At 71.1% G+C, this 42,142-nt stretch carries 38 protein-coding genes and 2 pseudogenes; 35 read left to right on the forward strand and 5 right to left on the reverse strand.

The genetic code is table 11. The annotated features are described in order from the left end of the window. Positions 1 to 206: 206 nt before the first annotated feature. From AB0K60_RS17270 to AB0K60_RS17290, 5 genes are all read left to right on the forward strand, one after another. Positions 207 to 1,112, forward strand: coding sequence for a dihydrodipicolinate synthase family protein (locus AB0K60_RS17270; RefSeq protein WP_364055103.1), 906 nt, complete (start codon positions 207 to 209; stop codon positions 1,110 to 1,112). Between the two features lie 42 nt (positions 1,113 to 1,154). Further along, positions 1,155 to 2,156: a proline racemase family protein gene (locus AB0K60_RS17275; RefSeq protein ID WP_364055106.1), complete on the forward strand. Its 1,002-nt coding sequence runs from the start codon at positions 1,155 to 1,157 to the stop codon at positions 2,154 to 2,156. Then, the gene (locus tag AB0K60_RS17280; protein WP_364055109.1) at positions 2,153 to 3,187 is read left to right on the forward strand and encodes a proline racemase family protein; all 1,035 of its coding nucleotides are present in this window, start codon (positions 2,153 to 2,155) and stop codon (positions 3,185 to 3,187) included. Before AB0K60_RS17275 ends, AB0K60_RS17280 begins: the two co-directional genes overlap by 4 nt. Before the next feature lie 210 nt (positions 3,188 to 3,397). Next, positions 3,398 to 3,571, forward strand: coding sequence for a hypothetical protein (locus AB0K60_RS17285; RefSeq protein ID WP_364055112.1), 174 nt, complete (start codon positions 3,398 to 3,400; stop codon positions 3,569 to 3,571). After that, the gene (locus AB0K60_RS17290) at positions 3,568 to 4,299 is read left to right on the forward strand and encodes a GntR family transcriptional regulator (RefSeq protein ID WP_364055115.1); all 732 of its coding nucleotides are present in this window, start codon (positions 3,568 to 3,570) and stop codon (positions 4,297 to 4,299) included. The genes AB0K60_RS17285 and AB0K60_RS17290 overlap by 4 nt, the downstream gene beginning before the upstream one ends. 84 nt (positions 4,300 to 4,383) lie before the next feature. Here the strand turns inward: AB0K60_RS17290 and AB0K60_RS17295 are convergent, their stop codons facing one another. The 3 genes from AB0K60_RS17295 to AB0K60_RS17305 all read right to left on the reverse strand — a co-directional run bounded on the left by AB0K60_RS17295 (position 4,384) and on the right by AB0K60_RS17305 (position 7,140). Further along, positions 4,384 to 5,292, reverse strand: coding sequence for an EamA family transporter (locus AB0K60_RS17295; protein ID WP_364055118.1), 909 nt, complete (start codon positions 5,290 to 5,292; stop codon positions 4,384 to 4,386). A 116-nt stretch (positions 5,293 to 5,408) separates the two neighbouring features. After that, positions 5,409 to 6,125 carry an ABC transporter permease gene (locus AB0K60_RS17300; protein WP_364055842.1) on the reverse strand — a complete coding sequence of 239 codons (717 nt, stop codon included), beginning with the start codon at positions 6,123 to 6,125 and terminating at the stop codon, positions 5,409 to 5,411. A gap of 106 nt (positions 6,126 to 6,231) precedes the next feature. Next, a complete protein-coding gene (locus AB0K60_RS17305) occupies positions 6,232 to 7,140 on the reverse strand; it encodes an ABC transporter ATP-binding protein (RefSeq protein ID WP_364055121.1) in 909 nt (302 codons plus the stop codon). A 412-nt stretch (positions 7,141 to 7,552) separates the two neighbouring features. Between AB0K60_RS17305 and AB0K60_RS17310 the strand changes: the two genes are divergently transcribed. Beyond that, positions 7,553 to 8,341 carry a VOC family protein gene (locus AB0K60_RS17310; RefSeq protein ID WP_364055124.1) on the forward strand — a complete coding sequence of 263 codons (789 nt, stop codon included), beginning with the start codon at positions 7,553 to 7,555 and terminating at the stop codon, positions 8,339 to 8,341. 83 nt (positions 8,342 to 8,424) lie between these two features. Here AB0K60_RS17310 and AB0K60_RS17315 read toward each other — a convergent pair whose 3' ends face one another. Further along, a complete protein-coding gene (locus AB0K60_RS17315) occupies positions 8,425 to 9,870 on the reverse strand; it encodes a serine/threonine-protein kinase (RefSeq protein ID WP_364055127.1) in 1,446 nt (481 codons plus the stop codon). 202 nt (positions 9,871 to 10,072) lie between these two features. Between AB0K60_RS17315 and AB0K60_RS17320 the strand changes: the two genes are divergently transcribed. The 23 genes and pseudogenes from AB0K60_RS17320 to AB0K60_RS17430 all read left to right on the forward strand — a co-directional run bounded on the left by AB0K60_RS17320 (position 10,073) and on the right by AB0K60_RS17430 (position 33,996). After that, positions 10,073 to 10,846, forward strand: coding sequence for a metalloregulator ArsR/SmtB family transcription factor (locus AB0K60_RS17320; RefSeq protein WP_364055130.1), 774 nt, complete (start codon positions 10,073 to 10,075; stop codon positions 10,844 to 10,846). Between the two features lie 114 nt (positions 10,847 to 10,960). Beyond that, positions 10,961 to 12,373: a Fe-S cluster assembly protein SufB gene (sufB, locus tag AB0K60_RS17325; protein WP_364055133.1), complete on the forward strand. Its 1,413-nt coding sequence runs from the start codon at positions 10,961 to 10,963 to the stop codon at positions 12,371 to 12,373. 2 nt (positions 12,374 to 12,375) lie between these two features. Beyond that, entirely contained in the window at positions 12,376 to 13,527 is a 1,152-nt protein-coding gene (gene sufD / locus AB0K60_RS17330; protein WP_364055136.1) for a Fe-S cluster assembly protein SufD, read from the forward strand. After that, positions 13,524 to 13,847 carry a non-heme iron oxygenase ferredoxin subunit gene (locus tag AB0K60_RS17335; protein ID WP_364055139.1) on the forward strand — a complete coding sequence of 108 codons (324 nt, stop codon included), beginning with the start codon at positions 13,524 to 13,526 and terminating at the stop codon, positions 13,845 to 13,847. The genes sufD and AB0K60_RS17335 overlap by 4 nt, the downstream gene beginning before the upstream one ends. Continuing rightward, the gene (gene sufC / locus AB0K60_RS17340) at positions 13,848 to 14,639 is read left to right on the forward strand and encodes a Fe-S cluster assembly ATPase SufC (protein ID WP_364055142.1); all 792 of its coding nucleotides are present in this window, start codon (positions 13,848 to 13,850) and stop codon (positions 14,637 to 14,639) included. 91 nt (positions 14,640 to 14,730) lie between these two features. Continuing rightward, positions 14,731 to 15,990, forward strand: a complete 1,260-nt coding sequence (locus AB0K60_RS17345) for a cysteine desulfurase (protein ID WP_364055145.1) — start codon at positions 14,731 to 14,733, stop codon at positions 15,988 to 15,990. Further along, on the forward strand, positions 15,987 to 16,433 hold the full coding sequence (sufU, locus tag AB0K60_RS17350) for a Fe-S cluster assembly sulfur transfer protein SufU (RefSeq protein WP_364055148.1): 447 nt from the start codon (positions 15,987 to 15,989) through the stop codon (positions 16,431 to 16,433). The genes AB0K60_RS17345 and sufU overlap by 4 nt, the downstream gene beginning before the upstream one ends. 68 nt (positions 16,434 to 16,501) lie before the next feature. Then, a complete protein-coding gene (locus AB0K60_RS17355; RefSeq protein WP_364055845.1) occupies positions 16,502 to 16,819 on the forward strand; it encodes a metal-sulfur cluster assembly factor in 318 nt (105 codons plus the stop codon). A gap of 83 nt (positions 16,820 to 16,902) precedes the next feature. Next, positions 16,903 to 16,998: pseudogene (locus AB0K60_RS17360) on the forward strand (metal-sulfur cluster assembly factor); the annotation flags it as partial. 551 nt (positions 16,999 to 17,549) lie between these two features. Further along, positions 17,550 to 19,148 (forward strand): DEAD/DEAH box helicase, encoded by a 1,599-nt coding sequence (locus AB0K60_RS17365; protein WP_364055151.1) that lies wholly within the window; start codon positions 17,550 to 17,552, stop codon positions 19,146 to 19,148. A 605-nt stretch (positions 19,149 to 19,753) separates the two neighbouring features. Beyond that, a complete protein-coding gene (locus tag AB0K60_RS17370; RefSeq protein ID WP_364055154.1) occupies positions 19,754 to 21,526 on the forward strand; it encodes an ABC transporter substrate-binding protein in 1,773 nt (590 codons plus the stop codon). Positions 21,527 to 21,744: 218 nt separating this feature from the next. Next, entirely contained in the window at positions 21,745 to 22,740 is a 996-nt protein-coding gene (locus AB0K60_RS17375; protein ID WP_364055157.1) for an ABC transporter permease, read from the forward strand. Positions 22,741 to 22,841: 101 nt separating this feature from the next. Further along, positions 22,842 to 23,672: an ABC transporter permease gene (locus tag AB0K60_RS17380; protein WP_364055848.1), complete on the forward strand. Its 831-nt coding sequence runs from the start codon at positions 22,842 to 22,844 to the stop codon at positions 23,670 to 23,672. Then, on the forward strand, positions 23,672 to 24,619 hold the full coding sequence (locus tag AB0K60_RS17385) for an ABC transporter ATP-binding protein (RefSeq protein ID WP_364055160.1): 948 nt from the start codon (positions 23,672 to 23,674) through the stop codon (positions 24,617 to 24,619). Before AB0K60_RS17380 ends, AB0K60_RS17385 begins: the two co-directional genes overlap by 1 nt. A 2-nt stretch (positions 24,620 to 24,621) precedes the next feature. Next, positions 24,622 to 25,572 (forward strand): ATP-binding cassette domain-containing protein, encoded by a 951-nt coding sequence (locus AB0K60_RS17390; protein WP_364055851.1) that lies wholly within the window; start codon positions 24,622 to 24,624, stop codon positions 25,570 to 25,572. Between the two features lie 138 nt (positions 25,573 to 25,710). Next, positions 25,711 to 26,721, forward strand: a complete 1,011-nt coding sequence (locus AB0K60_RS17395) for a LacI family DNA-binding transcriptional regulator (RefSeq protein ID WP_364055163.1) — start codon at positions 25,711 to 25,713, stop codon at positions 26,719 to 26,721. Between the two features lie 262 nt (positions 26,722 to 26,983). Further along, positions 26,984 to 29,608, forward strand: a complete 2,625-nt coding sequence (locus AB0K60_RS17400) for a glycoside hydrolase family 2 protein (RefSeq protein WP_364055166.1) — start codon at positions 26,984 to 26,986, stop codon at positions 29,606 to 29,608. Positions 29,609 to 29,827: 219 nt separating this feature from the next. Continuing rightward, complete coding sequence (locus AB0K60_RS17405) at positions 29,828 to 30,106, forward strand: phosphoribosyl-ATP diphosphatase (RefSeq protein ID WP_364055169.1); 279 nt, start codon at positions 29,828 to 29,830, stop codon at positions 30,104 to 30,106. Between the two features lie 97 nt (positions 30,107 to 30,203). Next, positions 30,204 to 31,049, forward strand: coding sequence for an ATP phosphoribosyltransferase (gene hisG / locus AB0K60_RS17410; RefSeq protein WP_364055172.1), 846 nt, complete (start codon positions 30,204 to 30,206; stop codon positions 31,047 to 31,049). An 80-nt stretch (positions 31,050 to 31,129) separates the two neighbouring features. Next, entirely contained in the window at positions 31,130 to 31,387 is a 258-nt protein-coding gene (locus tag AB0K60_RS17415; RefSeq protein WP_364055892.1) for a hypothetical protein, read from the forward strand. Positions 31,388 to 31,622: 235 nt separating this feature from the next. Then, positions 31,623 to 32,360 carry a radical SAM protein gene (locus tag AB0K60_RS17420; protein WP_364055175.1) on the forward strand — a complete coding sequence of 246 codons (738 nt, stop codon included), beginning with the start codon at positions 31,623 to 31,625 and terminating at the stop codon, positions 32,358 to 32,360. 50 nt (positions 32,361 to 32,410) lie between these two features. Then, complete coding sequence (locus AB0K60_RS17425; RefSeq protein ID WP_364055178.1) at positions 32,411 to 33,265, forward strand: aminoglycoside phosphotransferase; 855 nt, start codon at positions 32,411 to 32,413, stop codon at positions 33,263 to 33,265. 2 nt (positions 33,266 to 33,267) lie between these two features. After that, on the forward strand, positions 33,268 to 33,996 hold the full coding sequence (locus AB0K60_RS17430; protein WP_364055181.1) for an AAA family ATPase: 729 nt from the start codon (positions 33,268 to 33,270) through the stop codon (positions 33,994 to 33,996). Positions 33,997 to 34,414: 418 nt separating this feature from the next. On the opposite strand, the gene AB0K60_RS17435 is transcribed toward AB0K60_RS17430, so the two are convergent. After that, positions 34,415 to 35,899, reverse strand: a complete 1,485-nt coding sequence (locus tag AB0K60_RS17435) for an EAL domain-containing protein (protein WP_364055184.1) — start codon at positions 35,897 to 35,899, stop codon at positions 34,415 to 34,417. A 431-nt stretch (positions 35,900 to 36,330) separates the two neighbouring features. Between AB0K60_RS17435 and AB0K60_RS17440 the strand changes: the two genes are divergently transcribed. The 6 genes and pseudogenes from AB0K60_RS17440 to AB0K60_RS17465 all read left to right on the forward strand — a co-directional run bounded on the left by AB0K60_RS17440 (position 36,331) and on the right by AB0K60_RS17465 (position 41,943). After that, positions 36,331 to 36,495: a hypothetical protein gene (locus AB0K60_RS17440; RefSeq protein WP_364055187.1), complete on the forward strand. Its 165-nt coding sequence runs from the start codon at positions 36,331 to 36,333 to the stop codon at positions 36,493 to 36,495. Between the two features lie 572 nt (positions 36,496 to 37,067). Beyond that, complete coding sequence (locus AB0K60_RS17445; protein ID WP_364055190.1) at positions 37,068 to 37,898, forward strand: ABC transporter permease; 831 nt, start codon at positions 37,068 to 37,070, stop codon at positions 37,896 to 37,898. A 134-nt stretch (positions 37,899 to 38,032) separates the two neighbouring features. Further along, positions 38,033 to 38,713, forward strand: a pseudogene (locus tag AB0K60_RS17450) (ABC transporter ATP-binding protein); the annotation flags it as partial. Between the two features lie 178 nt (positions 38,714 to 38,891). Next, entirely contained in the window at positions 38,892 to 40,547 is a 1,656-nt protein-coding gene (locus AB0K60_RS17455) for an FAD-binding protein (RefSeq protein ID WP_364055193.1), read from the forward strand. After that, positions 40,544 to 40,939 carry a ferredoxin family protein gene (locus AB0K60_RS17460; protein WP_364055195.1) on the forward strand — a complete coding sequence of 132 codons (396 nt, stop codon included), beginning with the start codon at positions 40,544 to 40,546 and terminating at the stop codon, positions 40,937 to 40,939. The genes AB0K60_RS17455 and AB0K60_RS17460 overlap by 4 nt, the downstream gene beginning before the upstream one ends. Then, entirely contained in the window at positions 40,936 to 41,943 is a 1,008-nt protein-coding gene (locus AB0K60_RS17465) for an ABC transporter substrate-binding protein (RefSeq protein ID WP_364055198.1), read from the forward strand. The genes AB0K60_RS17460 and AB0K60_RS17465 overlap by 4 nt, the downstream gene beginning before the upstream one ends. Positions 41,944 to 42,142 lie beyond the last annotated feature (199 nt).

Here is a 42,142-nt window from a genome sequence, read left to right on the forward strand (position 1 = left end):
AGGTTCCGGGTTCGGAGCCTGCTCAAGGGCGGCATGCGCCACCGCGTTTCGACGAGCGGTCGCATGTGGAGCCGCGGTCCCGGCCGGACGAGACACCCTCCTCCCCGGCACAACCCCCTGAACGGCTGCATCCGCCGTCCCCGGAACAGCGATCCCCGGAGCAGCAGTACCCGGACATCCCTCCGCCCCAGTGAGAAGGAGCCGTCGTGACCACCTCCACACCGAAACCCCGTGAGCCCTGGCACGGCGTGATGGTGGCGACCGCGCTGCCGCTGCGCGCCGACCTCACCCCCGACTACGACGCCTACGCCGCGCACTGCCGCCGACTGGTTGAGCACGGCTGCGACGGGGTGGTGCCCAACGGGTCGCTCGGCGAGTACCAGACCCTCACCCCCGAGGAGCGGGCGCGTGTCGTCGAGACCGCCGTCGAGGCGGTGGGCGGCGACCGGGTCATGCCCGGCGTGGCCGCCTACGGCTCGGCCGAGGCGCTGCGCTGGGCACGGCAGGCGGCCGACGTGGGCTGCCGTGCCGTGATGCTGCTGCCGCCGAACGCCTACCGCGCCGACCCGGAGGCGGTCATGGAGCATTACGCCGAGGTCGCCTCGGCGGGCCTGCCCGTCGTCGCGTACAACAACCCCATCGACACCAAGGTCGACCTGACACCGCCCCTGCTCGCCCGCCTGCACGCCGCGGGCCTGATCGTCGGCGTCAAGGAGTTCACCGGCGACGTACGGCGCGCCTACGAGATCGCCGAGCTCGCCCCCGGCCTCGACCTGCTCGTCGGCTCCGACGACGTGGTCCTGGAACTCGGCATCGCCGGGGCCGTCGGCTGGATCGCGGGCTTCGCCAACGCCCTCCCCGAGGCGTCCGTCGCCCTCTACCGCGCGAGCGTCGCCCGCGCCCTCGACACCGCGCTTCCGCTCTACCGCACCCTCCACCCCCTGCTGCGCTGGGACGCCAAACCCGAGTTCGTCCAGGCGATCAAACTCGCCATGGACCTCGTCGGCCGATACGGCGGCCCCTGCCGGCCGCCCCGCCGGGCGCTCAACCCGGAGCAGGACGCCGCCGTCCGCGCCGCCACGGAGAAGGCCCTCGCCGAGGGGCTGCGATGAGGCCCGGCGCGATGGCCGCGTGGACCACGCCGAGGAGGGCCCATGCGTAGCCGGAGGATCTTCCACGCGGTGGACTCGCACACCGAGGGCATGCCCACCCGGGTGATCGTCGGCGGCGTCGGCGTCATCCCGGGCGCGACGATGGCCGAGCGGCGTGAGCACTTCATGGCCGAGATGGACCACATCAGAAGGCTGCTCATGTACGAGCCGCGCGGCCACTCGGCGATGAGCGGCGCCATCCTCCAGCCGCCGACCCGGCCGGACGCCGACCACGGGGTGCTGTACATCGAGGTGTCGGGCTGCCTGCCGATGTGCGGCCACGGCACGATCGGCGTGGCGACGGTGCTGGTGGAGACCGGCATGGTCGAGGTGACCGAGCCGGTGACGACGATCCGGCTCGACACCCCGGCCGGGCTGGTCGTCGCGTCCGTCGCCGTCGAGGACGGCGCGGCCCGGTCGGTGACGATCCGGAACGTGCCGTCGTTCAGCGTCGCCCTCGACCGGACCGTCAAGGTGTCCGGCCTGGGGGAGATCGGCTACGACCTGGCGTACGGCGGCAACTTCTACGCGATCGTCCCCATCGAGGCGATCGGCGTGCCCTTCGAACGCTCGCAAGGCCGGCGCATCCTCGACGCCGGACTCGCGATCATGGCCGCGATCAACGAGCAGGCCGACCCCGTCCACCCCGTCGATCCGCGCATCCGCGGCTGCCACCACGTGCAGTTCGTCGCCCCCGGCTCCGACGCCCGATACTCCCGGCACGCGATGGCCATCCACCCCGGCTGGTTCGACCGCTCCCCGTGCGGCACCGGCACCAGCGCCCGCATGGCGCAGCTCCACGCCCGGGGCGAGCTCCCGCTCGGGGCCGACTTCGTCAACGAGTCGTTCATCGGCACCCGCTTCACCGGCCGCCTCGTCGAGGAGACCGAGGTCGCGGGGGTTCCGGCGGTCGTCCCCACGATCACCGGCCGCGCCTGGGTGACCGGCACCGCTCAGTACTTCCTCGACCCGACCGACCCCTTCCCCGAAGGATTCCTCCTGTGAGCGCCCGCGCCGCCGAGCCGCCGATCGACCCGGTGACCGAGCCGGTGACTGAGACGGTGATCGAGACGGTCGACTACCACACGGCGGGGGAGCCGTTCCGCGTCGTCGTCGGGGGAGCGCCGCCGATCCCCGGCGCGACCGTGCTGGACCGCCGGGAGACCGCGGCCGGTTCGGAGGAGATCGACCGGGTACGGCGGCTGCTGTGCCACGAGCCGCGCGGACACGCCGACATGTACGGCTGTTTCCTGGTCCCGCCGGACGACCCCGGCGCCCACCTGGGCGCGCTGTTCTGGCACAAGGACGGCTACTCCACCGCCTGCGGCCACGGCACCATCGCCCTGGGCGTCCACGCCGTGCGGACCGGCCTGGTGCGGCCGGACCCGGACGGCCCGACCGAGGTGATCATCGACGTCCCGTCCGGCCGGGTGAGCGCGATCGTCGTCTGCAGGCGCGGACGCGTCGAGTCGGTCGTCTTCCGCAACGTGCCCTCGTACGTCGTGGCCCGCTCGGTCCCCCTCGACGGCCCCGGCCTGACCGGCGTGACGGTGGACATCGCGTACGGCGGGGCCCTCTACGCCGTCGTCCCGGCGTCCGCATTCGGTCACACGGTGACGCCCGGGGATCTCGCCGCGCTGGTCGCCCGTGGCCGTATGATCAAACACGCTCTGGTGGATCATCCCGCCGCCACCCATCGCGGCGATCCCCGCCTGTCCGGCATCTATGGGGTGATCTTTCACGAGGAGGTCGCCCCCGGCCACCAGCGCAACGTGACCGTCTTCGCCGACGGCGAGGTCGATCGCTCGCCCTGCGGATCGGGCACGGCGGCCCGTCTCGCCCTGCTGCACGCCGACGGCTTCACCGGCGAGCTCCGCCACGAGAGCATCGTCGGGACGTTCTTCACCGCACGCGTGGCGCGGGTGGAAGGCGAGGCGATCATCCCCGAGATCGAGGGCATGGCCTACCGCACCGGCGAGCACCGCTTCACCCTCGATCCGGACGACCCTCTCGGCACCGGCTTCACGCTGAGATAGGCCGGAGATGGGTGTCGTGGGACCGCCTGGAAGAAGACCGGACTCGGGCGGGGCCCGAGCCGGACGAGCGTCGCCTGCGACGGCCCCGGCGCGACCCGGAACACGCGCCAGGACCCGGCACAGGTGAGGCGGCACGATGGGGGCCGCAGAGATGAGGCGGCACGAGTGAGTGAGGGGCGCAGACGATCATCGATCAGAGGAGGAGCCGGCGTGGACGCCGTGATGGATCCGCGCACGCCGCAGCGGCGCCGACCGGGGCCGGGGCCGCTCGTGTTCATCAGCGTCGCAATGGCCTGGGAGGATCTCGGGGTGGCGTCGGCCGCCTACGAGGCGTGGGCCGGTGCTCCGGCCCCGTTCGGAGCGGAAGGGGGACTCGGCGGATGACCACTGGAGCCGGCGACCGGCTCGACCTGCCGATGGTCGGGGGCCGTCAGAGCCTGCGCGAACAGGTGGCGCAGGCGCTGCGCAACGCCCTGATCGCCGGCGAGATGCGCTCGGGCATGGTCTACTCCGCGCCCGCGCTCGCCGCCCAGTTCGGCGTCTCGGCGACGCCGGTGCGCGAGGCGATGCTCGACCTGGCCAAGGAGGGGCTGGTCGAGGCCGTGCGCAACAAGGGCTTCCGGGTCACCGAGCTGTCCGACCGCGACCTCGACGAGCTCACCGAGCTGCGCCGCCTGATCGAGGTGCCCACGGTCGCCGCCCTGGCCGACGCCTCCAGGGCCGCCGAATTCGAGCGCCTCCGTCCCCTCGCCGCCGAGATCGCCGAGGCCGCCGACCGGGGCGACCTGCTCGTCTACGTCAACGCCGACCTGCGTTTCCACCTCGACCTGCTCGCCCTGTCCGGCAACTCCCACCTGGTCGCCGTCACCCGCGAGCTGCGCCACCGCGCCCGCCTCAGCGGCCTGCGCGCCCTGTCCGAGCGCGGCCTGCTCGCCGACTCGGCCCGCGAGCACCTGACCCTCCTGGACGCCCTCGTCCGCGGCGACGCCGAGGCCGCCCGCGCAACCATGAACCACCACCTCGACCACGTACGCGGCATCTGGGCCAACCGTCCCGAGCCGCCGGGGTCCGCGCGGCCCGATCCGGCGACGCGGGCGTCCGGCGAGGCGTGACCGCCCCGGCGGAGCGCTCGGGCGTCGGCGACATCCGGGTCGGCGTCCGAAGGGACCCCCGCCTGCGCCGCCGCGTGCGACCGTTCAGGCGCGGGCGGTGCGGGTCGAGCCGAGGGAGGCGGCCACCACGCAGGCGATGGCGGCCCATTCGCGGATGTCCAGCACCTCGCCGAGGATGACCAGGCCGACCAGGGCCGCGGCTGCGGGCTCCAGGCTCATCAGGATGCCGAACACGTTCTTCGGCATGCGGCGCAGGGCCTCCAGCTCGATCGAGTACGGGATGACCGACGACAGCAGGCCCACGCCCATGCCCAGCAGCAGGATCTCGGGGCTGAGCAGGGCCGCGCCGCCGGTGGCGACGCCGATCGGAGCGGCCAGGACCACGGAGACCATCATCGCGAAGGCGAGGCCGGTGGTGCCGGGGAAGCGGCTGCCCGTGGCCGCCGAGAGCAGGATGTAGGCGGCCCAGAACACCGCCGCGAGCAGCGCGAAGCCGATCCCGGCCCAGCTCACCCGCCCCTCGCCGCCGGGGGCGAGCAGCAGCACCCCGGTGCCCGCCAGCGCCACCCACAGCAGGTCGAGCCGCCGCCGGGACGCCGCCACGGCGACGCCGAGCGGGCCGAGGAACTCGATGGCCACGGCGATGCCGATCGGCAGGCGGGCCAGCGCCTCGTAGAAGGTGAGGTTCATCAGGCCGAGCGTCGCCCCGAACGCGATCCCGACGCCCAGGTCCCGGCGGCTCAGGCCGCGCAGTCGCGGCCGGGCCATCAGCCCGAGGATCAGCGCGCCCGCCGCGATCCGCAGGAACACCACCGAGCTCGGCGGAAGCTGCGCGAACAGGTTCTTGGCCAGGCCCGCGCCGAGCTGGACCGACATGATGGCCAGCAGCACCAGCCCCGGCGGCGGGATCGCGTCCGACGCCGCCCGCAGCAACGCACCCGGCCGGATCCGTCCCTCGCGGTACGGCTCGCCCGACCACGCCGACGCCGTCATGCCCACCCCCGCCAGATCGTCCCCCGCCGGATCAACGCCGAGACGTCAGCGTACCCGGCCACAAAACGGCGCATTTCGACGCCCCCCGCCCGCGGGCCGCCGGGCCCGGCGGCCGGTCACTCCCAGCGGAAGGTGCGGGCGGCCAGGGCCAACGTGACCGCGGCCCAGACGAGCAGGATCAGGGACTGCGCGGCGGGAAAGCCGCCGCCGTCGGCCAGGACCGAGCGCAGACCGGTGGACAGCGCGGTGATCGGCAACAGATCCAGGACGCCCTGCACCCCCTCGGGGAAGCGGTCGACGGGGAAGACGACGCCCCCGACGCCCAGCAGGACGAGGTAGACGAGGTTGGCGGCGGCGAGGGTGGCCTCGGCGCGCAGGGTTCCGGCCATGAGCAGGCCGAGGCCGCTGAAGGCGGCGGTGCCGAGCAGGATGAGCAGGGCGGCGGACGGCCAGCCGCCGGCGGCTGGCCGCCAGCCCAGGGCGAAGGCGACGGCGGAGATCACGACCACCTGGACGACCTCCACGGCGACGACCGCGAGCGTCTTTGCGAGCATGAGGCCGGGGCGGGACAGCGGGGTCGCGCCGAGGCGTTTGAGCACGCCGTACCGGCGCTCGAAACCGGTCGCGATCGCCTGGCCGGTGAACGCCGTGGACATGATCGCCAGGGCGAGCACGCCCGGGGCCACGTGGTCCACCCGGCTGCCCTCGACCTGCAGCAGCGGCGCGGCGGAGAAGCCGACCAGCACCAGGATCGGGATGATCATGGTGAGGAGGAGCTGCTCGCCGTTGCGGAGCACGCCCCGCACCTCCGCCCCCGTCTGCGCGGCCACCATGCGCGGCAGCGGCGCCGCGCCGGGCGCGGGGGTGAAGTCAAGCGTCGTCACGGGTCTCTCCTGATGTGCGGTTCGCGTCGGGGCGAGCAGGCGGCGGCCGATGGGGTCATCGCAGCTCGCGGCCGGTGAGTTCGAGGAAGACGTCCTCCAGGGTGCGGCGTTCGATGCTGAGGTCCTCGGTGGTGACGCCCTCGGTGGCGCACCAGGCGGTGACCGTGGCCAGCAGCTCGGGGCCGACCTGGCCCTCGATGATGTAGTGCCCTGCCGGGGACTCCTTGGCCGCGCTGCCGCCGGGCAGGGCGGCGAGCAGCTCGTCGAGGTTGAGGCCGGGGCGGGCGCGGAAGCGGAGCTGGCGTTCGGCGCCGGTGAGCTCGGCGGGGGTGCCCTCGGCGACCACCCGGCCGTGATCAATGATCAGGACGTGGTCGGAGAGCTTCTCGGCCTCGTCCATGAAGTGCGTGGTGAGCACGATCGAGACGCCCGCCTCGCGCAGCGCGGCGACCATGTCCCAGCAGGCGTGCCGGGCCTGCGGGTCCATGCCCGCGGTGGGCTCGTCGAGGAACACCAGCTCGGGGCGGCCGATCACGGCGGCGGCCAGCGACAGCCGCTGCTGCTGGCCGCCGGAGAGCCTGCGGTACGGCGTGCGCGCGCAGGCGGTGAGGCCGAGGCGGTCCAGCAGCGCGGCCGGGTCGAGCGGATGGGCGTGGAAGCGGGCGACCAGGCGCAGCCACTCGCCGCCGCGCATCGCCGGCGGCACGCCCCCGGTCTGGGGCATCACGCCGACGCGGGCGCGCAGTTCGGGACGGGACGGGGGCAGGCCGAGCACCCGGACCGTGCCGCCGTCCGCCCGCCGGAAGCCCTCGCAGATCTCGATCGTGGTGGTCTTGCCCGCGCCGTTGGGGCCGAGGATCGCGGTGACCGCGCCGGGTTCCGCGGCGAAGGTCAGGCCGTCGACGGCGGTGGCACGGCCGTACCGCTTGACCAGATCGACGACCTCGACGGCAGGGGAACTCATGCCACGAGTCTAGGGAGTGCCGATGGCGCTTCCGCCGTTGCGTGGCGGGTGTTGCGGGCACGTCGTGCCACCACCTGGCCATGACCGGGCCACGACCGCGCCACGACCGGGCCACAATCGGCCCACGATCGGGCGCGGTGGCGGGCGTCTGCTGGGCAAGCGCATATAAGGGCGATTAGCGGTAAATCTCTTCGAATATCCGCGTCAAGTCGATGATTTGGGCGCATTTACGTGCAACGTTGGGAGGCGTTGAGCCCGAGACTGCGGGTAGGCGTCCCGGCGCGAGCCGGAGCGACGGTGCCGGAGCGACGGTGCCGGAGCGTGGTGCCGGAGCGACGGTGCCGGAGCGTGGTGCCGGAGCGATGGGGCAGCGATGGGCCGGGAGCGATGGGGCCAGGAGGGGGTTGCGCCGATGTCAGATAGGGCCGGGTACCAGCCCGGCGTTCCCTGCTGGGCGGATCTGTCGACCACCGACGTCAAGGCCGCAGCCGCCTTCTACGGCGAGATGCTGGGCTGGGACGTGGAGTTCGACGACCGCGCCGACGCCGGCGGCTACGGGCAGTTCTTTCTGCGCGGCCGGCGCGTCGCGGGGATCGGCCCCACCTTCACCGAGTCGGCGTCCGCGTGGAACACCTACTTCGCGACCCGGGACGCGGCCGGGACCGCGGCCAAGGTCGGGGCGTGCGGCGGCACGGTGGTCATGGAGCCGATGCCCATCTTCGATCAGGGCGTGATGGCGGTCTTCCAGGATCCCTGCGGGGCGTTCTTCTCGGTCTGGCAGGCGGGTCGGCACGTCGGCGCCGAGTTGATCAACGAGCCGGGGACGGTGTGCTGGAACGAGCTCACGACCCGCGACGTCGCGGCGGCAAGGGACTTCTACACCAGGATCTTCGGCTGGCAGTCCCGCACCAGCGACATGGGCGGCGCGCCGTACACCGAGTTCCTCGCCGACGACCACTCCGTCGCGGGAGCGGTGCCGATGAGCGCCGTCCACCCGCCCGAAGCGCCTCCGCACTGGCTGGTCTATTTCTGCGTCACCGACACCGACGCCGTCACGGCCCGCGCCGAGCGGATCGGCGGCACGATCCTGGCGCCGCCGCGCAGCGTCCCGGTCGGCCGCTTCTCGGTCCTGGCCGACCCGCAGTCGGCGCCGTTCGCCGTGATCGCCCTGCCCGAGATCCCGCCTGAGACCCCTCTCTAGACCCTTTGCGACCTTTCGAGACCTTTCGAGACCTTTCGAGACCCTTTGCGACATCGCGGCCGCGGCGGGGCCGAGCGGCGGGGTCACCCCGTGATGGCGGCGATCAACTCGGACGCCTTCGGGCGGTTGCGGGGGTCCTTGTCCAGGCAGGCGGCGATCGGCCGCACCAGGGGTCCGGGCAGGCCGGACAGGTCGGGCTCCTTGGTCATGATCTGGTGGAGCACCTGGTACGGGTTCGACCCGTTGAACGCGATCCGGCCGGTGCCGCCGTAGATCATGGTCGAGCCCCAGCTGAATATGTCCGACGCCGGTCCGATCGACTCGCCGTTGATCTGCTCGGGGGACATGTAGAGCGGGGTGCCCTTGATGCCCGCCGTGGTGGTGCCCTGGTCCAGCGCCTTGGCGAGGCCGAAGTCGATGACCCGGGGCCCGTCCGGGGCGAGCAGCACGTTCGCCGGCTTGAAGTCGCGGTGCACGATTCCGGCCCGGTGGATCGCCGCCAGCGCCCCCGAGGTGGCGATGGCGAGGCGGATCAGGCTGTCCCCGCTCATCGGGCCCTCCTTCCGCACCTGCCGCTCCAGCGAGGAGCCCGCGACGTACTCGCTCACGATGTAGGCGGAGCCGTCCATCACCCCCGCGTCGATGATCCGGGCGGTCGAGTAGGACGGCACCCGCCGCGCCGCGGTGACCTCCCGGATGAATGTCTCGCGTTCTCGCTCGCTGACGCGGTGGTGCAGCACCTTCAGGGCCACGCGCGTGCCGTCCGGATGCTGGGCCAGGTAGACCGTGCCCTGACCGCCCTCGCCGATCTTGTCAAGAAGCAGGTACTGCCCCAGCCGCCTGGGCGGGCCCTGGGGCGGCGGCGTCGCGGGGCCCCATGCCGCCTGATTGGGCGAGGGGGTCCAGTCGCGCGGGCCGGGAGAGGGCGGGCCGGGGGGCGTGGGCCACGAGTGCCGCGCGGGGGAGTGGGACCCCGGTGCATGAGGCGCCGGAGTGTGGGGTGCCGGTGCGTGGGGTGCCGGTGCGTGCGGACCGGAATTCGTGGGGACGGTGAACGGCGTCGCCATTGGGAGAGGGGCCGCCGCCGGGTGGGCGGGGAACGGAGCCTGGGGGGCGGGGGCCACCGGCCGAGGCGGCCACGCGTGCGGCGCGGCGTGGCGGTGAGCGGCGCGGGCGGACCTGGGCATGAAGACCGACTGCCGGATGAGGAGGGTGTGCACCAGGCCGCCGATCATGTTGGTGAGCCACGCGATCGCGAAGAACGCTTCGGACAGGGCGTAATCGTGGTCCGAGGCGATGAGCCCCAGGATCATCAGGGTGAAGTAGAAGATCACCGCCATCGCCTGGAACAGGCTGCGTAACCGGATGGCGGCGCTGGCGACCACCGCGAAGGTCAGCAGGCCGAACGTGTAGAGGGGCGCCAACGCCCACACGACGCTGACGGCCTGACGCGCGCCCGACAGGCGGCCGGGCACGCCCCCGTACGGCGGGGAGGGGAGGTGCGGGCCGGGGCCCTGTGGATAGGACACAGCGCGAATGATACGGACTCACCGGCCTTACCGAGGGATAACCGGTGCTGTGGGGGCCGCCGATCCGGCTCCTCCAGGCCCGTCCGCCAGAGCTTAGGTAAGCCTTGCCTGCGTGATGTACGTCATTTCAAGGATCTCGCGCGAGGGTTTGTGTTGCGGGAAGGAATTACGCCACACTGATGTTGTGAAAAACATGGCGGGAATGAAGCAGGGCAGGCAGGAGACCGCGGACGCGCGGCCGTCCGGCGTGCTCGATGGCGTTCCCGCCGCCCTGGCACCGCAGGGGCCGACCGGGGGGAACGAGCGCGGGACCCGCGCGCGTGTCGCCCGGCTGATCCTGGAGCACGGGCCGATCACCGCCGCCGCGCTCGGCGAGCGGCTCGGCCTGACCCCCGCAGCCGTGCGCCGTCACCTCGACGCGCTGCTGGCCGAGGGCATGATCGAGCCGCGTACCGCCCGGCCGCGAGGCCAGCGGGGGCGCGGCAGGCCGGCGAAGCTGTTCGCGATCACCGACGCGGGCCGCAGCGCCTTCGAGCACGCCTACGACGACCTGGCCGGGAGCGCGCTGCGCTTCCTGGCCGAGCGTATCGGCAAGCACGCGGTGACGGAGTTCGCGCGCTCCCAGGTGGCCGGGCTCGTCGAGCGGCTCGCGCCCGCGATGCGCGAGGTGCCCGTCGAGCAGCGGGTGCGCATGCTCGCGCAGGCGCTGTCCGCCGACGGATACGCCGCGTCCTCCAGCCAGGCCCAGTCCGGCGGCGAGCAGCTGTGCCAGCACCACTGCCCGGTGGCGCACGTCGCGGCCGAGTTCCCGGAGCTGTGCGAGGCCGAGACCGAGGCGTTCGCGCGCCTGCTCGGCACCCCCGTGCAGCGGCTGGCGACCATCGCCCACGGCGACGGGGTGTGCACCACCCACGTCAGCCCGCACGCGCTGGCCGTACGGAACAAACAGGCGCGGCGACCGGACGCCGACATCTGACGACGACACCTGACGACACAGACGACAACCAGTGAGCAGACCCAGGGGCGCGTGCCCGGCACGCGCGATAGATCACGCAAGCACGCCTACGGACAAGAGCAAGGAGACCGGAGGGTGACTGTCACCGACCGCCCGGAGCTGGCAGGCCTCGGGAACTACAAGTTCGGCTGGGCCGACCCCGACGCCGCCGGCGCCGCTGCGCGCCGAGGCCTGTCCGAGGAGGTCGTTCGCAACATCTCCGAGCTGAAGAACGAGCCGGAGTGGATGCTCGACCTGCGGCTGAAGGGCCTTCGCCTGTTCGAGAAGAAGCCCCTGCCGACCTGGGGTTCCGACCTCTCCGGCATCGACTTCGACAACATCAAGTACTTCGTCCGCTCCACCGAGAAGCAGGCCGCGTCCTGGGACGAGCTGCCCCCGGACATCAAGAACACCTACGACAAGCTGGGCATCCCCGAGGCCGAGAAGCAGCGGCTCATCGCGGGCGTCGCCGCCCAGTACGAGTCCGAGGTCGTCTACCACAAGATCCGTGCGGACCTTGAGGAGAAGGGCGTCATCTTCCTCGACACCGACACCGGCCTCAAGGAGCACCCGGAGCTCTTCAAGGAGTACTTCGGCTCGGTGATCCCGGTCGGCGACAACAAGTTCGCCGCGCTCAACACGGCCGTGTGGTCCGGCGGGTCGTTCATCTACGTGCCGCCCGGCGTGCACGTGGAGATCCCGCTGCAGGCCTACTTCCGGATCAACACCGAGAACATGGGCCAGTTCGAGCGGACCCTGATCATCGTGGACGAGGGCTCCTACGTCCACTACGTCGAGGGCTGCACCGCGCCGATCTACTCCTCCGACTCGCTGCACAGCGCGGTCGTGGAGATCATCGTGAAGAAGAACGCGCGCTGCCGCTACACGACCATCCAGAACTGGTCGAACAACGTCTACAACCTGGTCACCAAGCGCGCCGTCGCCTACGAGGGCGCGACCATGGAGTGGATCGACGGCAACATCGGCTCGAAGGTCACGATGAAGTACCCGGCCGTCTACCTCATGGGCGAGCACGCCAAGGGCGAGACCCTGTCGGTCGCGTTCGCCGGCGAGGGCCAGCACCAGGACGCCGGGGCCAAGATGGTCCACCTGGCGCCGAAGACGTCCTCGACGATCGTGTCCAAGTCGGTGGCGCGCGGAGGCGGGCGCACCTCCTACCGCGGCCTCGTGCAGATCGAGGAGGGCGCGGCGGGCAGCGCCAGCACCGTCAAGTGCGACGCGCTGCTGGTCGACACGATCAGCCGCTCCGACACCTACCCGTACGTGGACGTCCGCGAGGACGACGTGTCCATGGGCCACGAGGCCACCGTCTCCAAGGTCTCCGAGGACCAGCTGTTCTACCTGATGAGCCGCGGCCTGAACGAGGACGAGGCGATGGCGATGATCGTGCGCGGCTTCGTCGAGCCGATCGCCCGCGAGCTCCCGATGGAGTACGCGCTGGAGCTGAACCGGCTCATCGAGCTGCAGATGGAAGGAGCGGTTGGCTGACCATGGGCCTGGAGACCGTCAAGCCGCTGTCCACCCGCCGCGACGCCGCGTCCTGGGACCTGGCGGTGCTGGCCGGTGACGACCTGGACCGCCACTTCCCGGTGCCGACCGGCCGCGAGGAGGACTGGCGCTTCACCCCCCTGTCCCGGCTCAAGGGGCTGCACAACGGCAAGGCCGTGTCGTCGGGGACGGTCGCCGTCGAGGTGAACGCCCCCGACCCGGTCATGATCGACTCGGCCGGGCGGGAGGACCCCCGGGTCGGCCGCGCGTTCACGCCCGCCGACCGCGTCGCCGCGCAGGCGTACGTGTCGTTCGAGAAGGCGGTGATCGTCACCGTCCCGGCGAACGAGGCGCTCACCGAGCCGATCACCGTCAAGCTGCGCGGCGAGGGCCAGGGCGCCGCCTACGGCCACATCGTCATCAACGTGGGCGAACTGGCCGAGGCGACGCTCATCCTCGACCACACCGGCACCGCCGTCTACGCCGACAACATCGAGTTCGTCGTCGGCGACGGCGCGACGCTCAAGGTGGTGAGCCTGCAGGACTGGGACGACGACGCCGTGCACGTCTCCCACCACCACGCCCGGCTCGGCCGCGACTCGGTGTTCCGCTCGTTCGTGGCGACCCTCGGCGGCGACCTGGTACGGCTCGCCCCCACGGTGACCTTCACCGCGCCCGGCGGCGACGCCGACCTCACCGGCCTGTACTTCGCCGACGCCGGCCAGCACCTGGAGCACCGCCTCCTGGTCGACCACGGCGTGCCGAACTGCCGCAGCCACGTCACCTACAAGGGCGCGCTGCAGGGCGACAACGCGCACACCGTGTGGATCGGCGACGTCATCATCCGCGCCGAGGCCACCGGCACCGACACCTACGAGTACAACCGCAACCTGGTGCTCACCGACGGCGCCCGCGCCGACTCGGTGCCCAACCTGGAGATCCTCACCGGCGAGGTCGCCGGGGCCGGCCACGCCTCGGCCTCCGGCCGCCTGGAGGACGAGCACCTGTTCTACCTGCAGTCCCGGGGCGTGCCGTACGACGAGGCCCGCCGGCTGGTCATCATGGGCTTCTTCGGCGAGCTGATCGAGCGCATCTCGGTGCCCGAGCTGCGCGAGCGGGTGCTGAGCGCGGTGGAAGCGGAGCTGGAGAAGTGACGTACGTCAAGGTCTGCGCCCTCGACGACATCCCCGACTCCGGGGTGCTCGGCGTCGAGGTCGGCGAGACGCCGGTGGCGCTGGTCCGCCAGGGGCACCAGGTGCACGCGCTGCACGACGTGTGCTCCCACGCCAACGTACGGCTCAGCGAGGGCGACGTGTACGACGGCACCCTGGAGTGCTGGCTGCACGGCTCGTGCTTCGACGTCCGCACCGGCAAGCCCACCGGCCCGCCGGCCACCCGGCCCGTGCCGGTCTATGGAGTGAAGATCGACGGCGATGACGTGCTCGTCTCGCTCGACAACGATGGAGATTCCTAAGTGTCCACCCTGGAGATTCGCGACCTGCATGTCGCCGTCGACGGCAAGCAGATCCTCAACGGCGTCGAGCTGACCGTCCGGTCGGGGAAGACGCACGCCATCATGGGCCCGAACGGCTCGGGCAAGTCGACGCTCGCGTACGCGATCGCCGGCCACCCCAAGTACACCGTCACGAGCGGCCGGGTGCTGCTCGACGGCGAGGATCTGCTGGAGATGAGCGTCGACGAGCGCGCCCGCGCCGGGCTGTTCCTCGCCATGCAGTACCCGGTCGAGGTTCCCGGCGTCAGCGTGTCCAACTTTCTGCGCTCGGCCGTCACCGCCGTGCGCGGCGAGGCGCCCAAGCTGCGCGAGTTCACCAAGGAGCTCAAGGCCGGCATGGACGCCCTCGCGATCGACCCGGCGTTCGCGCAGCGCAACCTGAACGAGGGCTTCTCCGGCGGGGAGAAGAAGCGCCACGAGATCCTCCAGCTCGAACTGCTCAAGCCGAAGATCGCCGTCCTGGACGAGACCGACTCCGGCCTCGACGTGGACGCGCTGCGGGTGGTCTCCGAGGGCATCAACCGGTTCCGCGGGGTCGGCGAGGGGGTCGGCGAGGACGGCGGGACCGGCGGCAAGGACACCGGCGTCCTGCTGATCACCCACTACACGCGCATCCTGCGCTACGTTAAGCCCGACTTCGTGCACGTGTTCGCCGGTGGGCGGATCGTCGAGGAGGGTGGCCCGGAGCTCGCCGACCGCCTGGAGGCCGAGGGCTACGAGCGCTACGCGCAGGCCGCCAAGGCGTCGGCGTGACGTCAGGCGTTGACACGCGTCCCCGCGCGGGCCGGTGTGCGGGCGGGGACGCGAGGACGAGAACGGGCGCGAGGGAGATGACGAGGCGGCCATGAGCACGACATTCGACGTCGAGAGGATCCGCAAGGACTTCCCGATCCTCTCGCGTGAGCTGCCCGGCGGACGGCCGCTGGTCTACCTCGACTCGGGCAATTCCTCACAGAAGCCCACGCAGGTCATCGAGGCCATGCGCGAGCATCTGTCCGCCCACTACGGCAACGTGGGCCGCGCCCTGCACGTGCTCGGCAGCGAGTCCACCGAGGCGTACGAGGGCGCCAGGGACAAGGTGGCCGCGTTCGTCGGCGCGCCGAGCCGCGACGAGATCGTCTTCACCAAGAACGCCTCCGAGGCGCTCAACCTCGTCGCCTACGCCTTCGGCAACCCCTCCTGCACCGACGAGCGGTTCGCGATGGGCCCCGGCGACGAGATCGTCATCACCGAGATGGAGCACCACTCCAACATCGTGCCGTGGCAGCTGCTCGCCCAGCGCACCGGCGCCACCCTGCGCTGGTTCCCGGTCACCGACGAGGGCCGCCTCGATGTGTCCGGCCTGGCCGAGCTCGTCACCGAGCGCACCAAGATCGTGTCGATCGTGCACCAGTCCAACGTGCTCGGCACCGTCAACCCGGTCGCGCCGGTGCTCGCCCGCGCCCGCGAGGTCGGCGCGCTGATGATGCTCGACGCCTCCCAGTCGGTGCCGCACCAGAACATCGACGTGGCCGCGCTCGGCGTGGACTTCGTCGCGTTCACCGGGCACAAGATGGTCGGCCCGTCCGGCATCGGCGTGCTGTGGGGCAGGCGCGAGCTGCTCGACGCGATGCCCCCGTTCCTCGGCGGCGGCGAGATGATCGAGGCGGTCTGGATGGACCGCTCGACGTACGCGCCGGTGCCGCACAAGTTCGAGGCCGGCACGCCGCCGATCGTCGAGGCCGTCGGGCTCGGCGCGGCGGTGGACTACCTCACCGGCGTCGGCATGGACGCGATCCGCGAGCACGAGCACGAGCTCACCGCCTACGCGCTCGGCGCGCTCAAGGAGATCGACGGGCTGCGGCTGATCGGCCCGTCCGACCTCGCCGACCGGGGCGGCACGATCTCCTTCACCCTGCCGGACATCCACCCGCACGACGTGGGGCAGATCCTCGACGACGCGTTCGGCATCGCGGTGCGCGTCGGGCACCACTGCGCGCGGCCCCTGCACCTGAGGTTCGGAATACCCGCGACGACACGGGTGTCGTTGTACCTGTACAACACCACGGCCGAGATCGACGCGCTGGTCCGCGGCCTTCATCACGTTAAGAAAGTCTTCGCATGATCGCCGAGTCGCTCTACCAGGAGCTGATCCTGGAGCATTACAAGCACCCGCAGGGACGCGGGCTGCGCGAGCCGTACGACGCCGAGGTCCACCACGTGAACCCGACCTGCGGCGACGAGATCACCCTGCGGGTGAAGCTGAAGGACGGCGCGGACGGCACGCGGCACGTCGAGGACGTCTCCTACGAGGGGCAGGGCTGCTCGATCAGCCAGGCGGCCGCCTCGGTGCTGCACGAGCTGACCACCGGCTCGACGGTCGGGGAGACGCTGTCGGTCGTGGACGAGTTCACCCGGCTCATGCAGGGCAGGGGCCAGGTCGAGCCCGACGAGGCCGTGCTCGGCGATGCCGTGGCGTTCGCCGGGGTGGCCAAGTACCCGGCGCGCGTCAAGTGCGCGCTGCTCGCCTGGATGGCATACAAGGACGCGGTGGTGAGGAGCCAGTGAGCAAGCCAGTGGAGACACCGGTGGGCGCGAACCCGGAGACCGCCGAGGCGGCCGGCGACGACACCAGGCTGGAGGAGGTGCTGGAGGCGCTGAAGGACGTCGTCGACCCCGAGCTGGGCGTGAACGTCGTCGATCTCGGCCTCGTCTACGGCATCAACCTCGACCCGGCCGAGCAGGACGGCGCGGCGCCCGTCGCGACCATCGACATGACGCTGACCAGCGCCGCCTGCCCGCTCACCGACGTCATCGAGGACCAGGCCAACTCCGCCCTGGAGGGACTGGTCTCCGACGTCCGCATCAACTGGGTATGGCTGCCGCCGTGGGGCCCCGACAAGATCACCGATGAGGGGCGCGACCAGCTCCGCATGCTCGGGTTCAACGTCTGACCCTCGGCGCGTCAGGCGGCATCCCTCCGCCGTGGCCGTGCCCGGTACGCGGGAGGGCGGCTCCGGTGACACCCGTGGCGCTCGTCCGCATCAACTGGGTGTGGCTGCCGCCGTGGGGCCCCGACAGGATCACTGACGAGGGGCGCGACCAGCTCCGCATGTTGGGGTTCAAAGTCTGATCGTCGGCGCGTCGGGCGGCGGCGTTCCTCCGCCGTGGCCGTGCCGCGTACGCGGGAGGGCGCTTCGGTGACATCCGTGGCGCTCACACACGCGTCGGTTCGCCACGGCGAGACCGCGGGTCCGGTGACATCCTGCGGCGCTCACACGGCGCGTCGGCGTGTTCGTCCACGATGTGCAGCAGTCCGGCTCGTCCCGGCCGGAACACGGGGGACACGAGGGCGTCCGGGTCGGGCGCCGCGGCCGGGCCGTACCCGGGCCTCAGTGCCGCCGCGAGGTCGGCGTCGCGGCGGAACCGCGGCCGCCTGGACGTTCGCCATGCCCGTCCGAGGCGCTTGCGAGGGGTGCTTCCGGCCCAGGTGATCGAGGCGCTTCCCTGAGCCGTTATAATCGTTCTTGACCCGTGACCTATGGTGCTCTGACACCCCTGGGTCGGCATCCTCCCGATGCCCGTTCCGTGGCGCGGCCACAGCCCCGCCACGTCGGCTCGTCCTTTCGCAGAAGTGACGTGCCGCGATCGTCCTTCTACCGAAAGGCACGCATCATCGTGACCATGCTTGACGCCGCCCTGTCCGACAGCGCCCCGCGGTCGGAGCCCGGAGACCCCGGAGAGGACGGCGCCGCGACCCACGCCCTGCCGGCCACCGCACCGGCCGGACCGCCGGAGTTCGCGCTGCTCGGCCTGCCCAGGCCGCTGGTGTCGGCGCTCGCCAGGCAGGGCATCACCAGCCCGTTCCCCATCCAGACCGCCACCATCCCCGACATCCTCGCCGGGCTCGACGTGCTCGGCCGGGGCCAGACCGGGTCGGGCAAGACGCTCGCCTTCGGCCTGCCCACGATGGCGAGGGTCGCGGGGGAGCGCGCCGCGCCCGGCCGTCCCCGCGCCGTCATCCTCGTGCCCACCCGTGAGCTGGCGCTGCAGGTGTCCGACGCGCTTGAGCCGCTCGGGCGCGGGCTGTCGCTGCGCTTCAAGGCCGTCGTCGGCGGCATGTCGATGAGCCGCCAGATCGAGGCGCTGCGGCGCGGCGTCGAGATCGTGGTGGCGACCCCCGGGCGGCTCACCGACCTGATCCAGCAGGGCGAGTGCTCGCTCGCCGACGTGCGGGTCACCGTGCTCGACGAGGCCGACCACATGTGTGACCTCGGCTTCTTCCCCGTCGTCAGCGCGCTGCTCGAACAGACGCCCGCCGACGGCCAGCGGCTGCTGTTCTCCGCCACGCTCGACGGCGACGTCGACAGGCTCGTGCGGCGCTTCCTCAACGAGCCCGTCACCCGCTCCATCGACCCGCCCACCTCGGCGGTGGAGACGATGGAGCACCACCTGGTGCAGGTCTCCCGGGACGACAAGTTCGCCGTCACCGCCGAGATCGCCAACCGCGAGGGCCGCACCATCCTGTTCGTACGCACCCAGCACGGCGTGGACCGGCTGGTCAAGCAGCTCGCTCGGGTCGGCGTACGGGCCGGCGGCCTGCATGGCGGCAAGCGGCAGAACCTGCGCTCGCGCATCCTGTCGGAGTTCCGCGAGGGCGGGGTCACCGTCCTGGTGGCCACCGACGTGGCCGCGCGCGGCATCCACGTCGACGACGTCAGCCTCGTGCTGCACGTCGATCCGCCGATGGACCACAAGAGCTACCTGCATCGCGGCGGCCGTACGGCTCGCGCCGGCGGCAGGGGCACGGTCATGACGCTGGTCACGCCCGCCGAGCGGCGCCTCACCGACGCCCTGGCCCGCCGCGCCGGCATCCGGCCCCACCGGCTGAAGGCCACCCCCGGCCACCCGCGTCTCGCCGAGGTCGCGGGGGCGCAGCCGCCGAGCGGCGAGGCCGTGCCGGTGTGGGAGCCGCCGCCCCCGGTCAAGCGGCGGCGCCGCGAGCCCATCGGCGAGCGCCGCCCGCGCCGCCACCGCCCCGCGCACGAGCGCTCCGCCGAGGGGCCCCACGATGGCCAGGATGGCCGTCATGAAGGCCGCCACGAGGGACGTCACGAGGGCCGCCACGACGGGCGTCGTGACGGCGGCCCCGAGCGGTCCCATGAACGCTCTCGCGAGCGGGCACACGACCGACGCAACGGACGCGTGCGCGGCGACCAGGCCCCCGGCGAGCGGGGGCGCGGCGACCGCCCGGTCACCGGCAGGACCCCCGTAAGCTCCTAAGATCCGTCGGCCGAGACCGGCCTCCTGCGCCGGAGGCTCCGGCGACCTCTTGACGCGGCGGGCGCGCCCTGCTCGCCATGAAACTTTCACGGCCGTGCGCGGCGGCGGGCCCCCGAGCAGCCGCCCGCCGTACGGACGCCGCATGAAACAGCATGAAAACGCCCCGTCGGGAGACCCCGGCGGGGCTGATCGTTTTCACGTTGGTAACACTTCGGCGCATTGCCGCAACAGGACAGTCCCCCAGCCTTGACAGTGCCGTCACGCCGATTTTACCGTCACGGTACTTATCCGGTTCAGTCCTGTTGGCTTTCGCGATGGACGACCGGGCCCGTGTGGCTGCGTCCGCTCCGCGCAGCCGGTCCCGGCCCGCCATATTTTCCGATGCGGTCGCAGTGCTTTTCGGGACCGCCGTGGCTTCATCGCTGAACCGGTTCAGTGACCAGTCCGCATGCGCCGCTTTTCGTCGAAAAGGAGATTGGGGGGAGGGCCCCGCGAGGGCCGTCCGTTCCCGGGGAGGCGGGGCCGCGCCCGCCGTACGGGCCGGAACCGGACAGCACGGCCGGCCGCTACCAGTGATCCTCCGCCAGGGAGGAAGGAGTTCCGTGATGCGACGTCATCGGTGGAGATTTCTCGCAGTTTCCCTTGCCGCCTGCCTGACCGCCGCGGCGTGCAGCGGGGGGTCGCAGACGCCGTCGGCGCCGACCGGGTCCGCGCCCGCCGCCTCCCAGCCCGCCGCGGGCGGCGGAGCGGCCGGGGGCGCGTTCCCGCGCAACGAGACGCTGTACACCAGCGGCACCCAGTGGGGGCCGCCGGCCAACTGGAACCCGATCCGCGAGTGGGACCACGCCACCGGCACCAAGGGCCTGGTCTACGAGACCCTGTTCCACTTCGACCCCAACACCGGCCGGCACGTGCCGTGGCTCGCCGAGAGCGGGAGCTGGACCAGCGACACCGTCTACGAGCTGAAGCTGCGCCAGGGCGTCACCTGGGCCGACGGCAAGCCGTTCACCGCCGACGACGTCGTGTTCACCTTCGAGCTCGGCAAGCTGAAGACGGTGCCGTACGCGAACCTGTGGACCTTCCTCGACAAGGCCGAGGCGGTCGATCCGCAGACGGTGAGGTTCACCTTCAAGAAGGCCAACTACCAGCAGTGGTCCATCCACCTCTACAGCCGCGCGATCCTGCCCAAGCACATCTGGGAGGGCCGCTCGGAGACCGACGTGATCGAGGGCGTCAACGAGAAGCCCATCGGCACCGGCCCGTACCAGTACCACAGTCACGACCAGGACCGCATGGTCTGGGTGAAGCGTGACGGCTGGTGGGCCACGAAGGCGCTGAACATGGACGTCAAGCCCAAGTACATCGTCGACATCGTCAACTCCAGCAACGAGGTGGCGATGGGCCTGCTGCTGCAGCAGGGCCTGGACCTGAGCAACAACTTCCTGCCCGGCATCGCCAACCTGGTGCAGAACAAGAACTTCGGCGTCTCCACCTTCTACCCCGAGCCGCCGTACATGCTGTCGGCCAACACCGCCTTCCTGGTGCTGAACACCACCAAGAAGCCGATGAACGACCCGGCCTTCCGCAAGGCGGTCGCGTACTCGGTCGACACCAAGAAGATCGTCGAGGGCGTGTACGGCAACCTGGTCAAGGCCGCCAGCCCGACCGGCCTGCTGCCGCAGTGGGAGCAGTACGTCGATCAGAACGTGGTGAACGAGCTCGGCTTCAAGTACGACCCCGCCGAGGCGAAGAAGCTGCTGTCCGACGCCGGCTACAAGGACACCAACAACGACGGCTTCGTCGAGGGCCCCGACGGCTCCAAGATCGAGCTGAAGATCATCGTCCCGGCCGGGTGGACCGACTGGATGGAGTCGATCCGCGTCATCGCCGAAGGCGCCAAGGCCGTCGGGATCAACCTGACCCCCGAGTTCCCCGACTTCAACGCGCTCGTCGACGCCCGCGCGGCGGGCAAGTTCGACATGCTCATCAACAACGAGCGGCAACTCGCCAGCACGCCGTGGCACTACTACGACTACATGTACCAGCTGCCGATCCAGAAGCAGCAGAACACCGTCAACTTCGGCCGCTACGAGGACAAGAAGACCTGGGAGCTGGTGCAGGAGCTGGACAACAAGAAGACCGACGACGTCGCGGGCATGAAGGAGGTCATCTCCAAGATCCAGCGGCGGCACCTGGAGGAGCTGCCGATCATCCCGCTCTGGTACAACGGCCTGTGGTCGCAGGTGACCAGCAACGTCTGGAAGAACTGGCCCACCTCCGCCCCGAACGCGCCCAAGTCGGCGCCCACCATGTGGCGCAACTGGATGGAGCTCGGCGGTCTGGAGACCCTCACCACGCTCCAGCCCGCGGGACAGTGACTGTCCTGACGGTCCCCGCCGCCGTCTGAACGCGACCGGCGCCGGTCCGGCCGGGTCAGCCGATCCGGCCGGACCGGCCAACCCGGGCGGGTCGGCCCGGCCGGATCGGGCCGGCACTTCGCGAAAAGCCGGCGCGGTCCACGCACGCCTCTCTCGCGCACCGCACGCGGGGGAGGAGCTCGTCCACCGTCCCGTACCCGCCGATCGGGGGAGGAACATTGCGGCGATATTTCCAACGGAAGCTGCTCGTCTACGGGCTCACGTTCTTCGTGGCCGTCACGATCAACTGGATGATCCCCCGGTTCATGCCGGGCGATCCCGTGTCGAGCATGCTCGCCCGGGCCAGCGTGGGGCAGCCCGCCGCCGTGGAGGCCATGCGGGCGCACTACAACGCCCTGTTCGGCTTCGACCGGCCGATCTGGGAGCAGTACCTCAACTTCTGGGGCTCGCTGCTGCGGGGCGACCTCGGGGTCAGCATCTGGCTGTTCCCGACGCCGGTGGCCGAGGTGATCGTGCGGGCCGTGCCGTACACGCTGGCCCTGCTGATCCCGGCGATCCTGCTGAGCTGGGTCGCGGGCAACCGCTTCGGCGCGTTCGCGGCGCGGCGCAAGTGGCTGGACAACACCGTGCTGCCGATCGGCTACATCCTGACGGCGACGCCGTACATGTGGCTGGCGATCCTGATGGCGTGGGGCCTCGGCGTGATCCTCGACGTGTTCCCCGTCTCCGGAGGCTACAGCTTCTCCCTCCAGCCGAGCTGGTCGTGGACGTTCTTCTGGGATCTGGCGCAGCACTGGTTCCTGCCGTTCGCCTCGCTGTTCCTGGTGGCGTTCGGCGGCTGGGCGATCGGCATGCGCAACATGATCATCTATGAGCTCGAGGCGGACTACGCGAACTATCTGAGCGCGCTCGGCGCGCCGGCGCGGCTGATCCGCCGCTACGCCTTCCGCAACGCGGTCCTGCCGCAGATCACCGGGCTCGCCCTGCAGCTCGGCGTGCTCGTGGCGGGCGCGCTCGTCACCGAGGTCGTCTTCTCCTATCCGGGGCTCGGCCACCTGATCCTCATGGCGATCCAGAACCAGGACTTCTTCCTGCTGCAGGGCGTGTTCCTGTTCATCGTGATCGGCGTCCTGATCGCCAACTTCCTCATCGACATCGTCTACATCGTGGTGGATCCGCGTACCCGGATCGGAATGGGAGGTGAGGCGGCGTGACCACCTCGGACGTCGCCAAGGACGGGCCGGCCGCCTCCGCGGGACTCGCCGGGCCCGGCGGGCCCGCCCCCGCGCCCGCCACCCGCGGCGTGCGGGCGGAGATGCTGTACTTCGCGATCCGCAACGGCAAGCTCGTGGCCGGTCTTTCGCTGCTGACGCTGCTGCTCGCGGTGGCGATCGTCGGCCCGCTGCTCATCCCCGGCGACCCCAACGCCTACGTCGGCCTCGCCGGGCAGGCGCCGTCGTCGGAGTACTGGTTCGGCACCACCCACTTCGGCCAGGACATCTTCATGCAGTTCGTGTACGGCCTGCAGTCCACGTTCCTGGTCGGGGCGCTCGGCGGCGGCCTGGCGGCGATCATCGGCATGGTGATCGGGTTCTCCGCCGGCTACTTCGGCGGCATCCTCGACGAGATCCTCAACGCGCTCACCAACGTGGTGCTGGTGCTGCCCACCCTCGCCGTGCTGCTCGTCGTCAACGCCTACCTCGGCGTGCGCAGCGTGGCGGTGCAGGCGCTGTTCATCGGGCTCACCTCCTGGCCGTGGGCGGCGCGGGCGATCCGCGCCCAGACGTTCTCGCTGCGCGCCCGCGACTTCACCGACCTGGCCCGGCTGAGCGGGGTGCGTACCTGGAAGATCATCACCAGGGAGATCGCGCCGAACATGAGCTCCTACCTGTTCATGACGTTCATCCTGCTGTTCGGCGGGGCGATCCTCATCGGCGCGTCGCTCGACTTCATCGGCCTCGGCCCCACCCAGGGCATCTCGCTCGGCCTGATGCTCAACAACGCCGCCCGCTGGAGCGCGCTGCACCTGGGCATGTGGTGGTGGTTCGTGCCGCCGGGCGCCGGCATCACCGCCATCGTCGGTTCCCTGTACGTGATGAACGTGGGCCTGGACGAGGTGTTCAACCCCAAGCTGAGGGAGACCTGATGACGCTGCGGGTGAACGACCTGCGGGTCTACTACAAGACGCTGCGCGGCGAGGTGAAGGCGCTCGACGGCGTCACCTTCGACATCGGCGACGCCGAGATCCTCGGCCTGGCCGGGGAGTCGGGCTGCGGCAAGTCCACCCTGGGCAAGGCGCTGATCCGGATGGACGGCCGGATGCGGTACCGCGGCGGCACCGTCGAGCTCGACGGCGAGCGGCTGCCGATCGACGACGACGCAAAGATGAACCGCTACCGGTTCCACGAGGTCTCGCTCATCCCGCAGTACTCGATGAGCGCGATGAACCCCACCCGCCGGATCGGCAGGATGATCCGCGAGCTGCTGGAGTCCCGCGGCGTCCGGTACGCCGACGTGGAGGAGGAGCTGCTGCGGCGGCTGGCCCTGGTGGAGCTCGACCCGCAGGTGCTGGGCAAGTACCCGATGGAGCTGTCCGGCGGCATGAAGCAGCGGACGGTCATGGTCATCTCCACGCTGCTCAACCCGTCGCTGCTGATCGCCGACGAGATCACCTCGGCGCTCGACGTGTCCACCCAGAAGGCGGTGGCCAGGACGCTGGCGGGCTTCCGGGAGCACGGCTTCGTCAAGAGCATGATCTTCATTACCCACGACATCTCGCTGACGTACCAGATCGCCGACACGATCATGGTCATGTACGCCGGGAAGCCGGCCGAGAAGGCCCCCGCCCCGGCGATCGTGAACAACCCGCGCCACCCCTACACCCAGTTGCTGATCTCCTCGCTGCCCGAGGTGGGGGTCCGGTACGCCGACAAGCGGCTGACCGGCATCCCCGGCAGCCCGCCGTCGCTGCTCGACCCGCCGCAGGGCTGCCGGTTCCGCGACCGCTGCCCGCTGGCGTTCGCCAAGTGCGCCGAGGAGCCGCCGGTCACCGAGGTCGAACCCGGCCACTTCGTGGCCTGCTGGAAGGGATGAGCATGCTCAGGCTCGACAAGGTCACCAAGCTGTACGGCGTGGGCGCCTTCGGGGGCGCGAGCCTCACCGCGGTGCGGGAGGTCAGCTTCGACGTGGCCCCCGGGGAGGTGGTCTCGCTCATCGGGGAGAGCGGCAGCGGCAAGTCCACCATCGGCAAGATGATCCTCAAGCTGACCCCGGTGAGCGGCGGCACGATCACCTTCGAGGGGGCGGACATCCGCACCTTCTCGCGCGGCCGGCGCAAGGAGTACTACCGCAACGTCCAGGGCGTCTTCCAGGACCCCTTCAGCTGCTACAACCCGGTGTTCAAGGCCGACCGGGTGCTTTCGATGATCAAGGAGGAGTACTTCCCGAGGGTGCCGAACAAGGAGTGGGACGAGCGCATCGAGTCCTCGCTGGAGGCCGTGCGGCTCGACCCCGGCGCGGTGCTCGGCCGCTACCCGCACCAGCTCAGCGGCGGTCAGTTGCAGCGGCTGCTGGTGGCGCGGGCGCTGCTGCTCGACATCAGGATCCTCATCGCCGACGAGATCACCAGCATGCTCGACGCCTCCACCCGGATCGACGTGCTCAACCTGCTCGCCGACCTCAAGGCGCGCGGCCTCGGCGTGCTGTTCATCACCCACGACCTGTCGCTCGGGAACTACATCAGCGAGAAGACCGTGGTGCTGCGGCGCGGCGAGGTCATCGAGATGGGGCTGACGGACAAGGTGTTCGGCAACCCGCTGCACCCGTACGCGCGCAGGCTGCTCGCCTCGGTTCCGCAGTTGCACGTCAAGTGGGACGGCGACGAGGACGCCGAGGACGTCGGGTGCGCCTTCCACGAGCACGCGCAGGCCGGGGACGGGGAGCCGCTGGTGGAGGCGGAGCCGGGCCACTTCGTCGGCTGCGCCGGGGCCGAGGGCGGATGCGCGGTCGCGCTCGGCGGCAGGACGCAGACGGCCGCGCGACGGTAGCCGGTCGCGCTCGGCGGGCCGGGCCCGTGGGCCGGGGCCCGGCGGATCGCGCCGACCGCGGCCGCCCCCGCGTGATGATTAAGCTGACCGATGCACCTTTGGGCAGGCCGGGAGGGGGCCGGACACGGTGAGGCTTCGATGAGGCGTCCGACGATCGGCGACATCGCGCGGCGGGCGGGAGTGTCCAAGGGCGCGGTCTCGTACGCGCTCAACGGGCGTCCCGGCGTCTCCGACGCGACCCGTCGCAGAATCATCGAGATCGCGGCGGAGATCGGCTGGCAGCCGAGCAGCGCCGCGCGGGCGCTGTCCGACGGCCGGGCCGACGTGCTGGGGCTGGTCGTGGACCGGCCGGCGCGCACGCTGGGCCTGGAGCCGTTCTTCATGCAGCTGATCTCCGGCATCGAGGGCGCGCTGGCGTCGCGGTCGATCGGCCTGCTGCTGCAGATGACCGAGGACCAGAACACCGAGATCGAGTTCTACCGGCGCTGGTGGGCGCAGCGCCGCGTGGACGGCGTGATCCTGGTGGACCTGCGGCTGGACGACCCGCGGGTCCGGGTGCTCGAGGAGCTGCGCATGCCCGCCGTCGTCATCGGCGGGCCGGAGGGCGTGGGCGGCCTGCCCGCGGTGTGGAGCGACGACGGCGAGGCGATCCGCTCGGTGCTGGAGTACCTCGCCGCGCTCGGGCACCGCTCGATCGCCCGGGTCGCGGGGGTGCGGGCGCTTCTGCACACCGAGCTGCGCACCAGGGCGATGGACGAGATCGCGGCCGAGCTGGGCGTGGAGACGATCACCGTCTACACCGACTACAGCGGCGAGGAGGGGGCGAGCGCGACGCGCTCCCTGCTGGCGCGGCGGCCGCGGCCCACGGCCATCGTGTACGACAACGATGTCATGGCGGTCGCCGGGGCGGCCGTGGCCCAGGAGATGGGCGTCCCGGTGCCCGGCGGCCTCTCGATCGTCGCCTGGGACGACTCGCCGCTGTGCCGACTGGTGCATCCGCGCATGTCCGCGGTGAGCCGCGACATCGCGGGCTACGGCGCCCACGCCGCCGAATGCCTGCTCGACGTGATCGCCGGACGCGAGATCACCGCCTTCCAGGACGCCACGCCCAAGTTCGTGCCCCGGGGCAGCACCGCTCCGCCGTCCTGACCGGCCCGCCGGGCGACGGCCGCGCCCGCCGCGCATATCCCTGGTCACGAATGAACCGGTTCAGTTTTTTGTGTAAAGACGGGCCTGGTCAACCCATTGAAACTTTATTGGTTAAGTGTTGTCATGGGTCGCGTCGCCACAAAAATCGCGACGCAGCAACGGGCGCTCCGAATCCCGCGGCACGACGGGCCCGCGCCGTCGAGCGGCACATCACACGGGGGATCGCGTCGAGCGGTCTCAACGACTGACTCACGGAGAGTTGATGAGCTACCGCCCACTACACCACTCCTGGACGCTGCGGCCCGTCACCGAGGCCCACACCCCGGCCCCCACCCAGGCCCCCGCTGAGGCTTCCACCCAGGCCCCCACTGAGGCCCCCGCCGAGGTTCCGGTCGCCGGCCCGATTCCGGCGTCCGTCCCCGGCTGCGTACACACCGACCTGCTCGCGGCCGGTCTGATCCCGGACCCCTATCTCGACGACAACGAGACGCGGCTGGGCTGGATCGGGCGCACGGACTGGGCGTACGAGACCGTCTTCGGCTGGGAGGACACCGGCGACGAGCGGGTGGACCTGGTCTGCGACGGCCTCGACACCGTCGCCGAGATCGAGCTGAACGGCACGCTCGTCGGGACGGGCCAGAACATGCACCGCCGCCACCGCTTCGACGTCTCGGGCGCGCTGCGGCCCGGGGAGAACCGGCTGACGGTGCGGTTCGCCGCGCCGTACGCCTACGCCGAACGATGGCGCGACGAGCTGGGCGAGCGCCCCGGCCCGTACGCCGAGCCGTACCAGTTCATCCGCAAAATGGCGTGCAACTTCGGCTGGGACTGGGGGCCGACCCTGGTCACCAGCGGCATCTGGCGCCCCATCGGCCTGCACGCCTGGTCCGGCGCGCGGCTCGCCCGCGTACGCCCGTTCGCCGACGCGAGCGGACGCCTGCGGGTGCACGCCGACGTCGAGCGCCTCACCGGCGACGAACTCGTCCTCACCGTCGCGGTGGCGGGCGTGACCGCGAGCGCCGTCCTCGCCCCGGACCAGGGCTCCGCCGTCGTCGAGCTGCACGTGCCCGGCGCACGCCCCTGGTGGCCCCTCGGCCACGGCGAGCAGCCCCTGTACGACCTCACCGTCACCCTCGCCGCCGCGTCCCCCGGCGACGCCCCCGAGCCCCACGCCCCCGAGCCCCACGCCCCCGAGCCCGCCGCGCCGGTCGAGCTCGACGCCTGGCGCGGCAGGATCGGCTTCCGCGACGTGACCGTGGACACCACCGACGGCGCGTTCACCCTGATCGTCAACGGCGAGCCGGTGTTCGCCCGCGGCGTCAACTGGATCCCCGACGACTGCTTCCCCCACCGCGTGGACCGGGCGAGATACGCCGAGCGGCTCGGCCAGGCCATCGACGCCGGGGTCAACCTGGTGCGGGTCTGGGGCGGCGGCCTCTACGAGAGCGACGACTTCTACGACGTGTGCGACGAGCGGGGCCTGCTGGTGTGGCAGGACTTCACCTTCGCCTGCGCCGCCTACCCGGAGGAGGGGCCGTTCGCCGCCGAGGTGGAGGCCGAGGCCCGCGACAACGTCGCCCGGCTGCTGCCGCATCCGAGCCTGGCCCTGTGGTGCGGCAACAACGAGAACCTCGAGGGATTCAGCGACTGGCACTGGCAGGAGAGGCTGCAGGGCCGCAGCTGGGGCGCCGCGTTCTACTACGACCTGCTGCCCCGGATCGTCGCCGAGGTGGACCCGAGCCGCCCCTACTGGCCGGGCAGCCCCTACTCCGGCGCCCCCGACCTGCCGCCCAACGACCCGGCGCGCGGCACCATCCACATCTGGGACGTGTGGAACCATCGCGAGTACGGCCACTACCGCGACTACCGGCCGCGGTTCGTCGCCGAGTTCGGATTCCAGGCCCCGCCCGCGTACGCGACGCTGCGCCGGGCGCTGTCGGACGATCCGCTCGCCCCGGACTCGCCCGGCATGATCCATCACCAGAAGGCGGTGGACGGCAACGGCAAGCTCGCCGCCGGGCTCAAGCCGTACCTGCCGCTGCCGGGAGACCCTAGGGACCCCGAGAACCCCGGGATTTTCGACGACTGGCACTACCTGTGCCAGGTCAACCAGGCCCGCGCGATCAGCCTGGGGGTGGAGCACCTGCGCGCCCAGTGGCCGCACTGCGCCGGCGCCGTCGTCTGGCAGCTCAACGACTGCTGGCCGGTCACCTCCTGGTCGATGATCGACGGCGACGCCCGCCGCAAGCCCCTCTGGTACGCCCTGCGCCGAGCCTTCGCCCCCCGGCTGCTGACCGTCCAGCCGCGCGGCGACGGCCTGGCGCTCGTCGCCATCAACGACACCCCCGAGCCCTGGCGTACGGCGGGACGCGCGGTCCGCCACGACTTCGGCGGGGCCGTGCTCGCCGAGCGCGCCTTCGAGCTGGACGTGCCGCCGCGCGGCGTCGCCGAGGTGGAACTCGCCGCCGACGCCTCCGGCGACCTGGCGGCGGGCTCCGGAGACCCCCGGCGGGAACTCCTGGCCGTGACGGCAGGCACGGCCCGCTGCCTCTGGTTCTTCGCCCCCGACAAGGACCTGGACCTGCCCGCGCCCGATCTCGCGGCCACGGCCGAACCGGTCGAGGGCGGAATCGCCGTCACCGTCACCGCCCGCACCCTCCTGCGCGACCTGACCCTGTTCCCCGACCGGCTCGATTCCGCCGCCGAGGTGGACGAGCAACTCGTGACGCTGCTGCCGGGCGAACGCGCCACGTTCCTGGTGCGTACCTCCGCCCGCCTGGACGCCTCGGCGCTGCTGTCCCGCCCCGTGCTGCGCTGCGTCAACGACGTGGTCGCCGCCGAGGGGCCGGAGGCGACTGCGCCGCAGGACTCCGTCCAGGCACGCTGAGCGCCGCCCGGGGAGTCTGGGGAGGCGACCCGGGCGGGGCGGTCGGCCCGGCGCGGCCTGTGGTGGTGCCGTGGCCGGGCCGGCCGGGTTACGGGGGGTGTTGGGGGGTAGCGCGGAAGACGCGGGGTCATCGCGGGCGAACGACACGTCTCGGCGCGGTGCCGGGCCGAGACACGGCTTCGGCGAGACGACCACTATCCTGAGTGGGCACACTCACCGATGCCGAGAGAGACGATGAAGACCTTCGAGGAGCTGTTCGCCGAGTTGTCGGAGAAGGCGCGCACCCGGCCCGCGGGCTCGGGCACCGTCGCCGCGCTGGACGCCGGCGTCCATGCCATCGGCAAGAAGGTCGTCGAGGAGGCCGCCGAGAGCTGGATGGCCGCCGAGCACGAGTCGGCCGAGCGCGCCGCCGAGGAGATCTCGCAGCTGCTCTACCACGTGCAGGTGCTGATGCTCGCCCGCGGCATCGGGCTCGACGAGGTCTACAAGCATCTCTAGGCCGGGTGCGCCCGGGGACCGACCCTTCCGTCCACGGCGCCGCCCGGCCCGGTCCGCAGCATCCGACCTCGTCCCACCCGACTGGAATTCACACCTCATGCTTCGTCTCGCCGTACCGAACAAGGGCGCCCTCACCGAGGCCGCCCAGAAGATCCTCGCCGAGGCCGGCTACCGCCGCCGCAAGGACAGCAAGGAACTGGTGGTCGTCGATCCCGATAACTCCTGCGAGCTGTTCTTCCTGCGCCCGCGCGACATCGCCGTGTACGTCGGCGAGGGCACCCTGGACGCCGGGATCACCGGCCGCGACATGCTGTTCGACTCCGGCGCGCCCGCCGAGGAGGTGGTGCCGCTCGGCTTCGGCCGCTCCACCTTCCGCTTCGCCGCGCCGCCCGGAAGCTACGACAGCGTGCACGACCTGGCGGGCCTGCGCATCGCCACCTCGTACGCCGGGCTGCTCGCCAAGCACCTCGCCGACAAGGGCGTGGACGCCCGCGTCATCAAGCTCGACGGCGCCGTGGAGAGCGCGATCCGGCTCGGCGTCGCCGACGCGGTCGCCGACGTGGTGGAGACCGGCACCACGCTGCGCAACGTCGGCCTGGAGGTCTTCGGCGAGCCGATCGCGCACTCGGAGGCGATCCTGATCAAGCGGGCCGGGGCCCCGGAGGACAACGGCTTCCGCCAGCTCATCCGCCGCCTCCAGGGCGTCATCGTCGCCCGCGACTACGTGATGATCGACTACGACATCCGGGTGGAGCGCATCGACGATGCGATCGCCATCACGCCCGGCATGGAGGGGCCGACCGTCTCGCCGCTGCACCGCGAGGGCTGGGTCGCGGTGCGCGCGATGGTGCCGCGCAAGGACCACCAGCAGATCATGGACCGGCTCTGGGACATCGGCGCCAAGGCCATCCTCATCACCGACATCTACGCCTGCCGCCTCTGATCCTTCAGTCGTAGATTCTCGCCTTTGCGGTAGTTCTACCGCTGCTGGGCGAGATAGGGCATGCGGATATGCGTGCGCCCATGATGGAGATCGACTCGGTCGTCACCGATCGGCAGTGGGCCGAGGAGTGGTCGGATCAGTTGGAGAATCTGCTGGTCGAGGTGGGTGAGCTCTTCCCGCGAGTGGAGGTGCGGCGTCGAGCGGCCGACTTCGTCCGGGGACTGCTGGGGCCGATCCCGCGTACGAACGGCTGGCACCTGCTGGAAACAGCTCAGCGCGCGGCTTCTTTTAGGGTGCCGCGCAGACGGCGTTCGGCCCACAGCAGTCGCGCCACGTAGTGGACGAGTTCACGGAAAACGTCGAGCGTGGCACGATAGGGGATCACGTGGAGCCTTTCTGGCGAAGATGGTTTTGTGGTGATTCCTTCTTCTACCGGGGGCTCCACGCTCATTTCACGACCCGGCGGAACGTCCGCGTGTCTCCCGGAACGTTGGGGATCACCCGATGCCCGCCCTGCCTGAGAGGACGTGAAAAGCGAAACCCGCTGAGACGTCGCGAGCGATAGGAGATGCTATGCAAAGGGCCGCTCTACTCAATTTCGCGTGGTGGGAGATCTCAGGCAAATGTCAACTTGCCTGTGATCACTGTTACGCTTCATCGGGACCTGATGGAACCCATGGGGCCATGACCGTCGCCGATTGGCGGCACGTCATCACGCAGACGCGTGAAGCTGGCGCCAGGCTGGGTCAGTTCATTGGGGGTGAGCCGACACTGCACCCGGCGCTGCCTGAACTAGTACGACACGCTCTCGACACCGGTATGGAAGTCGAGATCTATACCAACCTGGTTCGCGTCACATCGGCTATGTGGGAGACGTTCCGCCTTCCCGGAGTTCGACTCGCGACCTCCTACTATTCCGACCGAGCCGACGAACACGAAGCGATCACCAAGCGACCGTCCTTCAAGATCACGACGAAGAACATCGCCCGCGCTCGCGAGTTGGGTATCCCACTCCGGGTCGGTGTCATCGGGGTTTTCGACAACCAGCGCACTTCCCAGGCGATAGAGGCAATGGAACGGTTAGGCGTTCAGGAGATCGGCTACGACAACCTTCGAGAAGTGGGACGGGGAGCCCGAGAGCAAGGGCCAGGCATCGAACAATTGTGCGGAAACTGTGGCGGCCGGACCCTTGCAGCCCGGACTGTAGCCCGTCATGCAGCCCGCAGGGCAACTGCCGTCCCTCGAACAACTGTCAGCCGAACTATATGTGCGGCCCGTGTGCGCCCAAGGATCAGAACTGCAACCCTGTAAGAAACTGCAACCCCAACAAGTGCCGCCCCACGGGTAAGTGAGGATGTGACATGGTGGCCAGCCGACACCGCCACTCTGAGTCCGGGCAGCGCCGCTTCCTGCGCCGCATCCTCGCCGAAGGATCGAAGCGGTTCGGTGTGGCCCTGACGGGGGACGCGGTTTTCGGCTGGCATGACCGCACGATCGGATCGGCCGCTCTCTCAGAGCAGGGCCGGTCATGGCTTCGCGCCACCGCTGAGCACCATGACTGGGCGTCCGGCGAAGCATGGACCGGCAATCGGGACGCCGCAGCGATCAGAGGCGTCCCGAAACCTGTGCTGATCGCGCGCACCGAGTGGGACGAGCCCCCCGTGTCCATCTACGTTGAACTGCTGACCTACGTCCCCGATGCGCCTTGCTCCAACTCCCCCGAACTGACTGACTCCCTGGCACTTCCCCCCTCTTGGTGGGCCGACCTGAGGTCTGCCGTCGATGTGCTTGCCGGGCACTCCACTCCGCGAGGGGAGCATGATCCCAGGGCGCTCGCCCTTCGCGTTGAAGCCTTCTATGGCCGACCACTCGATTTGCCCGATACTCCGATCCTGCGCACTGAACACACCGATCTCCACTGGGCCAACCTCACTCACCCGCGCGTGTGGCTGCTGGATTGGGAGTACTGGGGCAGTTCCCCCGCCGGCTACGGCGCTGCCGTCCTCTACCTGCACAGTCTGCTGGTGCCCGACATCGCCGCTCAGGTGCACGACGTGTTCGCGGATGTTCTCGATACCCCGACAGGTCGTCTCGCCCAGCTTTCCGCCGCTGCCCACATCATCCACCGCGCCGCTCGGAGCGACGATTACCCGGCCCTTGCCGGCCCTGCACGCGCCCACGCCGCCCGGCTGATCCAGCTCGCAGGAAGGCACTAGCGATGCTGCTCACCCGCCTTACCGCCCGCCACCTTCCGGCAGGTTGGGCTGCCGACCTATCGCCCATTCGCCATCTGGCCGAGCGAGGACTTGCGCTGACCTGCCCCGTTGCCTTCCTCGTTGGAGAGAACGGCTCGGGAAAGTCCACCATAATCGAAGCAATCGCCGATGTATGCGGTATCAACTCCGCTGGCGGCAAGGCGGGTACCAAGTATTCCAGCGCCGGGCCGATGAGCTCGCTAGGGAAGGTTCTTGATGCCGAACTAACCTCGACGGGGCTGCGCCTACTATACGGACCCCGTCTGAAGAGACGAGCATTCTTTTTCCGCGCCGAATCACTGTTCAACCTTGGGCAAAATGTGTCCGGCATGCACGGGTTCTGGGAAGAAGACCTGACAGAGCAGTCCCACGGTGAAGGGTTCTTCACCGTTCTTGAGCACATGGTGTCCGGGCCAGGGCTCTACCTGATGGACGAACCCGAAGCCGCGCTGTCGTTTCAGTCGTGCATGCGCTTGGTCGGCCTCATGGCCCGCGTTGCGCGTGAGGGTGGGCAGATCATTTGCGCCACTCACTCACCGATTCTCGCCAGCATGCCGGGTGCCGAGATCTTCGAACTTGACGACCGCGGCATTCGCAAGACCGAATGGGAAGACCTCCAGTTGGTTGACCACTGGCGGCGATTTCTTGCTAAGCCGGACTTCTACCTGCGGTATGCCTTGGATGCGGACTAGTACGGCAGCCGCCAATTGGGTCCTGGGCTGCCGTGATGCCGAAGGACGCGGAATTTGTGTGACGTGAGCGCAGCCGCCCCGGAATCATGCTGCTGTGCTGACAAACGAAAACAGGGCGGCTGCTGCCAGGATAGGGGCAAGCCGGAGCTTGCGGGAAAGGCTGCCCTGATGGGGCTGCTGCGATCGTGCTTCGCGCGGACGCAGACATGGCTGCAGGCGGGGAAGTAGAGCCCGGCAGGCTACCGCCAGACCCCCGCCGACGCATAGATCTCCCAGAGTGACGGCGGTCTACGACTGAAGGATCTGAGCGTCGAGTCCGCCGAACGCCCCGCCGCGCCGCCTGATCGGCCGCGTGCGGCGGCGGACGTTTGCGGACTCGGCAAGGAGCTCTGCGGGAACGCGGGACCGGGCGGCCGCCTCAGAAGCCGGGGCGGTCGCCGGCGCGTGAGTCGGCGCGTGAGTCGGTGACGTGGCGGATCAGGTCGCTGATGTGGACCACGCCCATGCAGCGGCCGACCTCGTCGATGACCACCAGATCGTCGTAGACGCGGCCGGCGTCCTGTCCGGCCACCCGCATCGCGGCGATGGCCGGCGTCGTCTTGGGGACCGTCCTGGGCGGGTCCGCGAGTCGTTTGGCGGGCTTCCTGCCGTGCAGGGCGTGGCCGTACCGGCCGGCGATCGCCAGCAGGAAGCGGCTGCGGTCCACGCTGGCCTGCGGTCGCTGGTACTCGTCGACCAGGACGACGCTGGTGATCGACGGCTCGGTGCCGAGGGCGCTGACGACCTCCTCGGCGGTCGCCTGCTCCGGCAGCGTCACCGCCGGCATGAGGAACTCCTGTACGCGCGGGCCGAGGTCGATCGGGGCCGCCGGAGCCTCCTCGGGGACCGGCAGCGGCACGTGCACCCTGCCGTGCGAGGGCCGCCAGTCGGCGGGCGCGAGCAGCGGGCCCTGGGCGAGCCTGATGCCCCACCGGCGCAGTGCGGCCAGTTGCGTCGTGTCGTAGACGCCGGGGGCGAGCAGATGCGCCCCCATGCTCTTGGCCATGCCCACCAGCGACTCGGTCAGGACGCTGCGGCGCGGGTCGCGGGGGATGCGGGCGATCATGTCGGGGGAGAGCACGAGCACGTACGGCGAGGCGTCGGCGACCAGGTCGAGCGGCAGGTTCGCGACCCCGACGTCGCCGAAGGCGATCAGGTAGCCGATGGCGCGCAGCCCGTCGATGCCGGTGATCAGCGCCCGGCGGTCGGACGCGCCCACCCCTCCCTTGATGACGAGGGTCACCTCGCGGGGCCGCCGATTGGTGGCCCGCAGCGCCTCGTGCAGCGGCGCCAGGGCGGCGGAACCGTTTGCGACCGCCTCGACGGGCACCGATACCAGCAGCGGCAGCGGGGCCTCGATGCGGGCCGTGCCGTACACGGCGTCGATCGTCGCCAGGAGGCCGATGTCGCCGACGTCGCCGGCCATCGCCTCGACGGCGAGCACGCCGCCGGTGTCGAGGTCGACGACGGGCTGGAAGGCGACGGTGGACTTGGCAGGCTGCACGTCGGGCCCCGGGGACGAGGAGGGCACGCCGGGATCGGGCGTGCGTGAAGGGGAAAAGGCGTGGAAGGCGTGGTCCGCGGAGGCGGGCCGCGAGTGGAGCCCGGCGGAGGCCGGAGCCCATTCCGGCGTCGGGGGAGCGGGCGGCCCGGCGGCGGGTGACGCGGCCACCGCGGACGCCGCCCGCCACGCGGGCAGCGGCGGCGCGGGCGGGGGACCGGCGGGGTGCGGGGGAGACCAGGAGGAAGGCCGCGCGGACGCGGTGGTCAGCGAGTGGGCGACGAGCGGTCCGGAGGACGGCGTGCCGGACGCGGATGCGTCGTCGAGGGGCGCGGTCGTGGGGTGCGGGGAGTACGTGGTCACGGTCGTGCGGTGGGCGGAGGACGTGGCGGAGGACGTGGGAGGCGCGGCAGACCCTGTGGCGGGATCCGCGGTGGCGGCGGTCGGTGCCGCGAGCGGCGCGGGGGGTGCGAGGGCGGGCAGGGGGACCGTCGAGTCCGGCGTCGGGGAGGCGGGAGTGGGTGACATGGGTGGACGCCCGGTAGGAGGTGAGGCGAGCAGGGGGAGAGGTACCAACACCGCCAGATTGTGCCGCTCCACTGACCGATTCTTTTAGCTGCGACGCCTGTATTCACCGACATTTCACTGTCTGTTTGTAAATACCGCGATCTTATGTGTTTTCGCAGCTTAGAAGGAACTTCCTCGCTGGTTGCTCGACTTTGGTCGGGGCTCCAGCTCGTGCTCCGGCGTGTCGATCAACAGGGTGAAGCGTGCGCTTTATGCACCAATTGTTCATGGGAAGGTGTGACGGCGCGAGACCCGCGGCAGCCCGGCGTCCCGTCGGCCGCCGGGAGGCGGGCGGGGTGCGCAGCGGCTCCTCGATCTGGTCGGGCATCTTGTCCAGCACGACCGCCGGCTCCTCGGGGGTGGGCTCCCGCGCGCTGCAACTCGGCCGGTGAGGTGCGCCCCTCGAGGTAGGCGTCCGGCACCCGCGCCACTTCGTGGGGGAGAGGGACATCCCGAGTGCGGCCTCCCTTGCCGAAGATCCGCCACCCGCCGTACCGCGTCCATGTCCACCGCGTCGGCGAGCGGATGCGGTCGCGGGGAAGGCCGAGGGCGGCGCCCTGCCGCGTGTCTGCGATGTCGTCCGGCTCACAGTATTTTCCTTATTCCCCCCCTGGACAGTAGGGATAGTAGGGATTAAGGTCGAGTGCATGAGCTGCACCACCTCCGCGGCCCTCTGTAACGCCACCGCACCGTGCGTGACCGCCGCCTCGTGTCGCTGACGGCCACCAGCCGGTGAGCTCGGCCTGAGACACCGGTACGCACGACCCGGCCGGCCTGCCCGGCACGCCCCGGCGGACGGGTCGCCGCCCCGATCTCCCGTACCCCACTCACCCATTCCTCGGGCGACAGATGCGCGCCGCCGCGCCCGGCCTGAAGCCGACGCCCGCCTCGTGTCCGGTCTGATCCCGTATGCCCGGCGCCGCCCCATGCCGCCGGCGCACGTTCCCACAAGGAGCCACGCCTGATGTCATCGCCCTCCGTGCCCGCGAAGGCCATCCGAGGAGCACCGCCGACGTTCGCGCCCAAGCTGCTGACATCCGTCGCCACGCGCGGGCGCCGCCTGATCGGCCTGGCCGTCATCCTGGCCGCCTGGCAGATCGCAGCCTCCCGCGGGCTCCTCGGCGCGGCCACCCCGCCGCCCAGCCAGGTGATCGAGGCGGGCGCGGACCTGATCCGCTCCGGCGAACTCCAGGTGCACCTGCTGGCCTCCCTGGAGCGGGTGGCCAAGGGCCTGTCCATCGGGCTCACCGCCGGTCTGGTGCTCGGCCTGGCCGCCGGGCTGCTCAGGGTCGCCGAGGACGTCATCGACGCGCCCCTCCAGGCGCTGCGGATGCTGCCGCATCTCGCGCTCGTGCCGGTCTTCATCATCTGGTTCGGCATCGGCGAGACGTCCAAGATCGCTCTCATCGCCATCGGGCCGATCTTCCCGCTGTACATCAACGTGTTCCACGGCATCCGGAGCGTGGACGAGCGCATCGTGGAGTCGGCCCGCTCCTGCGGCGTACGCGGCCTCGGGCTGATCCGCAGGGTGATCCTGCCGGGCGCGCTTCCGCAGATCCTGGTCGGCCTGCGGCAGTCCCTCGGCATCGGCTGGCTCAGCCTGGTGGTCGCGGAGATGACGGCCACCACCTCCGGCATCGGGTTCCTCGTCAACGACGCCAAGGAGTTCCTGCACACCGACGTGGTCTTCGTCGTCCTCGTCGTCTACGCGCTCCTCGGCCTCACCACCGATCTGGCCGTACGGGCGATCGAACGCAAGGCCCTCGGCTGGCGACGCGGGCTGGTGGCGCGATGAGCGGCGGCAACCCGGTCGGCCACCTGAACGGCCCATTGACCGGCTCCCTGACCGGCCCCCTGAACGGTACGGCCGAGGACACGGCCTGGGGGAATGACACGGCCGGGGACCGGCGGCCGGACCTCGCGGGCGGCGTGCGCGTGCGTGGCCTGCGGCGCGCGTTCTCCGGGCGCGAGATCCTGCACGGGGTCGACCTCGACCTGGCGCCCGGCGAGTTCGTGGCGCTGCTCGGGGCGAGCGGCTCGGGCAAGAGCACCCTGCTGCGGGCGGTCGCCGGACTGGACACGCAGGCCGAGGGGCGGCTCGACGTCCCCGAACGGCGGGCCGTGGTCTTCCAGGAGCACCGCCTGTTGCCCTGGTCCAAGGTGTGGCGGAATGTCACGCTCGGCCTCTCCGGGCGCGGACTGCGGGATCGGGCGCTGAAGGCCCTGGACGAAGTCGGCCTGGCGGCCCGCGCGGACGCCTGGCCGACCACGCTCTCGGGCGGCGAGTCCCAGCGCGTCGCCCTGGCCCGGGCCCTCGTCCGTACGCCGGAACTGCTCCTGCTCGACGAGCCGTTCGGCGCCCTCGACGCGCTCACGCGGCTCAAGGCGCAGGCACTGGTCGCCCGCCTGTGGAGCCAGCACAGGCCCGCCGTGCTGCTGGTCACCCACGACGTGGAGGAGGCGCTGCTGCTCGCCGACCGGGCGCTGGTGCTGGCCGACGGCCGCATCGCCGAGGAGTTCGTCGTCGACGTGCCGCGCCCCCGCTCGCTCGATCACCCGCGCTTCGCCGCCCTGCGCCGCCGCCTGCTCATCAGCCTCGGCGTCGATCCCGACCTGGGCCGCTTCGACGCCGCCTCCGGCTCGGCGAACTCCGCCGAGACGGGGCCCGATCCGTCCGCGTCCTCCTCCCCGCCCCCACCCGAGCCCGCGTCCGATCCCATGTCCGATCCCGCTCCGTTCCCCGACCGATCAACCGTGGCGTCACGCCCGCGGTGACACAGGAGGCATGATGGTCGCCGAACCCCTCGATCTCACCACCGACGTCCTCGTCATCGGCGGCGGTCCCGCCGCCACCTGGGCCGCGCTGAAGGCCGCGCAGGCGGGAGCCGATGTCATCCTCGCCGACAAGGGCTACTGCGGCACCAGCGGCGCCGCCGCGTCCGCCGGGACGGGAATCTGGTACACCGAGCCGGACCCGGCCGAGCGCGAGAAGGCCATGGCCTCCCGCGAGGCGATGGGCGGCTTTCTCTCCGACCGGCGCTGGATGGCGCGGGTGCTCGACCAGACCTACCACGGCGTCAACGAGCTGGCCACCGCCGGGCGCTACCCGTTCCCCGTCGTGAACGGCCGGTCGTACCGGCGCGGCGTCCAGGGCCCCGAGTACATGCGGCGGATGCGGATCATGGTCCGCCGGGCCGGAGTCCGCATTCTGGACCACAGCCCGATCACCGAGCTGCTCACCGACCCGCGGGGCGCGGTCGCCGGAGCGGCCGGGCACCGCCTGCAGGAGGACGAGCCGTACCGGGTGCGGGCGTCCGCCGTCGTCCTCGCCACCGGCGGGTGCGCGTTCCTCAGCGGCACGCTGGGCTGCCACGTCAACACCGGCGACGGCCACCTGATGGCCGCCGAGCTCGGGGCCGAGATGTCCGGCATGGAGTTCTCCAACGCCTACGCGATCGCCCCCGAGTTCACCTCGCTCACCAAGACCGCCTACTACTCCTTCGCCACCTTCTACCGGGAGGACGGCTCGGTGCTGGAGGGCGCGGGCAGCACCCGCGGCCGCTCGGTCATCGCCCGCACCCTGCTGCACGAGAAGGTGTACTGCGTGCTCGACCGGGCCGACGCGCAGGTGCAGGCGCGCATGCGGCTCGGCCAGCCCAACTTCTTCCTCACCTTCGACCGCATGGGCATCGACCCGTTCACCCAGCGATTCCCCGTCACCATGCTGCTGGAGGGCACGGTGCGCGGCACCGGCGGCATCCGCATCGTCTCCGACGACTGCGCCACGTCCGTCCCCGGCCTGTACGCCGCGGGCGACGCGGCCACCCGCGAGCTGATCTGCGGCGGGTTCACCGGCGGCGGCAGCCACAACGCCGCCTGGGCGATCTCCTCCGGCACCTGGGCGGGCCAGGGCGCGGCCCGGTACGCCGCCGAACTGGGCCGGTCCGCGGCGAGCCGGCCGGTGACCGCCGCGGGCGAAGCGGGGCTGCGGCCCACCGGCGCGGGCGGACGGCCGGTGGGGCACCGGGACGTGGTGGACGCCGTGCAGGCCGAGGTGCTCCCGTACGACAAGAACCTCCTGCGGCACGCGGACCTGCTGGAGCCCGCGCTCGCCGCGCTGCACGACACCTGGCGCGAGGTGCGCGCCGGCCTGCGCGGCGCGGGCGCCGACGCGGTGCGCGCCCGGCAGGCGGCGGCGATGACCGCGCACGCCCGGTGGATGTACACGGCGGCGCTCGCCCGGCCGGAGACGCGCGGCATGCACAAGCGCGAGGATCACCCCGCGCAGGACGAGGCGCTGCGGCATCGGCTGCTCGTCGGCGGGCTGGACGAGATCTGGACCCGTCCCGACGAGGTCGCGCCGGTCGGCCCGGCCGAGTTCGCCGCCCTCGGATACCCGGGCCTGCCGACCGAGGCCGACGCGTACTCCAGGGCGGCGTCATGATTGAGATCGTGTCCCGGGAGCGGTGCGTCACCTGCGACCGCTGCGTCGAGGTCTGCCCGAGGAACGTGTTCGACCGGGGCGAGGACGGCGTCCCGGTGATCGCCCGCCAGGGCGACTGCCAGACCTGCTTCATGTGCGAGGCGTACTGCCCGGCCGACGCGCTGTTCGTCGCGCCCTTCGCCCGCCCCGAGGAGCCCGGCTCCCCGCTGCGCGACGAGGAGCACCTGGCCGCCACCGGCCTGCTCGGCAGCTACCGCAGGCAGATCGGCTGGGGCCGGGGCCGTACCCCGGGCGCGGCCGTCGCCGTCGGCCCGGAACTGCCGCACTCGCCGCCGCCGATCGTCACCCCCGCCGCCGGGCTCGGCGCGACCACCGAAAGGGGAGCGCGATGAACCTCCGCCGATCCCCCGCCGCGTTCGCGGCGGCCCTTGTCGCCCTGCTGATCGCGCTGGCGGGGACGCTCACCGGGTGCGGTGCGGACCCGCAGGCCTCCGCCGGGGGCGCGGACGGCGAGAAGATCACCTTGCGCGTCGGCGTGATCGGCAGCGGCAACCGGCTCACCGGGCCGGTCGGCTACCTGCACAGCAGGAACGCGCTGGTGCCGCTGCTCGCCGGCGCCGGCGTGGGCGAGGTCAAGGTCTTCTCCTTCCCCAACGGCCCCGACCTCAACCAGGCCCTGGTCGCGGGCGAACTCGACGTGGCCACCTACGGCGACACGCCCGCCCTCGTCGCCCGGGGCGCGGGGCAGCCCACCAGGCTCATCGCCCAGGCCGCCGTCGGCCTCGACGCCGCGATCGTCGCCAAGAAGGGCGGACCCGGCTCCCTCAAGGAGCTCGCCGGCCGCAAGATCGCCACGCAGACCGGCTCCTACATGCACCGCTACCTGCTCGGCGCGCTCGACGACGCCAAGGTGAAGCCCCAGGAGATCCTGCACATCTACGCCCCGGACGTGGAGGCGGCGCTGGAACGCGGCGACGTCGACGCCGCCGCCGTCCCCGCGGCCAACGTGGAGGCGCTGCGCAAGAAGGGCTACCCGGTGATCGACACGCTGGCGATCGACCACCCCCGCTACCGGGGCACCTCGGCCACCGTGGTGACGGATTCGTTCCTCGACGCGCACCCCGGTTTCGTCAAGATCTGGCAGGCCGCCCAGAACGAGGCGACCAGGCAGGCCAAGGCCAACTGGGACGACTACCTCGCGTTCGCGGTCAGCGTCGGCGGCTTCCCGGCCGACATCGTCCGCAAGACCACCCTGAAGGAGCAACTCCCCGACACACCGTTCACCGACGAGGGCCTCGCCCTGCTGGAAGGCACCAAACAATTCCTGGTACGCCAGGGCTTCATCCGCAAGGACTTCGCCATCGACGACTGGATAGCGCCCGGAGCCCGCGGCTGACCACCCGCCCGGCCGACACGCGTCGGCCGGGCTTTCGGGCAGGGGAGGCCGGTGTTTCGAGGCCCGGAGGGGACGAAACCGGCGAGGTGGCCTGCCGTGCCATGAGCGCGCGTCCCGCCGCGGGCGGAGGCCGATGGGTCGAGGTCGCCCCGGAGCGGCTGCGCGGCCGGCTCTCCGGCTTTGTGACGCGGTACGGACC

The sequence above is a fragment of the Thermopolyspora sp. NPDC052614 genome (assembly GCF_040678635.1).
In the GTDB taxonomy this organism is placed as follows: domain Bacteria; phylum Actinomycetota; class Actinomycetes; order Streptosporangiales; family Streptosporangiaceae; genus Thermopolyspora.

Bases quoted from the DNA above. Each gene is read 5' to 3' on its own strand.
- AB0K60_RS17275 (WP_364055106.1), top strand. From the start codon at position 1,155: ATGCGTAGCCGGAGGATCTTCCACGCGGTGGACTCGCACACCGAGGGC.
- AB0K60_RS17290 (WP_364055115.1), top strand. From the start codon at position 3,568: ATGACCACTGGAGCCGGCGACCGGCTCGACCTGCCGATGGTCGGGGGC.
- AB0K60_RS17295 (WP_364055118.1), bottom strand. From the start codon at position 5,292: ATGACGGCGTCGGCGTGGTCGGGCGAGCCGTACCGCGAGGGACGGATC.
- AB0K60_RS17300 (WP_364055842.1), bottom strand. From the start codon at position 6,125: ATGGTGGCCGCGCAGACGGGGGCGGAGGTGCGGGGCGTGCTCCGCAAC.
- AB0K60_RS17305 (WP_364055121.1), bottom strand. From the start codon at position 7,140: ATGAGTTCCCCTGCCGTCGAGGTCGTCGATCTGGTCAAGCGGTACGGC.
- AB0K60_RS17310 (WP_364055124.1), top strand. From the start codon at position 7,553: ATGTCAGATAGGGCCGGGTACCAGCCCGGCGTTCCCTGCTGGGCGGAT.
- AB0K60_RS17320 (WP_364055130.1), top strand. From the start codon at position 10,073: ATGAAGCAGGGCAGGCAGGAGACCGCGGACGCGCGGCCGTCCGGCGTG.
- sufD (WP_364055136.1), top strand. From the start codon at position 12,376: ATGGGCCTGGAGACCGTCAAGCCGCTGTCCACCCGCCGCGACGCCGCG.
- AB0K60_RS17345 (WP_364055145.1), top strand. From the start codon at position 14,731: ATGAGCACGACATTCGACGTCGAGAGGATCCGCAAGGACTTCCCGATC.
- sufU (WP_364055148.1), top strand. From the start codon at position 15,987: ATGATCGCCGAGTCGCTCTACCAGGAGCTGATCCTGGAGCATTACAAG.
- AB0K60_RS17365 (WP_364055151.1), top strand. From the start codon at position 17,550: ATGCTTGACGCCGCCCTGTCCGACAGCGCCCCGCGGTCGGAGCCCGGA.
- AB0K60_RS17370 (WP_364055154.1), top strand. From the start codon at position 19,754: ATGCGACGTCATCGGTGGAGATTTCTCGCAGTTTCCCTTGCCGCCTGC.
- AB0K60_RS17380 (WP_364055848.1), top strand. From the start codon at position 22,842: ATGCTGTACTTCGCGATCCGCAACGGCAAGCTCGTGGCCGGTCTTTCG.
- AB0K60_RS17385 (WP_364055160.1), top strand. From the start codon at position 23,672: ATGACGCTGCGGGTGAACGACCTGCGGGTCTACTACAAGACGCTGCGC.
- AB0K60_RS17390 (WP_364055851.1), top strand. From the start codon at position 24,622: ATGCTCAGGCTCGACAAGGTCACCAAGCTGTACGGCGTGGGCGCCTTC.
- AB0K60_RS17395 (WP_364055163.1), top strand. From the start codon at position 25,711: ATGAGGCGTCCGACGATCGGCGACATCGCGCGGCGGGCGGGAGTGTCC.
- AB0K60_RS17400 (WP_364055166.1), top strand. From the start codon at position 26,984: ATGAGCTACCGCCCACTACACCACTCCTGGACGCTGCGGCCCGTCACC.
- AB0K60_RS17405 (WP_364055169.1), top strand. From the start codon at position 29,828: ATGCCGAGAGAGACGATGAAGACCTTCGAGGAGCTGTTCGCCGAGTTG.
- hisG (WP_364055172.1), top strand. From the start codon at position 30,204: ATGCTTCGTCTCGCCGTACCGAACAAGGGCGCCCTCACCGAGGCCGCC.
- AB0K60_RS17415 (WP_364055892.1), top strand. From the start codon at position 31,130: ATGATGGAGATCGACTCGGTCGTCACCGATCGGCAGTGGGCCGAGGAG.
- AB0K60_RS17420 (WP_364055175.1), top strand. From the start codon at position 31,623: ATGCAAAGGGCCGCTCTACTCAATTTCGCGTGGTGGGAGATCTCAGGC.
- AB0K60_RS17425 (WP_364055178.1), top strand. From the start codon at position 32,411: ATGGTGGCCAGCCGACACCGCCACTCTGAGTCCGGGCAGCGCCGCTTC.
- AB0K60_RS17430 (WP_364055181.1), top strand. From the start codon at position 33,268: ATGCTGCTCACCCGCCTTACCGCCCGCCACCTTCCGGCAGGTTGGGCT.
- AB0K60_RS17440 (WP_364055187.1), top strand. From the start codon at position 36,331: ATGGGAAGGTGTGACGGCGCGAGACCCGCGGCAGCCCGGCGTCCCGTC.
- AB0K60_RS17445 (WP_364055190.1), top strand. From the start codon at position 37,068: ATGTCATCGCCCTCCGTGCCCGCGAAGGCCATCCGAGGAGCACCGCCG.
- AB0K60_RS17455 (WP_364055193.1), top strand. From the start codon at position 38,892: ATGGTCGCCGAACCCCTCGATCTCACCACCGACGTCCTCGTCATCGGC.
- AB0K60_RS17460 (WP_364055195.1), top strand. From the start codon at position 40,544: ATGATTGAGATCGTGTCCCGGGAGCGGTGCGTCACCTGCGACCGCTGC.
- AB0K60_RS17465 (WP_364055198.1), top strand. From the start codon at position 40,936: ATGAACCTCCGCCGATCCCCCGCCGCGTTCGCGGCGGCCCTTGTCGCC.